Source organism: Legionella waltersii (genome assembly GCF_001468085.1).
Classification (GTDB): Bacteria; Pseudomonadota; Gammaproteobacteria; order Legionellales; family Legionellaceae; genus Legionella; species Legionella waltersii.
The window spans coordinates 99,617-148,884 of the sequence record NZ_LNZB01000038.1 but is presented as its reverse complement, the minus strand read 5'-3'; the positions used below and the strand labels follow the sequence as shown (position 1 = coordinate 148,884).

Genomic DNA, 49,268 nt, shown 5'->3' with positions numbered 1-49,268 from the left:
CCAGCCTCTTGTATTAACCAGATCTTTAACTGCTCGTTAGCATCGTTTAAGCTTCTAAACTGGCGCAGTGGAACAAAGCGGTTTTTAAGGTACTTAACCCCGGATTCAACTCGGCCTTTTTTCTGGGGATCATACGGAGGACATGGGGAAATAATAAAACCATAGCCTGAGGCGCACTCCCCATATGCCTTTTGAACACAAGGGTTGTGGTAACAAGCCTTCGTAATCGCACACTTCGCATTATCTATAATTATTTTTTCTGGAACACCGTTAAACCATTCAAAGGCACGACGATGGCAGGCAAGCCATGTCTCAACATCCTGATGTAAGACCATTTCTGCATACATATGACGGCTCCAAGAGAGCACCATCACAAAGATCCAGGTCTTCTGTTCTTCTCCTTTGCCATCGATAACTTTAGGTCCTTGCCCAAAGTCAACCTGTGCTGACTCGCCCGGTTTAAATTCTAATATCGTGGTGACTGCTCGTTGTTTTTCCTTGTAAGACTTGATATAGCGTTGAACAACGCTATAACTACTTTTAAAACCATGCTCTCGTTGCAAATGAGCGTAGATGGTGCTGGCCTGAACGCCCTGTCTGGTCCATTCTTCAATCTTCACCCGGTATGGCTGTATACTCAAAAAGCTATTAGCACTGCTCTTTTCAAAAAATAACGCCAGCTCCTGTTCAGAGGGTATTGGCTTATCTTTTTCTAACCAACCTTGCTCAATTGCAATATCACGCACCTTCCTAAGCGTTTTTCTATCGGCAAGTTTGTCTCGGGACAGCCCTCTAAGCGTAGCACCTTCACGCAATTGGCTAATGATAATGATATATTCATGCATCTCAAATCTCCGGTTTGCCATCCTTTTCCCTATTTATGAATAAACAGAGAAAAATTATGCTCATTTTTAACCAAAATTTGATAGGTGGGGTGGTCCCTTTAGCTGCTGACAGCCTGGTCCCTTTAAGTGATGACTAGGTGGTCCCATTAAGTGCTAATGGGGTGGTCCCTTTAGGTGATGACAAAGTGGTCCGATTAGGGTGCTGAATGACAGCTTTTATTTTTCATAGCCATATCCATCGTTATTAATTGACAGAATAACGTAATTGGCCGACCGATAGAATTGACGCTTTTTTAGATAGGCGCCAGTGACTCCAGCGTAATTAATGCTTAATATGCTATTTGTGTTAACGGTACCAGTTTTATTCAATGTTTTTAAAATAATGCCCATCGCATCATAAGTATATGCCGCCAATACAGTGGGTTTCTCATGGTATTTTTGAGTATAAGTTTTTTCAAATTTAGATAAAGCATCACTGGGTTGTATAAAATCTAAATTGCGAATGAAATGAGAACGAATAACCTTATCATTTAACCGCATAAAAAAAGTTTGACTTACGGATGATCCAAAATTTTCGGTGCCAATAAATATAGTATCATGGTCATTCATAACATTAGCAATTTTTGCCGAGGCGATTGCACCTGATAATAAAAAAACGTATTGATATTTCTTTTTATTCAAAAATTTCTTTATTTTCCCTTCTATGTCATTGTCATTTTCGAGGAAATCAAAAGTTGCATATTTGATGTGGTCTTTTTTTAGGGCAGATGAATACACTTCTTTATACTTTAGCATCTCATCACGATTGATTTCCGTAATTAGCAATATGTCGTCTATATTTTTATAGTGGTCATGCAAGTAGCTCAGCATTTTTTCGACTTGATAATCATAGCTAGGCATAAAGATGAAAATATTTTTAGGTAATTGATCTGCATCGGTGGTGCTGGCGTAGGACGTAAAAATAGGTATTGTATCGTTTTTCTGTTCTTTTATAGCCAACAGCAAATCGGAAAGATATTCAAATCCAATTATGGCAGAGCAGCCATCGTCTACCATTTGATTATATATATGTATTGGCTCTAGTGGTCTGTTATTATAAAAATAACTCTTAATTTTTACTTTGTTAGGTAGATCGCTCTTATTTTTGGCAAGATATGCAGCATTTAGAAAAGATTGCCCATATGATTTTAAGTTTTCTACAATCCTGCCGGTCAAACATATTTTTATTTGAGATTGGGCCTTAACAGTAGGGCATAATAATATGGAAAATAGCAAAATGAAGGCTTTAGGTCTATTTAATAAATTCATTTAGAAGCTCACTAAAACGATCATTCTCTTCTAGATGTGGATAGTGAGAAGATTTATAGAACGTTGTAATCCCATGATCTTTTGACATTGCTACTTCATGTCCATTCATGACAAAATCATGAAAACCATTTATCCATAATTTAAAGATTTCAAGCTCATTTATATTAACAGAGAAGTTCGATTCGCTTGAGTAAAGATCTTGCCTTATACTAATAAATGTTTTTGTATCCAATGGTAAATTAATACGCTTTTGAACCTCTTGAACTAAATTATAATACTCTAAATTAGCCCAATATAAATAAGGCCTGTCTTTATTCTCTTGGAAAATTGGAGTTAATTGTTCTGATATTTTCCAGAGCTTATTAAGGTCAATGTCATCAATTTCATTAAATATTTTGTTGTACAGGTCAACATTGCTTTTTTTCAAATAAGATAGGTCAAGCATTAAATTATTCAAGCGAGGTGTCAGTATTGATTTCGCAGTAGAAATAAAAACACCAGGAATGGTGGATTCAAAACGTTTATAGTAATCAAAAAGTAGTTTTGCACCATAGCTATGTCCAATTAAAGCACAAATATTAAGATTACAATGATCAGTGAGGTGTAAAACTATTTTTTGCAAATCGTCTGTATTATCCTGATGCAGTATATGCCCAGGAAGCTTATTAGATTTCCCACAATTTCGCTGATCATACAAAATAATATTGTATTGCAGGGAATTAAATAAATTATGGTGCTCAATAAGATACTCTATGATTCCACAGTTAAGTCCAGGCCCACCATGAATAAAAAGAACATAAGGCAGATTAGGATTTTTGGTAAATCTGGTTATATAAAATTCAGGGTTGGGTAAAATATATTTATTGTAAGCTTTCATTAGTAATTATTTTCTCGAAAAACTCTGCGGATCCAAACAATTGGGGCAGCAAATTTAATGGCAGTATTTTTTATTTCTTTCTTCACTAACGCGGTGTGCTCATTTAAACAAACCAAGTCATATCGTGCTGGCTCTTCACCGCGTTTTAAAATCCTCACAAATATTTCATCGTTATCTGCAATAATAATACACTCTTTTCCAATGGCATTCTCAATATTGCTGACTATTATACCGCCAACGTAATTTCCAGGGTATAAGAAGGGGGCCATGCCATCATCTTTTATCACAGTATCAATAGAGTGCTGTAGTTCTCTGAATAGTAATAATTCTTTGGCAATGTGACTTTCATCGCCCTCTTGGATATCTAAGTCTTTTGTTATCGGTGTGGCATTTCTACCGATGCCATGCATTAACCATGACTCGGTGCAATAAATATTTAATTCTTTAGCTCGTTTTACAATTTTTATAGCGCCTTGTTGGGATAAACCACCTCCCCAAGCCAATTCCCACCCCTTTAGTGACTGAGCAGTAATATTGGAGTCACGACAGAATTCCTCTCGTGCAAGAGACAGCAGATGTTCACGAATGAATCTTATTCTTTTTCCACGAGCCTCAGGAGATGACACTTTGTTTATTGCAGAATTGCTCATATTTCAATAATTCAGTCAGGTGTATGTTTATTCTATGATATACCAAAATGGTTAATAAATCCTCGTAAAAATTAACCTATACATCAATATAAAAAACATGAAAATACAATAAGTTAATGTCGTATGGTTGTTTTAATAATATATAATTAACTATTGTGGTTAAAAATAAATTGTAATTTTAACCGTTAACGGTTACTCTTATTCTAGGTTAAAGCATATTGATCATCGGGATGTAACGAAGGGTAAAACCACCTGACGGTTGTATGTATGCCTTTGGATTTGGAGCAGTAATGATGTTTTTAGGTCTGCCATATTACGTTGGAGTTAGTCTTGATTGTCATATAAATCCAATAGAACAATTTGTTTAATTTATTGAGCCAATCAAATAACAATTAATGGATATTTAAAAGATGTGTAATGAAACTTCAATTATAAATAAACTACAAGCAGTCGTTAGCTTCAATAAAGCCAAATTAGATATAGAGCGCCCATTTATTGGATTCCCTTATGGTCCTGCATTATTAATTAAGTCTCTTATTAACTTAGCAGATCCAACAACGGGTATCGTTTATGATGTCTCATACCATGAGCTTGCTAAGCTGATTGAAATTAAACCCGCACCAGGAAGAAAAGAAAGTGGTACGCCATCCAAACAAACTATTCGCAATTACATCAAATCAATTGAGAAGGAATGTGGGGAATATTTTAAAGTGGTTTCCGAAGGTCAATCCCTCAAATTCCTTTTCCCTGAACTACCTAAAATTTTTAGTAAAATCTTCGAAAACACGGAAATTAACATACTGTCAAACTCAGCAAAGGCCCAAGAAAACATTGATGAAAATAGGGTTTTTGATGAGGAACTTAACACGGAACTTAACATAGAATTTAACATACCTAATCCATCTGAAAAGAAGTTATTTATTAATATAAATAACAATACAAACAACAATAACTTAGGCCAGACAATTGGGGATAAAAATTTAAAACAACCCATATCCCCAAATTTCTACCCTAGCCCAAAAACAATTGCACGAGCAATTGCATCAGGCTACAGATTTGCGACTGACGCAAATATCATCCAGGAATTTATTGACAAAAATACGGCATGGGGAAGTACTTTTGCTGACTTCAACCCAATTTACTTAAGTTTTCTTGCTAAACATGCCGAACGTAAACAACAAGAGTCAGTGATATCAAAAACTCAGACAAGGAGTAAAGACAATGAGCGTGCATCCCCTAAAGTCAATTCTTATGACGCAGCCTTGGAAGAAGTCCGAAGAAACAACCAGAATGCCTGCAAACCTTCAACAGAAGAGTTATTCCCAACCTCAAAAGTCATCGTTACCGAGCTTGAGCACTCATCACGTTTCGTGGCTATGGGTGGAATTAACCAAGATTTACGGCCATCTGTTTCTTACTAAATGTGGCCCAAAAGACAATGGCACCTGGTTTGATGCATTAAAAGGCTTAACGCCTAAAGCACTGGAGAGTGGAATGGACAGATTAAGAAATTTATCGGGAAATGGGAAATTTACAGAATATCCACCCAATTGCCTACAATTTAAAGCGCTATGCATGGCTTTTTACGATGATTTAGGCCTGCCGAAGCCGTTAATTGCTTACAGGGAAATTAAGAACAGTGTCTACAAAACCATTTTAAGCTGGAGCCATCCGTTGACTGAGTTCATAGCTAAAAAACTACCCGATGATTTTTTCAAGATTGAACAAGAAAGTGTGGCCTACGGTTTGTTTAAAGAAATTTATGAGCAAGTATCCCAATTGGTTCAACAAGGCCATGAGATCCCAAAAATTCAAGCACCACAGAGAATCAGGCCAACCCGAAGTCCTGAAGTGGCAAGAGCTTACTTAAGTCAAATCAAACAACACATAGGAGCGTAACTCAATGAGAACCTTGACTGAAGATTTACTGACCATGCTACAACAATGCGCCAACAAGCTTTTATTAGCGTATGACGAAACTCTTCGTCCTGAGGTTTGGGAGGCTTTTGAAAAAACAGCGGATGCCTGCGAAACCCTGGCGTTTCAACATCATTCAAATCCATCAATGACTATTCATTAATAAAAAAAGGAAAAAACACATGTTAATTTTAACCAGAAGAATAGGAGAGGCGTTGATGATTGGTGACGATGTCAATATCACCGTCTTAGGCGTTAAAGGCAATCAAGTGCGCATGGGCATTAATGCACCAATATCAATTCCCGTACATCGTGAAGAAATTTATCTTAAAGTAAAAAAAGAGGAAGAGCAGGGTGTTTTTAATATAAAGCCGGTACATGTTAACGATAATGCCAATAAGACCCATTAATTAATAAAAATGCCGTGGACTAATAACAATAATATTTAAAGGAATAATGATGAGTGTAACAAGAGCAGGACTTAAGACAGCAATCCAATATACTGTAATAGCAGGTGCTGTATCGACATTAATAGGCTGTGCTGCGACCCAAACCGCACTGGAGCACCACACTTTAGAGGCAAATACTAAATTAAGTAAAACCATTTTTCTCGATCCCGTTGCGCCGTCACAAAAAACGGTGTTTGTCTCCGTCAAAAACACCTCAGAAGAGAGCTTGGCGATTGAGAAACCGCTGGCCCAGGCATTAACTGAGCGTGGCTATCGGGTTGTTACTAATCCCTCACAAGCCCATTACATGATTCAGGCCAATATCCTGAAAGTTGGGAAAATGAGTCGCTCTGCCTCTCAAAATGCTCTGGGCGGTGGTTATGGCTCGGCCTTAGCAGGAGCAGCTACTGGTGCTGCCATTGGTTCTTTTGGAAATTCTAACACCATGCTGGGCGGTGGAATTGCAGGGGGGCTTGTAGGATTGGCTGCTGATTCCTTAGTAAAAGACGTCAATTACACCGTAGTAACGGACGTTCAAATTTCTGAACGCGTAGGAAAAGGGGTAACGGTGCAGGAGCATTTTAATTCTGCTCTTGAAAACGGGACCGCATCAGGCACGTATCAAACATCCAGCAAACAAACCAATTACCAGCGTTATCGGACTCGTGTGGTGTCTAATGCCGATAAAGTGAATTTGTCCTTTAAAGACGCAAGACCTGCTTTAGAGCAAGGATTAGTGAGGACCTTATCAGGCATTTTCTAATCTAAATCCAATGGACTGCCAATGCGCTTAAGTATTGGCAGATAAAAAATCAATGAAATTAAAAATTGCGCTTTTTGAAGCGTGATGGGGGATTTTTAACCGTGAAAACAGTAAATCAGTTAAAAACAGCAACCAGTATCGTGTTTTTTTGCCTGTGCGCCCACACGGTGAGTGCTGCCAATGTTACCCAGGTGAATCGCTACGCAACCGTTGAGAATAAGCCGTTAACCTCACAAATTAACCCCTTACTTACCGTGCAACAAATCCATTTCCCTCAACAAATCCACACAGTAGGTGAAGCACTGACTCATTGGATTCACTATTCAGGATACGCCCTGGTTGATGAGAAGGTGCAAAGTCAGGCGCTTAAAGACATCATGAATCAACCACTACCGCAAGTGGTGAGAAATCTCGGGCCATTGACGGTACAGGATGGATTAGAAGTTCTGGTGGGACAGCAAGTATTTTCCCTGATTCAAGACCCGCTGCATCGCCAGGTTAATTTTAAATTAAAACCACAATACGCCAAAGCACAAACTCATTCTCAAGGAAAAAAAGCATGAACAACAACGCCATCAAACAATTAAAAAATCTTTTGATTCTACCCACTCGCAAAGGAGTGTTTTTTGTGGGCTTAATGCTGGCAATGGGTACGTCCACCTTGCTGGGTTTGGCAACCACTCGAAATGAGCCATCTTTAACACAAGACACCGCTACAGACACTCTGGTCGTTTCACGCTTAAACGAGCTGCAGTCTCAATTAAAAACCTTGGGCGAAACGGTTAATAAACCCCTGCCAGAGGTTAATTTTGATGCCATCACCCAACAAATAGCGCAGTTATCAACTCGACTCGACCAGCTTCGAGAAGTCGACAGCAAACAATTGACTGAGACTCTAAGTTATACCCAAAACACCTTAGGGCAAGAGCTTCGTTCCATCAAAGAGGTAGTAACTCACCTGGATGATAAAAAATCCCCCGTCAAATATGTACCCATAAAGAGTCTGCCATTTTCTGTCGTGAGTATTGACAGCATTCAACAAGTCCCTGTTGCCAGTGTTGCTTATGACTACAAAACCATTCCCCTGGAAAAAGGCGATGCGCTCGCGGGATGGAAAGTGGTGAGCGTGGATTATGGCAAACAACGCCTTGAATTAGAAAATGCACGCTCTGAGCGAGTACTTATAACTCATGAGCATATAGGTTAGGGAAGGGGTGAGCCATGTCTAAAAAATCACTGATGTTTAGCCTCATGATCTTAAGTGCACATGCACATGCTGATTTAACCATTCCAGGGATCGCGATGCATCACAACAATTCCAAAACCTTGGCCTTAACCGATAAAACGCTGGCCAAAACGGGTCTTTCAGTGAATGAAGACGACATCACGGCAGAGCAAGACATGAACACCTTAAAACTCACCCCAATGCAGCTCCATGAAGCAAGAGTTTGGGGATTAACTGAAGAGGAAGAAAAACGCTACGTGTTTTTAATGCAAAATCGCAGTGCGGTTTATTATAAAGGATTAAGGCAAACCCCTGTGGATGTCTTGGGTATTAATGCAAAAAGTGAGGCGGAGCGCGCCCATTTTGCCTTACTTTCAGCGCGCCATGAAGCCCAAAAGGTATCCAAAAACATCGCATGGAATAACGCGTTTTACAAAGCCTACAATCAATTATTTGCCAATGTACCTGTTGTGGGTGAGTTTGATGCATCCCCTTATTCGCCAGTTGCCTATAAACCGATACGTCTTAATGAAGGCGATACTTTATTTCTATTCATCAAAACAGATGACGCAATCAAAACAGTCCTTTTAACCTTAATGGAAGCAATTAATGCAAGTCCTAATACACGATTGCATTTGATGCTCATGGGGATGGATGACCGTGCGGTTCAGGTGTGGGCAAACCTTAATCAAATTCCACGGGAATTAGTAAGTAATGGAACCATTACCCTAAATCACGGTGAATTAAGTTTTGACGCACTGAACGCTCCTAAAAAAACCACGCCTTTATTGCTGTTGGCCAGAGGCGGCGCTTCAAGCGTTGTTGATTTGGGAGTGTTTTAACATGCGAACCCTGTTTTTTTTCATCTCCTGGAGTCTCATTGCAGCCTGTTATGCGCTGAAAGTGATAGCCATTGAAGCACCCGTTATTGATGCAACTCCCTATTTAGAGGCAGGTCAGGTTCCCTCAAAACAAGAAGGAGCACAAACTGAATCAGAAGAATTTCCATTACCAGTAACCAGCCGTATAAATCCCGGAACCGTGAACACACATACCATTAAAAACAGCCGCTTGTCACACGCTCTTTTTGTAGTAGGCGATGATGCACGTTCCCGCGCCTGGTTAAAAGCACATGCCTTGCAATTACAAAAGAGCAGGGCATTGGGACTTGTTACTAATGTGGCCACATCGCACGCGCTGCATGAGTTAACGCAATTGGCAGGCCTACCCCTACAGGCAGTGGATGTCGATGAATTAGCTTCTTTGCTGGAGGTGCATCACTACCCCTTTGCCTATGATTCGGGGGTTGTATGGCAGTAGCAAGCAAACAAAGACCTGTTAAAAAATCATCCTGGCTTAAACGAGCAGTGGTGAGCTGGGTGTGTGTCGCCTTTCTTGGATGGATGGTTTTAATGGCCTGGGCATTATGGTCTTGGGTTCATGTAGGCTTTGAATCAACTGCTAACGCCATTAAAGCGCTGTCCCTAAAACAAGCAGTGGTTGTTAGTGAATTTAGCGACGCCTCATTCACTACCTGGTTAAGCCAAAGGGTTACCCCAGACCTTCGCACTCATTCGGCGAGCACTTTGATCAAAGCACAAGATGTAGGGGGTAGGCTTGCTCAAATGGCACAAGAGCAAATGGATGCGGTGATTCATCCAGACTCAATGTCCATAGCACCGGAATTAACACAAACCTTCAATGAGTTTTGGTTAAAGGCACAACAAACTCGGCTTTTATTAAGAATAACGGGCCATTTATTACTGGTTAAAGGTGCCATTTTAGTTGCATCCATTCCGCTGTTTTTATTGGCCATTAGCGCAGGACTTGTGGACGGATTAAATCAACGAGCCATTCGTACCGCATCGCTAGGACGCGAATCAACCTATGTCTTTCATAAATCCATTCCTTTGGCGCGACGCGCCTTGTTTTGGGTCTTGGTTCTATGGCTTGCCATCCCGCATGCCTTATCACCAACGCCAGTTTTTGTGAGTTTAAGCGTGTTGCTCGCTGTATTGGTGAGCGTGACCTCCAGTCGATTTAAAAAATATTTATAAGGAGATGTGATGAAAAAAACACTGTTTGGATTGGGATTAATGCTCTTAAGTGCTGTGAGTTTCAGCAATCAGGCGGAGCTTAATAAAACCTTAGTGCGGGTGATTAATCAAATTAACGCCACGCTGCCCTTATTAGCCGAGGCAGAAGAAGAAATTGAGCCTAATTCCCGCATTCAATTACATATAAATGCCTTTGAAGGCAGTGATAAAAAGACCCATCCAGGGGTTCGCGAGGATTTAGTGGCCATTCGCAATGCTTTGATTGACTACATCAATAAGCCTGCCATTGAGCCTAAAACCGTTAAGCCACTCGCATTTGATTTTGTGGGGAACTAGCGATGAGAGAACAACTTGCGGGTGACTTTGCCAAAGCATTTAACGAAGCAGGAGGGCAACAGGCCTTAACTTATAGCGGGCTGATTCGCTTCGTGGCGTTAATGTTCGTGATTTTAGCCATTCTTTGGTCGATTGTGCATTTTATGAGTGAGGAGGCGAAAGCTTCAGAAGTATTCATGGTGGCTCTAGGCTCAAGAACCGTACGTTTGCTCATAGGCCTCACCTTATTTATCGGTTTATTAACAACAAAAGGAAGTTAGACATGATGCACCTATCAAGAACAATAAATCGCTGGGCACTAAGTGCCAGCCTCGCCCTGGTCAATTTAAGCTACGCACCAGCCCTATGGGCTGATAGTGGTTGGTTTCCTAAGGTTGCGGCATCTGATGACATGACTCAGGGCAATAAGAGCGCCATGACCGTCTTATCTAATGTGGTGAGACAGGGATTGATGATTTTGTTATTCATCGTCTCGGTGGTGATGTTCACCAAATTTATATCCACGATCTCGCATGGCATTGAGGAAGCTAAAAAACATGAAGGCGGCTCGCTTGCAGTATTTGCTAATTTTGCAGTGATGGGGATTGTCTATCTGACCATCAGTATTGCAACGGGCTATTTAGGGTACACCGTCATCGATAAATTTAAACTCTAAGGATACAACATGACTACCCCATCAAGCCGTCATTTATCCCATGATTTTCCAGCATTTAAGGGGCTGACTTTGCGTGAACTGATGGTTCTTGTGGCCATTACCACCGGAGTTATGACTCTGATGCTCACCTTCATTGGCGTTTTTTTCGGTTTTCCAGGAGCGTTTGCTTGTTTGGGTTTAGTGCTCGGCTTCATTGTCGGGGTAAGCCTCATGCCTAAACCGATTTCGAGATTAAAGGCGGGCAAACCACACGGATATTTAATGAAAAAAATAAGAATAAAACTGGCCAGATGGGGCTTGGTGCGACCACCTTATCTAGCCCATCGCGGTCTTTGGCATACCTCAAAACGATTAGGAGCCCGTCGTGTTTAATTACTGGAACAAAATTGATGCACTCAATCAAGTGAATCGCGTGCTGTTCACTTTTATTATTATTTTAGTGCTTTTGGTTGCAGGACTCATTGGCGCCTTGAGCACAGCCCCTAAGAAACTGGAGTTTTGGCTGGCGCCCAACATGGTGGCTAATGGGGGATTAATGAAAGCCGGGGAGGTGCCTGATGAATACGTGCATGGGTTTGTCACCTCATTAGTCCCGCCCCTAAATTCCTGGTCTCAAATGGGGAAAGAGGAATTTGCAACCAACCTGAAGGGCTTTCATTACTATTTCACTCCTCGCCATCAAGAGCTTGTGACGCAGACGTTTAACGCCTACCAACAGGCACAACTCTTTAATCGAGCACAGGTGGCAAGCCTTTATCGTTTTTTAGAGCCAGGAGATGTAAAACGACTAAGCAACAACACCTGGGAGGTGCATGTGGTCTTGCGCATTACCCAGAGGCTAAACGACAAAAGCCCCATGGTGATTGCAGACAAAGTAGTGGATTACCACCTGCGAGTAGTCAAGGTGAGCCTATCCAAATTACTCAACCCCTTTCAATTGGCTCTTGATGGATACACCAAGCCCGAACGCTTAGTCAAAGACTTACTAAGCCAGGAACGTACAGGAGATGAACATGAACTTTAAACGATGGATACTCTTAATGATGCTGTGTATCAGCACGGTGCACGCCGAGATTCAACCCACGCAACATGTAGTGTGGGATAAAACGCCAATCCATATCACGCTGCCATTGAACCAGGAGCGCCTCATTAGATTTCCCTTGGCCATCAGCATTGTGGATTCTGAGCTCGACAAAGACATAGGCCTGATGAAAATCCAAGACGCATTGTACTTGAATGCCAAAGAGCCCTTTACCAATAAACGATTGGTCGTGCAATTAATGCCTGAGGGCGAGCCCATTGTGTTAAGTCTTTCGGCAAACAAGGAGGCCACGGATGCAGCACCCATTGAAGTCCTAATGGCATCAGATGGCGAGGACTCTACCGCCCCAGAGCCGGACGAGGAGCCGTCAAAAATCAGCAAAACGCCTGAAGTAAATCCGGTGTTATTAACCCGGTTTGCCATTCAATCGCTGTATGCTCCAGAGCGTTTGTTAGTAACCCCTCCCGGGGTGGCGCGCACGGCGATGCGCACCCATAAAAACATCACCCTGGTTTATGGGGCCAGTATTTTAGCAAGACCCCTGATTTCCTGGCAGGGTGGGGACTTGTATGTGACAGCCATTGAATTAAAAAACGAGCTAAAAAAAAGAGTGGTACTCGATCCGCATCATTTAATAGGCAACTGGCAAACAGCAACCTTTTTCCCAACCAATACTCTAGAGCCTCGTGGCGCTGCCGACACCACCACTGTTTTTGTGGTGTCTGACCGACCCTTTGGCGAGGCTTTATCTCAGACTCAGGAGTTTGTCCGATGAAAAAGAACTTAGGCCTTAAAGTATTAACAGGGGTTGTGGTTGGTGTGGTGGCTTTGGTTTTAACCAACTCCGGGAACAGTGGGGAGTCCGTTACACCGGAGAACAAAACCAATCCTAATAACATCAATGAAGCCATCGCCAGTCAGTTTAATGACAATATTCGTGATGTCTCAGCGCGCTTGGTACAGACCGAACAAAAGATGCACGCCATCGAAGTACAAAATAAAACACTAAGTGAACGCAATGCAGCGCTCATTGCATCTAAAGAAGAAGGTGGGGTGGTGGTTCGCCAAGAGCTTCCCCCTGAAGTAGCTCAAACAATAGAAGAGCTGAAAAAGGAGCTGGTCCAATTAAAAGAATCACGAACGTCTGCGGACAATGCTGCGGGCTACCCCGTAGGGCAACTCGCTCAAAATGAAGCGCCTCATGCAATGGGTGGCGTCACTGACATTGATGCACAGCTCATGAAACGTCCTTTAAGTGAACAGGAGGTGCGCTATTGGAATAAGTTCAATGAAAGAAGAAAGCGCATTCAAAAAACACTGACTCGCAAAGTTAAGAAGAAAATCCCCAATCAGGATGATAAAAAACAAAGCATTCCTTATTACACCATTCCTGCAGGAAGTGACCTAGGCAATACGACCTTGTTATCCGCATTAATCGGTGAAGTGCCCATTGACGGCAAGCTGATGCAACCGTTATTCCCCTTCAGCGCCATCATCAGCCGCGGGGATTTAATGGCCTCTAATGGCGTAGCCCTTCCTCCTGATATTTCAGGGATGAAAGTCAGTGGCTACGCAATCGGCGTGGGCTCCTTTTTAGATAATATTTCCTGCGCCAGAGCTTATGTCACCTCCGTGCTCTTCACTTTTCAAGACGGTCATTTTGTGGTGGTTGGTAAAGAGCAGATGACCAACTCGGTTGATTTAGTCAATAACGAAAGTCTTGGCTATTTAACTACTGCTTACGGTAATCCCTGCATTCACGGTAAATACTACACCAACGCCCCAAGAGTCCTTACCGCCATGCTGGCTGCGGGTGGTATGGAAGGGGCTGGCAATGCTTTATCCCAATGGCAAATGACTTATTTTGCAGGACCCAACGGCGCAACTGCTGCACCTACTGGCTCTTTTGCCCCCTATGCTGCCGGTGGTGCTCTGGCGCAAGGCTCTGTTAAAGCTGCTGATTGGCTTGAAAAGCGCATTCAAGGCAGTTTTGACATGGTGTTTGTACCTGCCAGTGTCCCGTATCGGATGGGGAATCAAACGCATTATCGTCCTAACCGGATGTCTCTTCATTTCACTCAAACCATTCAACTCGACAAAGAACCCAAAGGGAGGGTATTAGATTATGGTCACTTACAACACTATACGCATGATTTTAGTCTCAAGTAGTTTGCTGTTGCTGAGCTCTTGTGCCAAATCAGTCGCCTCAGGAACCATTCCAGAGGAGGGACTTACTGTGAGCCAGATTTACAACCAAAGTGTGGCGACTTCCGCTCCTTCCTGGACTGCACCGCGTTATAAACGCACCGCGAATGGCCAAATGGCGGTGAACTACCAGGGTGAAACACGAACCGCGGCTAATGAAACCAAAGCTTTATTTAAAGCTTTGGATAATCCGGCTATCCCTATTTACATCTACCCGCACGTTGCCCTCATTGGCGATGAGCAGTTAGTAAAACCAGGGTTCACCACCGAATTTTTTCTCTATAAGCAAAATCAGTTTGCGCTGGCCAGTGAGCGCTATTAATTAAGGGGTAAGGAATGAATCGTGTGAATCAGGCCATCAATTGGTTATTAGGGGAGGGGAGTCTTAGCCCTCTAAAAACAAAAACTGTAGAGAAGGGGTACGCCAAAGAAGGTCCTTCTTTGGCAGAGCGCCTGGCCTTTGTTGATTTTTGTGATGAAAAAAATCTTTTTTTACTCAACGATGGAGTAAGCGTAGGAAGCGGTTTTGAATTAGGCGACATTCCTGCAGAAGCTACATCCCCAGAACACCTGGAAGCCGTCTTTAATAAAATCCGCGACACTTTTGCCAATGTGGTGCCTTTACACAAAGACGACCCTTGGGTGATGCAAATGTACGTCTGCGATGAGTATTCCTTAGAGCCTGTACTAAAACACATTCAAAACGCCATTGAACCTGAGCTTTTAAATACCCAATTCACCCAAGATTATCTCAGACGTCTGCAGGACTTATTTCAAAAAATGGCGCGGCCCGAAGGCTTGTTTTTAGATCCCAAAACCGGGGCGGCTTTTCGTGGGCGACGCAGGCGCATTCGGGTGTTGTTTTATCGACGCTACCAGCGACTCAAAACAACGAGGGATGCGGCTGTAAGTGAACACGAAGAAGTATGCGCCCAAATTGCTGCCAAACTCATCTCTCCAGGACTTACTTTAAAACGCCTAACCGGTAGGGCGTATTACAGCTGGTGGGTCAAATGGTTTAACCCCAACCCGTTACTGACGAAAGGCGATAGTGAAGCGCTATTAAAACGCTTTCCTTATCCACAAAAGAAGAAACCAGCAAGCTTTTGCTTTCCTCAAAACATCTTCTTTAGTCCTGTGGCAAGCGATGAGCAGGGGTTTATGTTTGATGGCATCAAGCATCGAGTGCTTTATGTGGACGGCCTAAAAGAAGCCCCGGAAATTGGTTTGATTTCCCGAGAAAAACCCCAGGCCAACCCCAAGCATCGCTATGCCTTATTGGACCGCTTACCTGAAGGCTCTATTTATACCCTATCGGTGATCTTTGAGAGCGATGAATCACTGGATGCGCACTTGATGCGTATAGAAAAGGGCGTTATTGGCACAAGCCTTAAGCCTTCTGAAGTGCGTCAGGACATTAAGTCCGCCCGTGATGAGCTGGCTTGTGGCAATCGACTTTTTTGGGTGAATCAAGCGGTGTATTACCGAGGCTGTGATGACAAAACCTTGTTGCAGATTGAAAAAGAACTGCACTCGTTATTTATTGATGCCAAAATGCCGCTTATTAATTCAAGCTTTGATTTACATCCATTAAACAGCTACCTCAACAGCCTGCCTTTTAGTTTCGTTCCCTCCTTTGCACGGAAGTACTTGTGTTATGACCGCCTGGTGTTTGCATCAGAGCTTGCGGCATTACTCCCAGTGTATGGACGCAATCAAGGGGCAAGGCACCTTCCCTGCTTTACCTTCTTTAATCGCTTAGGCGAGCCCGTTTTATTTGATATCTTACATCATGACTTTATCAGTCAAAACTCCCATATGGCCCTTTTTGCCAACTCTGGTGCGGGAAAGTCGGTGGCAACCGGCTGGATGATTAACTCCTTAATGGCCACTAAAAATGCGCGTATTGTTTTGTTCGAAATGGGCAACTCCTTTGATCGCATGCTCATTCACGCCAAAACGATGGGCAAATCCACCAAACAATTATTACTCAGCAATCAAAAGAGCAAAGCAGTTCCCTTAAACCCTTTTTGTGAAGCATATAAGGCAATACCTGAAATCAGTGAGAATTTATCAGAAGAAAAAGCCGCAAAACTTGCCCAAAAGATGCTGGATTTACAAGCCAATCTGGCAGTAATTGCGCAAGACTCTGATTTAAATTGTGATGAAGAATCACGCAGCTATTTAAGTGAACTGCTTTTAGCCTTGCGTACCATGATAACGGAAGCGAACGAAAAAGAAGAAGAGTTGTTTTCCTTAAGTGATGAAACCCTGCTGATTGAAGTGTTAAGTGATGCCATCCTGACTTCATTTAAAAATGAAGTGCCGCAGATGCTGACCGAACATGTATTGGAAGCCTTTGCAAAACGACTTGCACTTGAGGAGGTTCCTCGTAAAAAAGACCGTATTTTGGAGATGCATGACCGACTCAACAGCTATGTCATTAACAGCAATAAGTCGCGCTTTTTTAACGTACCCACTGAGCCCTTAGGGGACTTTGATATTTTTCATATCGATATTTCAGCCATTAAAGACGATAAAGGGAAATTGGCTTTGGTGATGGTGTCCTTGCTACCGCGGATCTTGGCTATGGCCGAGGCCACCCAAAACGACAACAGACCCACTTTTTTATTTATTGATGAAGCCCACCTGCAATTTCAAATTGATGTGATTGTGTCAGCTTGTCTACTGGCCGCAAAAGTAGCCAGAAAATTAGGACTATGGCTGGTTCCCATTACTCAGAATGTGGGGGACATGAGCTCAGAAAAGGCCATGAAAATTCTCTCCCTGATTGAAACCTGGATTTTATTAGGCCTTGATGAAAAAGAACTGACCGATGTAAAAAAATTCAAACAATTAACCCCGGAGCAAGAAGCACTTATTCGAGATATTGACTCGCAAAAAGGACTCTATGCGGAAGCCGTTTTACTAGGTTCCCGCTATCAGGGTTTATTTAGAGTCATTCCACCGCGCTACTTATTGGCGTTACTCCTGAATGAAAAATCAGAAAAAGCAACCCGACATCTTTTGGAGGAAGAACATGGCGTACTTAAAGCGGCAGAACTGGTGGCCACACGCTTGGAAAACAAACGAAGCCACAGCCTTGAAGAGCATTGTTTTTATGATGATTAGCCTGATTAGTTGTGTGACTTACGCAGAGCTCATCGAGGTCTTTACAACCTCGGCATACTCTGTGGCACTTAATGGCTTACAGGCCGAAGTCTGTGCGCTTGATGCATTAAATGAAATGACTTTGGAATTAAACCGTAATGCATCCGAGATTAGAGCAGTACAACGGGTTGATACCGTTCAAAATGGCCGTCTGACCGCCTTTTATCGCTGCCAGATGCGGGCAAGGCTTTATGCGCTGTCATCACTACCTGCCATCGTCATCGATAAGCGCTATGTAACTTATGGCGTACGCGCAGCAGATAAGGCATTGATTGCAAGTCGTCATTACAAAGGGGCTCATCATGATTAAGTGGATACTGTGCGTTTACATGGTCCTTTTTTCATTGGCAGCCCTTGGGTTTGAAAGCACCAAACCGAACAAGCCGATTAGCACTCCTAAGATCGCACTCAGGGTATTAAAAAAGCAAATGAAAAATAGCCACCTGAAGGTGATTGGCGGTTGCATGTGGTTAGAACGTAATTTTCCACCGAAATTAACCCCAGGTCCTGCAGTATCTCAGTTTGTCCCTGATTTAATCGTGACCGTTTCCAATAATCCTGGGGAAAATCCCTGGATTGAGGCGAATACTCTTTATGAAAATAAAGCGACATTAACCACCTATAAGTCGTTATTTACAACAGCACTAAACCTGCCTTTGGGCTTTGGTGATGGCAGTGGACAATTGGCGTCGCAACACATTAATGAAGACCGAACCCGAGTGGTCAGTGTCATCGGCTCTCCATCAGCAATTTATCAAATGAAAGGAGTAACCCATAAGCCTGAAACCACGTTCATGAAATTGTATTACTCAAGTCTTGCTGATGCGGTGAATGAACGGACGGAACTCGCTGAAATTGCTTATATGGCAAGCAGGCTTTCGCTTTTAATGAATCACGATATTGGAACTTCATCCTATATATGGGGTCATGAACTGCCCCGCCTCATGCGCGTCACCCAGCCCTCACGGTTTAGAGCCTCAGTCGTGGCTGCAATGCATGCTGCAGACATTGTAACCAACGAAGGCGGCATGCACTTAAAAATTTCGACCAGCAATACCTGTGGGCCTCATTGTGTGTCGGCTAATGTGGTGTTTGATCCCCACCAAAAACAGGTTATTTGGCAGGAAGTTTATCCAAACAATCGCAACATCATCCCGGGCGACCCAACAGATGAGGGTATAGATGATGAGCGCAAAGGCAATGGGAATTATGTCTTTGTGGTGTGGCGCAAATACAAGGGTTGTGTCACACAATCTGGCAAATTGTTCTGGGGCACACCCGATGTGGGCACCCCTCAAAAACGATAGGAAGAAACCAATGAAATTAAGCGTAGTGGCGTTAGGAGTTTTATTCAGTACTGGGGTTTTGGCGAGTTCTCTCTTTCCAGAACAATCTGAATATTACTATCAATTGGGGAGTTCATCGGATGTGTTCGTACCTCCTGTAAATCGGGACCAGACCGTGACCATTGGTGGGTTCATCAACGGAGGAGGGTTGAGCTGTAATTTGTTTAATCCGGTAGTCACTATTACCAATACGTTTAATGATTTTAAAAATTCCGTCAATGGCATGCCTTCGGATGTCGTCGATAATTTAAAAGGCTCTGTTGCGGGCTTTCCTATGTACAAGCTGCAACAAGCCATGCCCGGACTTTATAATATCTTACAAAATGCTTCTGCCGGTGCACAAAATGAATTTGCCTTAAAAGTAGCTGATTGTCAGGAAACAAAACGAGCCCTTGAGGAAGGAAATTCGCCCATTAGCGGCATGCTGTCAGTATCTGATTCTCAAGGGTGGGTGGATGCGGCAAGGCGTGCCAAAAATGGCGAGTCTGTCGATATTTCAAAAGCTGCCAAAGACATTGCCAATAAGGGGGAAGAATACGGTCTACCCTGGGTGCATCGAGATAAAGGCAATGCCGGCGGGAGCAAACAAGTCCCTATTAAAGTCATTAATGATGTGGTGATTGCAGGTTATAACGTATTACTCACCCCATCGCGTGGGCTTGATGATAAAACAGCTCCTTCAGAGGACAATATTAAAAAAAATCATTTCGCTCAAATTTGGCGTACTCCCGAAGAGGCCGCTCATTGGGCGGTACTGGTTTTAGGTGACATTTACATCAGTCATAAAAAAGAAAACGACGCACATGATGCCAAGGCTGGCGTTGGTCTGTCCCCATTACTTCAAAGCTGCCCAAAGAGTGCCAGCAGCTCAACCTGCGTTACTAATGTAAGTAGCGCTTTATGGAAGTTGGTTGATAAGAAGTGGCCTTTAACTGAAGTGAATCTACGAAAAATCAGTGCCTCTAATATAGTCATTACCGATGAAATCATTACGGCAATCCAACGCATGCCTCGCGAGCAACAAATCATGACCGTATCCAAATTAGGGGAGGAAATTGCCATTCAAAATCTATTAGATGAGGCGATTATGTTACGCCACCTCCTGCAAGCCGGCATGCAGATTCAAGAGGTACAAAATCTAAAGCCCGCTCAAACCATGGTGAATGCCGCGCTCAGCAAGCTGGATAAAGAAATTCACTCCCTGGCCTTTGAAAGTGAGGTTCGTAAAAAAATGATGACCCAAACCCTAAACCTCATTATGGATTTGCGCACTCGTGATTTAGCCAAATCAATGCCAGGCAGCACCCATGAGACAGATCTCATTAAAAACGGTGCGGTGTATCAAAACAGCGATAAGAAGGAGTAGGACCATGATTGTATTTAGTCCATTAGCTTTATATACCACCTATCTGGGCTGGCAACAGTATGATGTGTTGTTTGATGCCCTATGGCAAACAGGGCTTTTATACATTGGATTTTTGATGGTGGGGTATCGCTATCTAAAAAACGTGCTGGCTCCACCGGGTTCGACCCATAATGCAGCAGAACATGCGCTCAACAGCTTTTTGTATGAGCTGGCCATTACTTTTTTAATCTGTGGAATATTTGTTTACCCCTGCGTGCCATTAGAGCAAAAGGGGCTGTCGTTTAAGCCGATGTGCACCATGAAAAAAGGCACAGAAGTCAGCGAATCGCATATTAAAGATTCAGGTACTACTTATGATGAAGCCTTTGCAAACGTACTAACCAATCAGGTCAAAATGCCTATTGGATTTGCGGTATTGCAAAACCTGTTTTCTAGTTTCAGCTATGGGCTCATGAAAGTGGCGGGGTGTACTGACAGCCTTCAGTCCATCCAGGGGGATTTGATTTCAACCTACATTCCTCAAGAGCTGCGTCAGCAGGCCTTGCAGTTTCATCGCCAGTGCTTTTTAGAAGCACGCAGCAGTTATTTAAATGAGCCAAGAACTGATAGCGAAAAAGAACAAATTAAAAAAATATTAAAGCGTCATGGTGGTGAAGACGATCTTAATTGGATGGGCTCTAAAACCTTCCGTACTTTTTATTATGGCAAATCAAGAGCACGAGAACCGGTGCCTGGATTTTCCTATGCTCAATACCCAAATCCCAATTTTGAGTCGGCGGCTAAGGATGATGCGTCGGTAAATAACCATAAACCTACTAATGGTTACCCAACATGCAATCAATGGTGGGACAAAATTCAGGCTGATTTAGTGAAAGCATCTGAACGAGCAGGGTATTTCGACAAACACATTGGCTCACTTGATGTGAGTAAACGAGTACTGGATTACAAACAAAAGCATCAGTCTGCCTGGAATTCTGATTTAACCCCACAAGACTACATCGCCAAAGTTTTAATCCAGGATAATCGTGATTTACAGGAACAAAGTTCTGAATCGCTGATGAATACAACCAACAGCAGCATCGGAACCTCTCTTTCTCGCGGTCTTGTGAATATAGGACAGTCCGTTAAATCGTATACCTCTACCCCTTTAAAAAGAGAGGCCACCATGCAAACCCTGCCGGTAATGCATGCATTCTTTTATTTTTTCTTAATTGTCTTTACACCGCTTGTTCTTGCTTTAAGCGGTTATAGCCCGCGAGCTTTAGGAGCGCTCTGCGGGTTATTTGTTATGGCGATTTTTATCCAATGCATTTGGCATTACGTGGGCATTTTAGAACGCAGTGTTATTGACCCCATGGGCGACAGTGATTTAGTGGCTGCAATGCGTAATATGGCCGTACTTTTTTACTACGTCGCGCCTTTATTGCTCTTTAAATTGTCCAGTCATTTTGGCGGGGATGCAGGTGCTGGGTTGGCGAGCCTATTTGGGTATTCACAGAATGCCGCACAAAATTCTGCTGATTCAGGAATGCAGGTTGCCAAAACAGGACTTAAGGTTGCATCGCGGGGGATGATATGAGCGGGTTAATTCAACTACTGATGTCTTGTAGCATCCTCATAATCTTTAGGATTTATCGCTGCTTTATGGAAAAGCTCAATGGCATCCAATTCGTTATACCGTGGCGTTTTTTTGTTGTTACCGGATATGTTAATCGCAGCATCAGCTACCAACAAAGTTATTTTAAACAAACCCCAAACCAGTTTCAGCAAGCCTTTTCCAACATTCAATGCAGTACTCATCAGGAGCTGTCCTTATGTTAAAAAAATTCCTTCGACCTTCAATTATAGTGGCAATTCAATTGATTTTACTAGCGATTTTAATCATCTGCATCACGCCATTTTTGTTAAGAAATACGGATTCATTGAATCACTTTCGCCAATTAGTTCAGCACTTCAAGTGGGCTTTACTCATGATCCATGGGCTTTTTTATGCAGTCCTTTATTTTGCATGGCCTTTTTTAATCAACCTACTTAGTCAAAAACAAGCCTCTTCTCCTAGTGAAGAGCAGCTGCGATGTGCATTGAATGCGCGGTTTTATTTAATAGGCGCCTTTGTCATTTTCGAAGTTTTAAATTTATTAAGGTAAGAACATGGGCAACCGATACCCTGTTGAAAATTTATTAAGAGATCCCACAGAGATTTATTCAGCAATTACTTTGGGATCATTTACTGTTTTGGCCTATTGCTTGCCTCATGTACTGCTCTTGACTCAAAGCATGGGGCTTTATGCAGCATTAGGTTTAGGAGGGTTAAGTGGGTTGCGTGCCTTTCAAGCCTATCGGGTAATCCGTTATCAAAAACGCTTGATAGCTATGCCTTATTTTGCCATGACCACGACTCAAGTCCCGCTGTCAAAGCGTTGGCTTTTTGTTGGGCGTGGGTTTCGATGGTATCCCAGACACACCCAGCGACTTCATCAAATTAAACAGGTCGAAAATGAACGGTTTTTACAACGAAATGCAGTGAATCAAGCCGTCAGTGCTTTTTGTAAAAACCATGAAACTACGCGTTTGGCTTCATGGCTTAGAAGTCCTTCACGATTGAATCCTTTTCGTCCAGACCCTGATGTAGGCGGAAAGCCTTATTTACATGGACTTGGCAACAGCGATAAACCGGTATATATCTCACAAAGTATTCGCGTGGGACATACCTTTGTGGTGGGTACAACCCGGGTTGGGAAAACACGTCTTGCCAGCATCTTAATTAACCAGGACATTCGTAATGGTGATGCGGTGATTGTGGTTGATCCTAAAGGGGATCTGGAACTGGTCAGGGATATGTATTCTGCCTGTAAAGCCTCTAATCGACTGGAGGATTTTCGTATTGTTCATCTGGGATTTCCTGAGCTGTCCGCCTGTTATAATCCTTTGAAAAATTTTGACCAGGTGAGTGAAGTGGCTACCCGCATCACTGATGCCATTGCTGCAGAGGGAGAGGGCAAGCAATTTGCCGCTTTTGCTTGGAAATACGTCAATATTGTAGCGATTTGCCTTGAGGAAATGCATCAACCCATTACCTATAAAACCATTGCTTTTTACATCAGTCGCCTCGATCAATTATTGATGGCTTATGCCGATACTATTATGCCGCAGCGTGAGCCCAATTATCTAAATGAGGTTGCCGCAATCATTGCGGATAATGATGCCCGAGTTGATAAATACGGCAATCCGTATCCTCCAATGGACAGGGCTAAAGCCGTTGCAAAATACTTTAAACAATACATTTCCAATACTATTGCCCAAGGCAATGTGGAGTCGTTGCACGACCAGGTACTTATTGATTTATACGATGCAGCGCTTATGGATAAGACCTATTACGACAAAATTACCGCCAGTGTCGGACCTGTTCTATCCGAAATTAATAAAAGCAATGCTTCGGGTATTTTTTCCTTTTCTCAGGCGACTTCTGAAATCGAGTTGATGGCCTCAATTAAGCACAAACGGGTCATTTACATTGGGCTCGATAGCTTAACCAACCCTAACATCGCCCAAGCGGTGGGTAAGGCCTTCTTATCTGATTTAGTGTCAACTGCAGGGAAAATTTATAAAGAAAGTCACGCCAATTATCGTTTAAATCTTCATTGTGACGAGCTGTCTGAAATCATTCAGGACTCCTTTGTAAAAATATTAAATAAAGCAGGCGGAGCAGGCTTTCAGGTGACGGCTTATGCCCAAACCAAACAGGATTTAGAAGTGGCTTTAGGCTCAAAGGCTATGGCTGAAGTCACCAAAGGCAACTTAAACACACTGATTATTTTACGGGTAGAAAATGATGAAACTGCGAATCTTTTAATTAAAGTTCTACCCAGTGTTGATGTGGTATCACATACCCAAGTGTCCATGGTTAGTGATACGCCACATGGTGAAGAGGGTGTGTTTTTTAATACCACCAATGAAGACCGAGTACAAAAAAATTCAATTGGGATGCTGGAGGTCAACGACATTACCTCGCTGCCTAAAGGCCAGGCGTTTGTTTTGGTTAATGGCGGGGAATTATATAAGGTTCGAATTCCATTACCTCTTAACGATGGTCTGGCTCCCGATGATATTAAAAGCGTTTTGTGTGACATTAATAAACTCGAACCGCTGCGAACTGCTCAGCCATTAATCTCTGAATCAAGCCCGGAACTTGAGGTAGGTCATTTTGTGTCGGACGCCGAGGAAGATATTAAAGAGCCTGCAGTACCACTTCAAACAGAGCCAGAAAAACCTTCAGTTACCCTAGAAATAATACCTGATTTTATCAAGTGGCTTGAACACCGCATGCATTCTGGTAACAAACAATTTTCATTAGATGCTCAAGAATTAATTCTGCGACAACTCCAGGAACAAGACGACCAACGTATTTTTGTACTGCCTGAAGTTCTTGGCAAATACCAAAGTCGCTCGGGCGTTGCAACTGAAGATTTAGAATCTGCTTTAAAAGAGTCTTTTAGTAATGGAGCACTTTATTTTATCACAAGAGCAGGACTGCAACAGGAAGTAGTGCCTTGTCGTTTAAGCCAACCCATCCGTACTGAATATTCCACTGACATTAAAAAAGGAAACTCATAATGACCACTACAGTAAAACTAACTTTGAGTAATCATGAGGTGAATCGTCTGTTTACTCGTGAACTAAAAAATGGGGTAAATTTTTACCAAAAACTCATGAGTAAAGTAGCAAGTTTACTCAAGAGTTGTAAGGAGCAGCGTGTTTATGCGCTTTTAAGTCTTTATCAAATGAATGAAGCCGTTAATACCCTTATCCAAAAATTTTATGATGAAATTGACAAATTTGAGGGGGTATTGGAGAAGAAGAAGCATTTGGCTGGTAAAAAAATCACCTACCAACCCGTGCACTTTCCTGAGGTATGCTTTGATAGCGCACTGGCCAGTAGTCTGGTTGAACTCTTTGAAGTGTACGACCACTTTATCTCTCTTCTTAAAACCTTAAGAACCGCAGGGTGCTTTACCAATGATGATGATTACTTTAATAACCTAAGACGGGCTTTTAAAGAGGTGAATCGCCTTTTAAGTACGCTTTTAGTAAGCTCAGTTAAAGACCTGCCCTTGATTACACTCTATGAAGTAATTCATCAGAAAGAGTCCTATCAACTGCATACACAACATCATGGTGAGATGGATTACTCCCTCCTGTATAAGGCACTTACCTCCAATGTGGCACCAAGGCTTGAAGAAAAAATCAGGCAACCGTTGCTGTCTTGTTTAAACAAAAGACTAGAACACGAGTGCGAGCCTTTGAGCAGTCACCATTCTGAAGAAAGGGGCGCTGCATGAAATTATATATTTGCGAAAAACCTTCTCAAGCCAAAGACATTGCTGCAGTTCTTGGGGTTAAGACGCGAACTGAATCCTGTTTTGAAGGGCAGGGCATTGCAGTCACCTGGTGCATTGGTCATTTACTGGAACTGGCACCACCCGATCACTATTGCGAACACATTAAACCTTGGCGAATGGACATCTTACCTATTGTTCCAAAGCTGTGGGTTTTAAAGCCACAGGAAAAAACTAAAAAACAGCTCAATGCCATTAAACAGCTATTAAAAAAGGCCACTTCGGTGGTCATTGCTACGGATGCAGACAGAGAAGGTGATGTGATTGGTCGTGAAGTGTTGGATTACTGTCATTATAAAGGGCCTGTTGAGCGATTATGGTTGTCTGCCCTGGATGAGTCTTCTATTAAAAAGGCACTGAATTCCATTCGTACAGGCAGCTCCACCGAATCGCTCTATCAAGCAGGACTTGGCAGAGCACGTGCCGATTGGTTGATTGGCATGAATTTAACGATGGCGGCAAGTTGCTTATTCGGTGTTCCTGGACAGGGCGTTTTATCTGTAGGGCGTGTACAAACGCCAACCCTAAAGTTGGTTGTGGATAGGGACTTTGAAATTGAACACTTTAAATCAAAGGATTATTTCGTTTTAAAAGCCCAATGTGCCTCGGTAAGTCAAGAGTTGTTCTGGACTACCTGGGAAATGCCTGAAGAGGTTACTGATGAGGAAGGGCGATGCATTAATCAATCGCTGATTGATGCTGTGGTACTTCAAATACAAGGCCAACAGGGAACTATTAACGAATTTAAGGAAACCCGAAAAAAAGAGGCGCCACCTTTATGCCTGTCCTTATCCACCTTGCAACAAATCGCCTCAGCCAAATATGGATTCAGTGCCAAACAAACCCTGGATGTAGCTCAATCTTTGTATGAGCAGCATAAAGCAACCACGTACCCGCGAACCGATTGCGGTTATCTACCCGAAAGTCAATTTGCAGAAGCACCCATCGTCTTAAAAGCGCTGGGACAGGTAGATAAAGAAATTGAACCCTTACTGTCTCAATGTTCGCAGACGTTCCAATCAAGGGTATGGAACGATAAAAAAATCACGGCCCACCATGGCATCATTCCAACAGCAAACGCACACGTTGCTCTTTACTCTATGTCACAGCCTGAGCGTCAGCTCTACCACATCATTCGCTCTTATTATCTAGCGCAATTTCTTGGTGATTATGAATACCTACAAAGAAGTGTTGTGCTTGATATCAGGGGACATTTCTTTAAAGGTTCAAGTGCAACAGCTTTAGTATTAGGTTGGAAAAACGCGATTAAAGAGAAGGAGGCTCAAGAAGAACCAGAAGGTTCTTCCCAGGAACATTTAGGCAACATTCCCCAATTAATCAAAGGACAATCGGTGGCTGTCACTAGTTGCCAAGTGGATAAACGAAAAACCAATCCACCCGCACGATTTACCGAAGGAACCTTAATTACTGCGATGAAGTCTATTGCTAAATACGTGGATAACCCGCAACTTAAAAAAATTCTAAAAGAAACAGCAGGGATTGGCACGGAAGCCACCCGTGCCAATATTTTAGAAACTTTAGTTAGTAGAGAATACATTAAACGTCAGGGCAAGCAACTCATCTCCACACCCAAAGGGCGCGGCCTTATCCAGAAATTACCACCCAGCATTACCAATCCGGCAACCACCGCACTTTGGGAGCAAGTATTGGATGGTATTGCCAATGGGGTGAACGAGATCACCGACTTTCTTGATGATCAAAGTGACACGCTCACCGGCATGTTAGAACAATTAGCTCACCTTGCACCCGCTTATAAAAAGCCCAGTGAAGTAAGTCAATTTTCCTGCCCAGAGTGTCAAAAAACCCTGTACAGAAGGGAAGGTAAAAAAGGTTTTTGGTGGGGATGTTCGGGATTTCCTCAATGTAAAACCACCTTTTTAGACAATAAAGGAGCGCCACGAATCACGGGTTTTCCAATTCATCATTAATGATGACTTATCGCAGAACAAAGAGACGAATTCACTATAAACAGGACTAAACCATTTAAGGATGATGAATGAATATTTTTATGATTAAGAGGAACGAAACAAATGGTTACAAAAAAATTGATTGCAACAGGAGTGTTGGTTTGTGCGTTAAGTACTCATGCATGGTGTAGTCCGGCATCCACGGAGTATGTAAAAGCATCGATAGATGCTTTGCGCACAGAGCTTAATGCTCAAATTAAAGCGCTCAATACAGGAGTGGGCTCAGTTCAAAAGCAAGTCAGTGAACTGCCCATTGTCACCCATCACATTGGTGAAGTATTTCAAGGTGGCATGGTCTTTTGGGTCGATGCCAGTCAGCAACACGGATTAATGGTTTCTCTTACAGATTTGAATGAGGGCGAGGGCATTGAATGGCGTAATGGGGAGGGAGGGGACAGAACCGTTAATGCTCAAGCCAAAGGATTTGGAGCGGGAGAACATAATACTCGTCTCATCATTGCTGAACAAACCATTGATCAGCAAGAGGGGCGGTTTGCAGCACTTCTCGCTGCTAATTTCCAGATTTCAGCCGACGGAATAACACCGTGTCCTGCCACAATAACCGCGACTTCCGCCTGTTACGGAGGCTGGTACTTACCTTCAGTTTATGAGCTTGTGGCCTTGCATAGCAATTTAAAACGGACGGGATTAGGTCAATTAACTGATGAACCCTATTGGAGTTCAACAGAAAGCAATACCACTCAAGCCTGGCTTGTTGATTTTAGTAGTGGTGAGCCAAGCATCCATGAAAAATCAACACCCGCGCACGTTCGCGCCATCCATGCATTTTAATTGAAGAGAACCATGATGAAAAAAATAATTAGTGTTTTATTGCTCACCGCATCCTTTAGCATTCATGCCGATCCTATTGGGGAGATATTGTATTTGATTAAAGTATTGGATGGCAAAATAACCGCATTACAAGTGAAGACCGATTCATTACAAACTCAAATAGTTAACATCCCCGAAGGAAAACAAGGCATTCCAGGTGAGAAGGGCGCACCAGGTCCTCAAGGCCCACAAGGTCTGCAAGGAATACCAGGACCTCAAGGATCAATGGGTGCAGAAGGACCGCGTGGGCTTCCAGGAACCTATACAGCAGGAGATGGCATCACGATTGAGGGTGATGTGATTAAAATGTCCCGAATATCCCATCAAATTGGCGAAGAATACCGCGGTGGGCTGGTATTTTATGTGGATGAAAGCGGGCAGCACGGTTTAATTTCCAGCAAGATTGATGTCAACAGTCAAGGAATACAATGGCGCAATGGCGCTTCGGGAAACAAAATCACCAATGCCAAGGGAGATGGTATTGGGGCTGGGGAAAGTAATACTCGGGTAATCATCGCAGCGCAGACAATTGATAATCAAAGCGGTGTTTTTGCAGCCTTACAGGCCGCTAATTTCCAAGTGCTTGAGGATGGGGTAACGCCGTGTAAAACCCCAATTGCTGTAGGCAACACGTGTTACGGTGGCTGGTATCTTCCCTCGGCGTTTGAACTGCAATTACTGCACACTAATCTGCATCTTTCCAATTTATCTTCTTTTGCCCCTGAATTTTATTGGAGCTCTACCGAAGCGAGTGTATCCAATGCCTGGCTGCAAAATTTTTCTACGGGAGAAATAACCGCCAGCAGCAAATCAAACACTATTGGACGTGTGCGTGCCATCAGTCGTTTTTAACCTCTAATTATGAGAAATACTAAGGAACTTATCATGAAACAAAAAATAATACTGTTACTCACCTTAATGAATTTAACTGGACTTACTTATGCCTATAATGAGACACATTTTAAACCATGGACCGTCAATGCTTCCTTTGGTATGGGACATACTCCTGACATGACCAATAATGACGGCCAATCCGCTGTGGGACGTTTTAGTTTAGGGCGTACTTTATTCACCAATCCTTATTGGCAAGCTGATATTGAGGCTGGCATTCAAAGTGGAAATACCCAGCGGCTTGCCTTGTCCAAAGAGTCTATTGATGTATTAGGAGGTGTTCCAATATCTGCCGAGATTAAACCCTTACTTGATGTACTCATTGGCTTAAAATCCGAGCCGATGAGTGGTTTCCCATTGATTGCCTGGATGAAGGGAGGGGTTGCTTTTCGACAACTTCAAGTAGACCGTGTTGAGGTCAATGATGTGCAGGCCTATTCTCCTGAAATTCAGGTAGGCTTTGGCTATCGAATTAATCAACAAGCCACCATCACTATAGGTTATCAAATCATCTGGGGTAAAAAACCCGAACTAACTGTCTCCCCTGAAACTGAGACTGGAGTGTTGCACCACATCCCAGCACAACAGGCAGTACTGATAGGTTTTTCATTTAATTTTTTGTAAAGATTCTATCGCATAACCCTTTTATCAATTTTTTAATCAATTAAAGGTACTATCAAATGACAGAAGTATTCTGCAATTTTAGTTGTCCACACTGTGAAGGAACTATGTTAAAAAATCAACGCAATCAGGCTGTTTGGTGGGTTTGTTCTGAATATCCACGTTGCCCTATGACCGCTTTTGAATTTCACGGAAAGCCTAAGTTTTGTCATGAGCATCCTAACGTAAAACCACCAATAGAAATGCCACTTTATCTTGACCTGTCGGATCTTTTTCTGTAGTAACACTATATTTTAACCACGGTAAAAGAAGGGGTACAACAGACTAATAAATTAGGACATTAATGACATCAGTCGCCCACTTTGATTATTAATTTTAATTTCATTGGGGATTGGTTTTTCTGTTTCATGATAGATTATTTTGACAAATCAAAAGGACGATTATTGTATGATTAATAATAAAATTATGTCTTATGGCGTTGCCATTGTTTTACTTTCAAGTAGCCTGATTGCTCATGCGAAGAATACCAGCGTCTCTTACCGTTGCCCAACAATCAAAGAGGCAAGTTCTGTCTCGGATATCAGAACTTCAATTAATAATAAAGATGTGCATTGGGAAATAAAGAACAACAACCCAATCAGGGACGATCAACCCATTGAGTTTAAAAAGGCCGTTTTAAAAAAGAAAGATAACAACACCTATGATATGCTCGTGACCTGTATCTATAGAACAAAAGAAAATCAAAAACTTATTTTTAGTCCATTGCCAAGCTTTAATTGGTATGTAGATGCGGTAGCAGAAAAAGCTTTAGGAACTGGCTGGTTCAAGCTTGCCAATGGCAATTTAGAATGCACTAAATCCATTTTAAATTGTGGTTTTATTTTTCGATAAACACTATTTTGCTGTTTACTGCCTCGATAAGCCATTAAAATATCACGCTTATAGTATCAAGATGGTTATGGGTGTATGAAGGCTCTTAGCAACAAAATTAAACTAACTGAAAAGATATATACGATTCGTGGAATTCCTGTGATGCTTAATAGGGATTAATTCCTTATAGCGCTAATTTATCCGCACGGGATACTAAAGTGTGTACTTAACGAGCATTAGCGGAACTATCTGATTACTTTTTAAATGTTTAATAGCTTTGTTTTTAACAAAATTTGTAAATACTACCCATTACCTTATTCAATCAATAACCCATATGGAGCATGGGTTATCGTCTATGATACTGATAAACCAGCGCTATAAGGAATTAACCCCAAGTAGAGATATGTGCTCTTTATTAGCAACATGTTTTAATTCTTCAAGAGCATCTCTAAGCTGCTGTTTTTCTAACAGCTCACAATACTCCTTGTTTTGGAGTGGCTGGATTAGCTTCCAGTGCTGTAAATATTGCTTCAAATTTTTCTTCTGTTTTAATTTCAAAATCAACTTGTTTTCTTTCTATTTCATGTAGCTTGCTTATCAGATTATCGTGCGATAATAAAATTTTTCGCATCTTTACAAATGCATTCATAATTTGAATGCTTGGCTGAACAGCAGTTTTACTTTTTAGAACGGCAGAAAGCATTGCAACTCACTTCTTTAGTCGAGAAACTTCGCGTCGAACATGGTTATCAGGTTTGAATCCTTTCCCCGCCAGATGATCCTGTTCATCACAGTTCCAATAGAATAAACGTGATAGGCTACGTCACATCTCAATAATTCGTTTTCCACAAATTTTTACTGCTCTTATTAAAGTTTAATCTTTTATTGTTAAGCATAAGGATCTGCTTTGATCGAATAATAAATTCATCATTTACACTTCTTTGAGAAGCTACAAAGTTAGCTTGATGGAGAAGAAAATCATTGACGAAAATAATTTTATTAATATCGGAACTAGATAACTTTTCAGTTTCCTCTTTAGTTTCAAATAAAATTGAAGATTCGATCAATTTATATAATTTTGCGTGAGTTTCTTTATTAGTGGTGTCAGAGTATAAGTTTATAAGATCTGATGAGACACCAAAAAGTTTAAGCTCATAAAGTAAATCCAGCAAGTATTGTGACTTATATTCATCATCCAAGTATAAACTAGCTAATGAGAGTATGAATTTAGCTTTTGTATCATCAGATATGTTGCTATCTGAAAGGTAATTAAACGTTAGTGCATCAAGACGATCTACATTGTCATTAATTAATGCATCTTTAATTTCTTTTTCCATGTTGGTATCAAGAGGGATATTATAAGGAGTCGGCATCATAGAAAATGGGATATCTTTACCATTTCTCAGATGTAATAAGCTTATATAGAGCAAACGTGGTGTGATAAATGATCCTGTATCGAATTTAATACCCGGGCCATTTTCAAAAAGATACCTTATAAAAGTATCGCATCGAAATCCAATAGGTTGTTGATGGTATTGTTTTATAAATTTGCCATCAATGTACTTATACCTCGCAGTAATCTCGCCATTGCTAACATGCCAGCTGAAATTATAGCTTATGGGGATACCTGTCTCTAATTTTTCTAATAAATCAATTAGAGATTCAAATATCAACTGTAAATCATCATTTTTTAAATAAGGATGTGTTTTAACACCAAATTTTTCACCCCAATACCCACCTGGAACAGTATTAACGAAGTTATCGATGGTATTTAAGTTTATTACATATTCATTATTGAGTACTTCAAAGGTGTAGATAGGCATTTTGTCACCTACATCAAGTGGAGTATCATCTTCATGCCAATTAAATCTGAAAACCAGCCCCACATGCCCCTGAAGTTTTATCATTGGTATTGAAGAATCCATATCTCTTGCAACAATGTCGCCTGAGCAATGTTCTTTGTCGACTGTCATGCAACCAGCACCAGTGAATATTGTATTTTTGGGGCATAAATACACAGGATGAGCTTTCAATTTGAAAAAATTAGAGTGTCCACTTTCCGATGAAAAACAGGATGCTTGAGCAGTAAGTGTTTTTTTAATTTTACTCATATCATAATTTGAAGTAACACTATCCGAGATAGCATCAGTGCTGTAATTTACATCCCATTTGCAATCAGGAAAGGAGGGAAGTTTGGAATAAAAAATAACTGGAAACTCATTTTCATTATGAAAATCCATTGGAATATTAATTGTAATTTTAGCTGAGTCTGCACAAGTCTCTTCATCTTGAATAAACTCATAGGGTTCATATTCTGCAAATGAATATCCTATAAATTGGGGGAATACTTTAATAGCCTCTGAAGCAAATAAATTACAAGATAGCGTTATATGAATAAATAAGGTTTTAAAGAGTTTTTGCATGAATATTTCCCTATCTGACAACCATAATCTTAAACTACGCGATTATATAATAATTATTTGGTGTTGACTCGCTTATTTTTCAAATGTCTATAAAAGCACCGTGTTCGAAATGCTTAAAGTCTTTACTGAAGCTATAACAAAATTGACTTTAAAAAAACCAGTGGGACAATATGGGCAAGTGTAACACTTAATATAAATACTGCTCTTTAGTTTTCACAATGTAAAAATTTCACTTAGTAGCCTTTACGCTCTGGAACTTGCGCTGTGATGCAAAATCAACAAGTAATAGTCACTCATATTGAACTATTATTTAACTGAATTACTGATGGTAGTTCTTTGAATGCTTAGAGGGGGAACTATTTATTGATGATAAGACGATTTTAGACCTTGAATTGCTAGCGATATTAAATGAAAATCCCATTAATGAAACAGCTGGAAACGTGTGTCTTTTTGCAGGATTTTCTATCTTTATGCTATTTGTAATTCTAAAAATCGTACAAAATCGCTAATACCCTTCCCAAGGATGTATGAGCGTTCTTTGTTGTAAAAAACAAAAACCACATTATATTGATATAAAAAATAATGTTCACCAAAAAATTGTTGCGATTTGACCAATTAAGTGCCATAATATTGTTAGTGAGTGTATGAACAGGATAGCTACTGCTATGCACTCCTCCACCTTATTAAGGTACCAGCCCAAGAGCGGTTATAAAGCGAGCCCAGTTTAATTTATTAAGAACCCTGATATTCAGGGTTTTTTATTTTGGTGGTAACTTAATCTTTTTATTCGTTTGCACATTATGGGCAATAACAAAAAATGAAATCTTTTGTTTTTTAGGTTGCGAAGTACGGTGGTTAGAATCACGAATATAGGCGCTTTGAACAAAAAGCTTTAATTTACCCTGGCTTTTTGACACCTGGAAGTAGACTTCATACTCTTGTCGAAGGCCTTGCTCATTCAATAGTTCAATAATAAAGAAATTTTCTTTTCCAGTATGAAAACACTTTTTCTTACTAAGCTCTTTTGTTATTTCAGGTAATTTCTTTGACAATTCATAACGGTTAAAATCAAATATCCGTTGTTCTCTTGAGTCTGAGTAGAGTAAGTCACTTGGCACATCATCCCACAGCTCCTTTTTATGTGTATTTAATCCCCGTGTAAAACAATGCAGACCAAACTCAATTCTAAAAACATAGCGGATTTCTGGCTTATTTGTTTTCGCAGCTTGAACAAATGTCCATTCAAATTCATTAAGATGAGTTAAATCATAAAGTACTTGCTGATAATTGAATGGTTTCCAAATCTTAATGACACAATCTCCTGTGAACAACCCAAATGATTTTTTAAACGATAAACCAAGGGAAAAATTAACCGTTTTAGATTTAGTTATTCATGCTGAATAAAAGACAGATTGAATACAGAGGGATTATCGCCCAGCCTCATGGCGTTTTCAATATTAATCCAATTGGATTAATATAAATCACTAAGGCCTAAGTAAAGCTCTAGTGTGCCTATGTGGACGATATGAAATTACCCTTCAAGGGTCTTGCAGAATGACTTTTCGCTCAGCATAAATCAATGAACAATACTTGAGATCACAATTGGTGATCTCAAAATAAATTTGAATAATCCCATTTCCAAGATCACCGATATTGATCGGTGACATGTAACTCTAACTTTCGGCTTCAAATAACTACGGGATAACATCATGAATTTTTTGCAATTCATTTTTTGTAAGAGCGATATCGCTTGCTTTAGTACAATCTTCAACTGCGGAATAAGCAAGATCTCTGATTGCTAGTTCCAATTTCAATTTAGCAGAATTAGAACCATCAAACATCAAATCATTTGCAGCCATTTCAGTATAAGTGGAAGCGCTATGAACTTTGTTTTTACAAAAAGAGACCTGCTCAGCGGCAGCGAGTTCATCAATAAAGATGGAGAGTTTGTGGCATTTTTTTGCTAATTCCAGATTTTCAAATAAATGAGCTGCATTCAGGGTCATGGGAAGAAAAATAAACAGAAAAAATATTTTTTTCATTAACAATCCTTATATCATTTTGGGAGTGCATCCTATCATCTTTGCATCAAACATCAAATTTTAAGCTACTGAAAAATCATTGAATTCTTTTGTCCACATACCCACACGAAGCGTAACAAACTTCAACCTAAGTGAAGCTCTAGTGTGGGTATGTGGGCAATAAGATGACTCCTTTTAAGTGTCTTGCAGGATGGTTTGCGGCCAGTTCAGGCCAGGAAATAATCCTCAACAAGACCAATATCCCCTTTAAGGGGAGGCAAAGCCTGGGGTAATTAGCATGTTATTTAGCAAGAAATAACAGACTACCCTTGCAGCATCATTTTAAATAGCTGCAACTTTTTAGCCTCTGGAAGGAGGCGCTATTCCCGGGCTTTGACCGCTGCGTCACTGGCCTTTTACTGCCAGTGACGCAGCGATTCGCTGCATTAAACAACCGAATTTTCAATGGGTTACATTGAAAATTCGGTCACTCTCTATCTGACCGAATCAAAATCGATTATTTACTGAACATTATTGCCTGAAAAAAACACTTATTTTTGATAAATAGTCCTTGTATTTTATTGAGAGATGCCAGTCAATTTGCTACTATACTTGAAGAACACAACTGATGAATCCGTGTAATCCGGATGAAACCAAGAACACCTGGTCTTGTGACATTGCTGCCCTAATTCCCAAATCACCGCAGCTGGACGTTTAGTCGGGAACCATAACTCACCTGTTTGCTCAGGACCAAAAAATTAACCGCAGTTTTTTAACGGTTAGTCACTAACAACAGGAATTCTGTTGACCTTTCATAATCAACACCTTGCTTTACAAGTTCGTTGAACCCATTGAACTATCGATGATGAATTTTTTATCTATTGATATTTCGAATAAAAAACTTTGACTATTAAATTTTGACTTTTGAACTACAGAGAATGATTGTTGTGTTGTGAATCAATACATTGGATTTTTTGATGGTTTTGACTGTGACATGCTGCCTTAAATGACGGCATTTTTTAATTTTAACACCTTAAACTGGAGAACTTATGAACAATTCCGCCCGTGATATTAGCAACAAAGAAACTCTATCTGTTATTGATGAGCTGCAAGACAAGAAAGAATATCTATTAAATCAGGAGAACTTTGAACGATTAATACAAGTACAAAAATCCGTAGAACAAGCGACTGAAATGCGACCGACTTTTAAAAAATTGATTAATAGTTTAGTGACCGATGAAGCGTTAGAAGCATTAACCAATAAACTTATTAAACAAATGGCATAACGGAACATTGACCTTTAACTAATGACCGGCAAGGAGAAAAACGAAATAAAAAAAACACTGTTTTACTGATATATGAAGCAACTACGGGTTTACCCCCAGATCGAGCCTTGTGGTTTAACCAAGCACCATTTTTATGGGCTGCTCGAGCAACACTAAACCTAATTCCCGGGTAAACGTAGTGAAGATTTTATAAAGGGTGAGGACAATGTCGAGAAAAAAAACGCTAATCAACACCGTTAACCAACACCTGAAATACAACAATCAGGGTGCCTACAAACAACGCCAATTGCGTTATTTTGTCTTGCATAAAATTATTGAAGATTTTTATTGTCTTCGGGAAATTCCAGCTACTTGGTATGCCCTAAGCACCGCACACGTCATCCAATTAGTAGATTTTTGGAAGAAAAGCGGCTTAAAAAACGCCACCATCATGAATTATTTAGTGTGTTTCCGTGCTTTTTTGAACACCATTGAACACCCCATTAATGGCATTGATAATGCCAGTTTGCAATTAACAAAATCACGAGTGAATAAAAAGCCTATTATTGACAGAGACGCTGTGCTTACTCAATTAAACGACCCTATCGCTGCCATCCAATTTGCCTTACAAAGCCATTTTGGACTAACGCGCTTTGAGGCTATACAGCTGGTTCCCAATATTCATATTAAAGAAGATTTCCTGCTCATTACGCGAGAAATCAGCAGCAACAGCAAAGACCGAGCTATTCCAATCCACTCACCAATGCAAAAAAAAATAATAACCTCTATTCATACGCACATAACGGCATCACAAAACCTAAAAGAGTGTTTAGGCGAAACCCACCTCAAACTTGTTTATCACTATGCCCTGAAACAAGCAGGTTTATCAACAGGCATTCAGTATCGCTATTTATACGCCAAAGCCCGTCTGCAGGAATTAAATGAGTTCCCTAAACAATTGGCAACAAACATGATTAAAGAAGAAATGAGTATAACCGCGGCAAGTACCTTCTGGAGTTATTGCTATGAGTAATACCAAGCTAAGAAGTGCAACCTATTCGATTCACAATCTCGTGAAAATGATGAACATTCAGTCTTATAGTACTCGTGCGGATACGCGAGTTATGTTGGTTCGCTGCATTAAAGATTTGCATGAATTAGGCTTTAAGGTCGGGCATATCAAAGGTATTAAAGAAAGGCATGTTCATGCTTTAGTTGAACACTGGAAAAAACAAGATAAAAGCCCTGCAACTATTAAAAATTACATGGCAAAGCTTAGGCAAATGGCAGCTACTCTAGGCTATCCTGAACTAATTAAACCGGATAATAGCGCTTACCAAATTAAGGAGCGTTCTTATCTGCCGACCGTGAATAAAGCGATCACATCCTTGGATTTATCCTTATGTGACGACCCATACATCCGTCTATCACTTGAAGGACAAGCGCTTTTTGGGTTCAGGCGTGAAGAATCCCTTAAATTCACTCTCAGTGAAGCCCATAAAGAAAATAATCTCTTCATCCAGCCAAGTTGGACTAAAGGCGGTATAGGGAGGATTATAAGTATCAGAACCGAAGCGCAGCGTCTTTGGCTTGCCAAGGTACATCAATTGGTCTTACCAGGGCAATCGCTTATACCTCCTAAAAAATCCTATAAAGAACAACTCGGACATTATAAAACGCTAACTTCTCGCATGGGATTAACTAATTTACATGGTTTACGGCACGCCTATGCCCAACGTCGGTATCAAGAGTTAACTGCCTATTTTGATAACGATACAAAAGGGCTATTGCCACCTATTGCTGGAGGGAGGCCGTTTAAGGAACTGTCATTAACTGAACAGGATTGGGATAGGCGAGCCAGGCATATCCTGGTTCGCGAACTTGGGCACTGTAGATTAAATATTGTGAAGGTCTACATAGGGTGATAGATGTTTTTATTGGAAATTTATTGAGAATTTTATGGTTTTTTACCACTATTATTAGTATAATACACAAGAGAAGCGACTGATGAATCCGTGAAATTCGGAAGAAACCAAAAAACCTTGGTCTCGTTAAATTGCTACCCTAATTCCCCAATCACTGTAGCTGAGCGTTTAGTCGGGAACCTGATATACCTTAATTCAATACACAAATATTGAATCCCTTAAAAGAATAGAGGTGTAGTCCTTTATTTTTATTTCATTAAAGCAATTAATCTTGTTTTGAACTCGTTTGAATTCATTGTCTGATACTTATCAGACAAACCCATTTTGAGAATGTATTCTTTAACAATTTGGGTTATTCAACCATGTTTAAAAAAGGTGAATGACGTAGGCATACGCTGGAGAAGAACTCAGCGTTTGCTGATTATTTCTCCGGTTTTTTACAGGAGAAATGGTCGTGCGTATTCAGACAGATACCTTAAAATATGCTAAGATTCTTAAAGAGAGTGGATTTTCTAAAGAGTCATCTGAGGGATTTTTTCCACATTGACTCAGATAGAAATCTACAACATTTATAGCGTCGAAGAGGTGGATAACATGTTAAGTGAAGCCGTCAGACAAGTATTTGTTGAGCAGGATAAAAAACTTGCTGAACAACAACGTGAATTTGATGCGCGTATGCAAGATATTGCAATGCGTAACGATCTGGAGGCAAATCATCACGCTCTGGAGCTTGGCGAACTAAAACAGGAACTGAAAGAGGGCCGTAGTCGAAGCGATACGATTTGGCACAACATGATGAATGAACTTGCCGCTAATCGTCGCTGGACTATAGTGACAATTATTACCGTTGGCTTGTCTATTGCAACCTATCTTTCAGCGTTAATTCATTTCAATCACTAAGCCTATTTAAAGGTTTGTAACCCATAGGGGAAATCACACTTCCTCCATGGGGCAAGGGTAATTTCCCAATATTTAAGGAGAAAACCCATGCAACATCCATCTTTTGCAGAATACACCAACCAATGCACTCGAACCGATTTAGCCTTTTTTGATTTATTGCGCTCTATCGCTGAACTTCATGTCTATCAGCATGAATTATCAGCAGAAGACATAGCACAACTTCAAATTGGCGCTCGAACGTTGAATGGGATAATTGCAAGGAATACCACAACGAACCATTCTATGCAGTTGGTCTAGGAAGCAGGATTAACCCTGTTATTTGTTTTACCCGTTTTAATCCGCACAATCGGAACACTTCTGCCTTGTGCGGGAATTCTCCGATTGTGCGATTTTTTATTAATTACATTTAAAGGAGAACTAAAATGGCAGTATTAAACAAAGTCCAATTGATAGGGCATGTGGGTCATTCACCCAGAAGCACCCAAACAAAGGAACATCATCCGGTTGCATCAGTCTCCCTTGCCACGAATGAATCCTATCGCCGTAATGGTGAATGGGAAACCATTACCGAATGGCATCATCTGGTGTTTTTTGGGAAATTAGCAGCCTTAGCTGTTGAACGCTTGCAAAAAGGCAGTCAAGTTTATATTGAGGGCAAACTCCGCTCAAATAACTGGACTGACGTGGAAGGTGTGAAACGGCAATCAATCAATATTGTGGTGCAATCCATCCAATTACTTGATAACGCCAAACCCAAAGAACTACCCGAGCAGACTGACAAACCAACACCAGAGGAGTATTTAGCTCAAATGCACTCGATGTTGGAATGTGAAGAAGTTCCTTTTTAATTATTTCATTAATCCCGAAGGGAGTTATCCCTTCGGGAACAACTCCTTTTTTAAAACTTAAGGAGAACCACTTAAAATGAATTCATTTGAACTGACAGCAGCGTCTACTTTCCTCAGTTATTTTCCGGATGATATTGAGTATTCAACCCTTATCAATCGGTTACATAATGATGAATTAGGGACTGATGACAATGCAATAGATTTTTGGCAACCTTTTGAATACTACCCAAGTGTATTCATCGCGGAATGCATAGAAACATTGCATCACCGATTGGTTGAAACGTTTCATATAAAAAAGTAACACTCTAGGTTAACTCCGGCAGGAACCTATCCTGCGAGGGATGGATTTCTGCCTATTTTTAAGGAGGAAATCATGAATTTAATTGAGAAAATTACCGCAGCAATATTAGAGGATGAAGAGCCAACCGAGAAACAGTCGGAGCTTTTAGTTGAATCATACCTTAATAGCATCGACAGGCAAGCAATTGATAATTGTTTCATCTGTCTTTGTGGGTATAGCCTGTCTAGTTTAATCAATTGAATTAATTTAATAACCCTAATGGGAGCAAGACTCCCATTAGGGACTTGCTCCTTTTTCTTTTGAATCAGGAGAGCAATTAATGAATATATTAACAACAGAACAACTTTATAAAGCAGCACCTTCTTTATTTACCCGAGGTGCGGCTGATCACACCAGTGAGCGTTATAAGCCAATTGCCACATCTGATGTCATCGATAGATTGCTGCAAGAAGGATTTTATCCAACTACAGCAAAACAATCGGTGAGTCGATCTGAAGAAAGAAAAATGTTTGCAAAACACATGGTTCGTTTTCGGCATCGAGACTATCACAATCCTGGCAACGGACTTTTTCCTGAGCTGGTTCTGGTCAACTCCCATGACGGACTCTCATCGTATCGATTGATGGCAGGTCTTTATCGTCAAATCTGTACCAATGGACTTGTAGCTGGAAAAAGCTATGATGAAGTGCGAGTCAAGCATCAGGGAGATGTCATTGGTAATGTCATTGAAGGAACCTATCGGGTGATTGAATCATCACAGAAAATGCTTCAAGTGGTGGAGCACATGGGGAATTGCGTGTTGCCAGAGGAAAAGCTTTTAGAGTTTTCAACACAAGCGCATGAACTTCGCTTTAGTGATGATGCCAATCTTGTCATCGAGCCCCAAAATCTTTTGATTCCCAGACGACGTGAAGACATAAAACGCGATTTGTTTTCTGTGTTTAATGTGGTCCAGGAGAATCTGATTAAAGGAGGTGTTCCGGGCTTCAGGCTCAATGAGCACGGACGATGGCGCAGAGCAAGAAGCCGGAAAATTACGTCAATCGATCAAAACGTCAAGCTCAACCGCGACCTTTGGACGATTGCCGAGAATACTCTGCTCTCTTGTTAATCAAATCAATTAACCCTTGTGGGATAAGATTCCCGCAAGGGAATTTTTCTCGCTTTTTAAGGAGCAAGCGGTGAATCAGGAATCAAATAAATTAGTCACACGTGTTTTATGTGGGAACTGTATTGGTCCTATATGCAATCCTCATGGCGGAAGACGCTTATTATGTGGCGATCAACCTAATCCACAAAATAAAGTGATGATGACTTACAACGAACTGTATCAATACATCGATCAGGTTATGAGCCAAGCGTTCTGGGCTTACGTCATTCATCACAATCTATTGTTTGATGACGAGTACGATCCAGTAGGTAATTGTCAATATAATGTCATTGCATCAGGATTAGAAAGTCTGACACAAGAAGACGCTAGAGCACTTTGGCTAAAACATTGCGATGCTATTTTCAATGGCTTTTTATTTAAAAAAGATGCTCTTTTTTTAAGAAATGCCGAACTTATTAATACATCACTAAAATGCCAAAATACTTGAAATAATATTATAAAAGCCCCATTTCGGGGCTTTTTTTTAAATGAAATTTACACCAAGTATCTTTATATAATTAATATGGTGTATTCCTCAGCGCCTATTTTAAATCCCTGTATTTAAATTCCTACCCATTCATTCATTTTGCTGTACTCTACTTGCAGTAATTTTTTTAAAAAATTATCCCTATAACTGAAATATTAATAACTAATATGCCAATAGAAATTGAAACTCCTAGAATGATATTGCGTTTAATTAAAGAGGGTGACTTAGAACAAGTCGCTAAACTTAATTCAGACCAAGAAGTTAGGAAATTTTTTCCTGATGGTATTCAAGACCGAGAGCAAAACCAGGAAAAGAATAAAAGAGTTTATGACTTTTTACAAAGAAAGAGGACTTCCTTGTTTTGTCATTTTTTCTAAGGTTTCAAAGGAGTTCCTGGGACGCTGTGGATTTGGTCCTATAGAAACGGGAGAAGTTGAAGTAGGGTATCTAATAACCAGAAAATTTTGGGGAATGGGCTATGCTTCTAAAGCCCTTAATGCTCTGCTTGATTGGAGTAAAAAGAATATCGAAGCTGACTATATCATTGCATTTGCTCCTTTAAGGCATGAAGCATCTCAGCGAGTAATGGAAAAATGTGGAATGAAATATTACAAAGTTGATATTGGTCATGGTGTTGAGTGCAAATTCTATCGTATAAAAAATAACTAAATTTATGTGTGCACTAGCGAGTTGAATCCGCCTACCAATACCGGTGATAACAGTGGTGATTTTGCAAAACTTTCAGCTCAGAAACAGTATTATGGATAAATTGAATAATAGACCAAGGAAATCGCCAGGTTATTTATCCCCGGCAAATTATTGGATTGAGTAAGCAGGAACAGCACCATGAGTTACAACGAGTTAACTCAATACGGCTGTTCACTTTTTGATTTTATAGGTAAAGAATGAATAGTAATGAGCACAAGCTTGGGCTGCCAATCGAATATCAGCAATTACCAGAATATTTCGATGCACATAATACTAATGAACAGACAGAAGCTAAAAATGCTCTGATAGAGAGATTATTAAAAGAGCAAAAAGTTAAAACGGTTCTGGATATGGCCTGTGGCACTGGCTCACAAGTGTTTTACCTTAACGAGCGAGGCTATGAAGTCATAGGTAATGATTTCAGTCCCGCTTTACTTGATATAGCACGAGGTAAAGCAAAAGATAAGAATCGTACTATTACTTTCATTGACGGTGATATGCGGAGTGTGAAAGTAGGAAAATTTGATGCGATTATTACTATTTTTAGCGCTATTGGCCACCTAAGCAAAGCGGATTTTGAAATTACACTAAAAAATATACGTGCTAACCTGAAGGATGAGGGCATATATATTTTTGATATTTTTAACCTGCAAGCCATTACTGATGAGATTATTGATGATTTTGTGATGGACATTGAAAGCGTTGTTAATGGCGTCAATATCCATAATGTGCAGCATTCCGAGATTGATAGAGAAAATGGTCTTCTCACTTCCCATGATCAAGTTACGATTTTCAAAGATGGATGCGAGCCGGAAATACACAACAATAGTTTCAGCCTGCAAATTTATACTGCTAAAGAATTGCAGGAAATACTTAGCGGAAATGGGTTTGAAATAGTGAGTCAATATGACATGGATGGAAATATTTTTATAGCTGATAAGAGTCTAAATATCCTAACCGTAGCAAGGAAGAAAAAGGCATGATAACTATTACATCCTCTAACAGGTGTGTTGCATTTATTGGTTGAATCCGCCCGAGCCTAGAACTTTTCTATTTGTGGTAATTATTACTATCACTGGTAGTAAACCAGCCAATAACAGATTTCCGCACCACCTGTGCGGAAATCTGTTAGAGTAAAATGCGAAACTGTCAGCACTACTGGCAGAAATTACTTGTATAAACCATCAGTACATTTGAGTCTCCCGTTTTATCGAACAAAAACTGTCAACAGTGTTGACAGTTTTCCAAGAAAAATAATGTTGAATTAGGTTTTGCAGCTCCATAATGAACTTGTAAAGGCCGACTAGCCTTCTTTCGACAGTAATTTTTTATATTTGGCAGATTGATGCCGTTCAATGAGATCAATATCATTGTATCGATCGGTAATAGCACTTGAGCTATGACCCGCATCATCGCGGACGTGTGCCACCGGTCGCCCACGCATATTGATATCATCTGAAATACCGGTATGGCGCAACCAATGTACTGTTGCGGATTCAAAGCTATCAGCTTCTGTTGAATATCCCATGGTTCTTAAATTTTGCATCGTTTTATCAAAACAATCTTGGACTAAACGACGAATATGTCTTGAACTTGTCATTCCACCTTTACCTTTTTCTTTCGGCAACAGCGGTGTTTGATCATTGATCGAGGGGAGTGGGGTTAACTGCATACTGATACGATATCTCTTGAGTGCGGAAAGCATGTCATCAGGTACTGCAATATCACGCATTTTGTTACCTTTCCCTACTGTTTTAAACCACCAACAATCTTGGCTGTCTTTGTAAAAGTGACCCATTTCAGGTGTCCAACGGTCACTTGCGCATAATTCAGATATGCGTAAGTACAATAAATACAGCGCGGAAATAATAAATAGGGTACGCTCGTGTTTGTCTGGTGCATTGATTGCCATTTCTTTCACCGTATCAAGACATGTTTGCCATTGTTTTTCACTCAATCGCATCACTTGTGCCTGATGCTGATGTTTTTGGATGTATTTGTTTTTTTGCTTGATGAGGGTAATAGGGTTCAGCGATACTTTTTCCTCTAAAGCCAAGTAATTATAAAAACTGCTGAGTACTGTAAAAATCTCACGAATTGCTTTTTGTGATAGCTGATAATCTTGTTTATCTGGTTTCAATCCATTTTTATGGGAGGCTTTGCTGATAGTGACAACAAAAGGACGCCATTCTGGATTGGGAATGCGCTCATCATTGCGCTTAATAAAACGTGATACCTTTTTAAAGCCAATCCAAGACTTGGGAGGATCAAGACAAAATTGAATGTAGTTTTCTATATCTTGTCGTTTTAAATCGAGCAGTGATTTTTTCCCAATTAGCCAAGCCCATTGAATTAATCGTTCGACTTCTCGACGATACGATTCAAATGTGGCATTATTATTATCATATTGTTTTAAAAAATCGAGACAAAAAATTAAGTCATACGGCGCAAAGGATGGAGGTATAAATGTTTGCCAATTTTTTTCTTTAAGTTGTTGGTAGGTATCTATTAATGGTTGTGGTATAGGAATACTTGCCATGGTCACACTCTAATTTTGAAATGGATTAATAGATCATTTACGTCTTCGTATGCGCACTAATCATCAATATTTTCTTCACTGAATTCTGCTTCAAGTTCCGCAATGCTTGGCAGGTTTGATTTTAAGTTTTCAGGAATTGCCTTTGTAAGTTGATATTCAGAAACGCCTATTGGTTTTTCTATGCCTTTTAGAGCATACTCAGCAATGACTTTGCTTCTTGATTTGCAAAGCAATAAACCTATGCTAGGATTATCGTGTTCCGTTTTAAGATACTGATCAACCAAGTTGAGATAAAAATTTAATTGTCCAGCATGTTCTGGTTTGAAGCGAACTGCCTTCCATTCTATAACAATAAATGCCCTAAGTTTTAAATGATAAAAGAGCATATCTAGGAAATAAGTTTCGCCATCAATTTCCATCGGATATTGACTACCAACAAATGAGAAACCCTTGCCCAGCTCTAATAAAAACTTGGTAATATGTGCAATGGAAGCATGCTCAATTTCGCGCTCAAGTGCATCATCATGAAGACCTAAAAAATCAAAATTATATGGACTTTTAAGTACTTCTTGCGCAAGTGATGATTGTGCTGTTGGTAATCGGTGTATAAAATTAGATGCTTTACTAGAGGGTAAAGCTTGAGATTGATATAAATTTTGACTAATATTTTTTTCAAGTGTTGAGCGTGACCAACCATTTTCAATGGTTTGACTTACATACCAATCACGCATGATAGCATCATTAACTCTTTGTATTAAAACAACAATATGTCCCCAAGGTAAATCCCGCACAGCTTGTGCGCGAATTTCATTTAAATCAGGATATTCCTCGGCAAGACGTTTCATTCGTCGGATGTTTGCTACCGAATAACCCCGGGTTTCAGGAAATAAATTCTGTAGATCTCGAGATAATGTTTCAATAAAGCCCGTTCCCCAAGATTTTTGCTTCTGTTTCTCAATTATTTGTTTGCCAATGTACCAATAGTGGTTGATAACTTCTTGATTTACGGCCAGTGCTGCACGGAATTGTGAGGACTTTATTTGAGTTTTAAGCGCACTTAAAAATGATTTATAATCATGATCGAGATGAAAAGTTATTTCTTTTGACATACTTGGTTCCTTTGTTGGGTTGACTAATCGATTACAATTCAATTTGTCTTCCAAGCACAAAATTTTTGCTCACTGTCGTGAGCGAAAGCTATTCGACTACGATAACTTAATTTCAAAAACTTTCTGCAGCGGGCGTTGCAAAAAGTTTAATTACCAAATTAGATATCAATAATACTTAATTTTCAAATAATTGTAAACAGTCCAGTAGTATGAACTATTGGACTTATAAAAACTATCGATGCTGTTTTTGTATAGATCCCATTATCCCCCATTAAACTTTTGTGAGAATACTCTAATTTTAACGGCTACCCAATTGTATTGTTGTTTGTCATATACTTATCAAGATTAGATAAAAGTGGATAAAAAATAAAAAGCAGGATTGAAGAGTATGTGCGTTAAGCCCTTTCGAATGCTCAAATACATGTGTAATATGATTGATCATCATTTAAAACACATGGCGGTAAAAAAATTCCTCTGATTTATCCATTAGTCATCTATCATGGTAAACGCAAATATCCATTTTCCACTGATCTGAACGATTTGGTTGACGCACCACCATCACTGATTGACCATTATTTTTTAAAACCATTTCAGCTCATTGATTTGGGGCAAATCGATGATGAAACATTGAAACAACATGCATGGTCTGGGGTCATAGAGTTTGCATTGAAACACATCTTTGCCCGAGATATCTTAGCGTGGTTAAAAGATATTGCAGATACACTTCACCAGCTTGACAACACAGGTGGACTTGATTTTATTGCAATTGTGTTACAATGCTTATTAGAACGTGGTGAATTAAGTGACAAAGAGGCTTTTTTAAGTTAATCGACACCCAAATATCACATGAAGTTGGAGAAAAAATTATGAGCCTGGCTGAACAGTTAAAAGAAGAAGGTAGAATTGAAAAAGAAAGAGAAATTGCAAAACGCATGCTGGATGAAGGTGCTGAGCCTACTTTTGTCGCCAAAGTAACCGGTCTATCTCTTGATAAAATCAAAATGTTGCAAAAGTATTAAACTTTCTGCAAAAAATTTATTTTAATGCTGAGGGTTTATGATGAGCGAGGATTTATTCGTATTAGCATGGAAAAAAGGGATCCAAAAAGTTGGAACAGAATGTTTTAACATAAAGGCATCTTCCCTTGATTCAGCTAAAAAGAAATGGCAATTAGAGCCTAATTATGAATTCATTAAAACCGCAATAGGTGGTTACAGTCATGGAAAACAAGTCCTTATAGGACTTATGTACTCTTTTTTTGATGCGGAATACGGTCAAAAATTATTAGAGAAAGCACAAACACCCAACTTCGTTCAAGCCCGCTCAATTCTTGATAAAGAAGCATTAGAAATTATTTCTCAGTTATGGTTATACCATACTGGATGGTGATAAAAAGAGTGTTCTTTATCATCTGATTTTAATCAGTTTGATTTAAAGAATTTAATAACTCAGCTGCTTTAACAGGATTAATTTGAAACAATCGTACTTTGAGTTCTGATGCACTCATTTGCTTGCATTGATCCAATTCAAATCTGCTAATCTTCTTGGAACCACCAAGACACTCTTTAGTTCCCAATGAAACCCCAAGGAGGTATTTTTCTTTATGTTGCGCATAGATGATTCCGGCATAAACTGATTTCTTATTATCAGAATACTTAATATACTCTTGATACTCACTACTTTTTTCATCCAATACCCAGATGAGCCTGGTGGCTTGATAATTCGTATAACGATTTTTCCCTCGAAACACATCATTAACGAAATTCTTAATCCCCTGATTGCCAAAATAGCGATGACCTGCATCACCGTAATGTTTAAAAAATATCTCCGATAGCCGTTCAGTAGGACTTTTTTCTATAATAAAATATAAAGGCCAAAAAATAGGTTTAAGTATCAAATAGAATTTCATACCAGGCCGTATCTTAAGCAGATCAATATCCATGTTTTTTTTAAGATCACTGTATTTTAAAAGGCATTGAACAGAAGAAACCAATGAAATTATAAACCCCACCACATACACTATGGCAGTCCAATTAAAAAGCTCTGAATGCATCACTAAAACCTAAATATTTATAAAATATAATCCATTTACCAAGACGCTTAGAATAATCACCTTTTTAGTGTCTGACTACCAAAGATTGAATAAAATCTAGATTATGGAGAGTTTCGCGGTGCTTACTTATAAAAACTTGTTCCAGCTTATCTCGATTCAATTTCTGCAATGACACCCTTAACGACAAGAAATCTCTTACAAAAAAAACAGCATACCAGCCAATGCCTTAATAGTGCAGAAACGCTATACTGTACTTGTTTGGCGCAGCTGGGATGTTGACAGGATGTTGAGGCACTAGCGAGTTCAAGGATGAGCTCAAATCAATGGCATTTACAGCTGCGCACAGGCACAAAACAAAAACCTCTAAACTCACCTTAATTTTTTATAATGAGATTACATCTCACACTACCCAACTAACTCTTTAGGGGAGGCAGTCAGGGTACGTGTGTAAATGGGTCACTTCGTTTTCAAAACAGGCCACAACCCTTGCCAGAAAAGGTTTGTAGCTTGGTTTCATAGAAATCAATCTATGTTTAAAATATTGCCAATCATGTCGCATATTTTTCTTAATCAATGTTCCCGCCAAATGCCCGATGGGTTTGAGATGCTAATGGCTCCAACTTTGCCTCTTAATTAGAGATGTCTATAAAATTATGATTTATGGGATACTCATAATTTCTTTAAAAAAACGTCTACTAAATTGCTTAAAAGAGGATTAAAACAACACTTC

57 protein-coding genes and 1 pseudogene are annotated in these 49,268 nt (G+C 40.3%); 46 read left to right on the top strand and 12 right to left on the bottom strand.

The annotated features are described in order from the left end of the window. From istA to Lwal_RS08285, 4 genes are all read right to left on the bottom strand, one after another. Nucleotides 1-845, bottom strand: an 845-nt coding sequence (gene istA, locus Lwal_RS08300; RefSeq protein ID WP_193787222.1) for an IS21 family transposase, incomplete at its 3' end; no start/stop codon positions are given. Nucleotides 846-1,061: 216 nt separating this feature from the next. Further along, nucleotides 1,062-2,153: an ABC transporter substrate-binding protein gene (locus Lwal_RS08295; protein ID WP_058480353.1), complete on the bottom strand. Its 1,092-nt coding sequence runs from the start codon at nt 2,151-2,153 to the stop codon at nt 1,062-1,064. Next, the gene (locus Lwal_RS08290) at nt 2,137-3,030 is read right to left on the bottom strand and encodes an alpha/beta fold hydrolase (RefSeq protein WP_058480352.1); all 894 of its coding nucleotides are present in this window, start codon (nt 3,028-3,030) and stop codon (nt 2,137-2,139) included. Before Lwal_RS08290 ends, Lwal_RS08295 begins: the two co-directional genes overlap by 17 nt. After that, a complete protein-coding gene (locus tag Lwal_RS08285) occupies nt 3,030-3,680 on the bottom strand; it encodes a hypothetical protein (RefSeq protein ID WP_058480351.1) in 651 nt (216 codons plus the stop codon). Before Lwal_RS08285 ends, Lwal_RS08290 begins: the two co-directional genes overlap by 1 nt. A gap of 410 nt (nt 3,681-4,090) precedes the next feature. On the opposite strand from Lwal_RS08285, the gene Lwal_RS08280 reads away from it, so the two are divergent. From Lwal_RS08280 to Lwal_RS08175, 23 genes are all read left to right on the top strand, one after another. After that, nucleotides 4,091-5,101 (top strand): hypothetical protein, encoded by a 1,011-nt coding sequence (locus Lwal_RS08280; protein ID WP_058480350.1) that lies wholly within the window; start codon nt 4,091-4,093, stop codon nt 5,099-5,101. A gap of 73 nt (nt 5,102-5,174) precedes the next feature. Then, nucleotides 5,175-5,579 carry a hypothetical protein gene (locus Lwal_RS08275; protein WP_231951004.1) on the top strand — a complete coding sequence of 135 codons (405 nt, stop codon included), beginning with the start codon at nt 5,175-5,177 and terminating at the stop codon, nt 5,577-5,579. Nucleotides 5,580-5,583: 4 nt separating this feature from the next. Further along, nucleotides 5,584-5,760, top strand: coding sequence for a hypothetical protein (locus Lwal_RS17370; protein ID WP_157066276.1), 177 nt, complete (start codon nt 5,584-5,586; stop codon nt 5,758-5,760). 19 nt (nt 5,761-5,779) lie between these two features. Continuing rightward, nucleotides 5,780-6,007 (top strand): carbon storage regulator CsrA, encoded by a 228-nt coding sequence (gene csrA / locus Lwal_RS08270; RefSeq protein ID WP_058480349.1) that lies wholly within the window; start codon nt 5,780-5,782, stop codon nt 6,005-6,007. Between the two features lie 49 nt (nt 6,008-6,056). Beyond that, nucleotides 6,057-6,809 (top strand): complement resistance protein TraT, encoded by a 753-nt coding sequence (locus tag Lwal_RS08265; protein ID WP_058480348.1) that lies wholly within the window; start codon nt 6,057-6,059, stop codon nt 6,807-6,809. Nucleotides 6,810-6,910: 101 nt separating this feature from the next. Beyond that, nucleotides 6,911-7,372, top strand: a complete 462-nt coding sequence (gene pilL2, locus Lwal_RS08260; protein WP_058480396.1) for a PFGI-1 class ICE element type IV pilus protein PilL2 — start codon at nt 6,911-6,913, stop codon at nt 7,370-7,372. After that, on the top strand, nt 7,369-8,016 hold the full coding sequence (locus tag Lwal_RS08255) for a hypothetical protein (protein WP_058480347.1): 648 nt from the start codon (nt 7,369-7,371) through the stop codon (nt 8,014-8,016). The genes pilL2 and Lwal_RS08255 overlap by 4 nt, the downstream gene beginning before the upstream one ends. Before the next feature lie 14 nt (nt 8,017-8,030). After that, entirely contained in the window at nt 8,031-8,876 is an 846-nt protein-coding gene (locus Lwal_RS08250; protein ID WP_058480346.1) for a TIGR03759 family integrating conjugative element protein, read from the top strand. A gap of 1 nt (nt 8,877) precedes the next feature. Further along, nucleotides 8,878-9,354, top strand: coding sequence for a PFL_4695 family integrating conjugative element protein (locus tag Lwal_RS08245; protein ID WP_058480345.1), 477 nt, complete (start codon nt 8,878-8,880; stop codon nt 9,352-9,354). Continuing rightward, on the top strand, nt 9,345-10,091 hold the full coding sequence (locus Lwal_RS08240) for an IncC plasmid conjugative DNA transfer DtrJ family protein (RefSeq protein ID WP_058480344.1): 747 nt from the start codon (nt 9,345-9,347) through the stop codon (nt 10,089-10,091). The genes Lwal_RS08245 and Lwal_RS08240 overlap by 10 nt, the downstream gene beginning before the upstream one ends. Before the next feature lie 39 nt (nt 10,092-10,130). Then, entirely contained in the window at nt 10,131-10,427 is a 297-nt protein-coding gene (locus Lwal_RS08235; RefSeq protein WP_370529218.1) for a hypothetical protein, read from the top strand. Nucleotides 10,428-10,429: 2 nt separating this feature from the next. After that, nucleotides 10,430-10,687 (top strand): hypothetical protein, encoded by a 258-nt coding sequence (locus Lwal_RS08230; protein ID WP_058480343.1) that lies wholly within the window; start codon nt 10,430-10,432, stop codon nt 10,685-10,687. A 2-nt stretch (nt 10,688-10,689) separates the two neighbouring features. Beyond that, nucleotides 10,690-11,082 (top strand): hypothetical protein, encoded by a 393-nt coding sequence (locus Lwal_RS08225; RefSeq protein WP_058480342.1) that lies wholly within the window; start codon nt 10,690-10,692, stop codon nt 11,080-11,082. A 9-nt stretch (nt 11,083-11,091) separates the two neighbouring features. Then, entirely contained in the window at nt 11,092-11,454 is a 363-nt protein-coding gene (locus Lwal_RS08220) for a TIGR03750 family conjugal transfer protein (protein WP_058480341.1), read from the top strand. Further along, on the top strand, nt 11,447-12,106 hold the full coding sequence (locus Lwal_RS08215; protein ID WP_058480340.1) for a DUF2895 family protein: 660 nt from the start codon (nt 11,447-11,449) through the stop codon (nt 12,104-12,106). The genes Lwal_RS08220 and Lwal_RS08215 overlap by 8 nt, the downstream gene beginning before the upstream one ends. After that, nucleotides 12,096-12,899, top strand: a complete 804-nt coding sequence (locus Lwal_RS08210; RefSeq protein WP_058480339.1) for a TIGR03749 family integrating conjugative element protein — start codon at nt 12,096-12,098, stop codon at nt 12,897-12,899. Before Lwal_RS08215 ends, Lwal_RS08210 begins: the two co-directional genes overlap by 11 nt. Then, complete coding sequence (locus Lwal_RS08205) at nt 12,896-14,293, top strand: TIGR03752 family integrating conjugative element protein (protein ID WP_058480338.1); 1,398 nt, start codon at nt 12,896-12,898, stop codon at nt 14,291-14,293. Before Lwal_RS08210 ends, Lwal_RS08205 begins: the two co-directional genes overlap by 4 nt. Next, entirely contained in the window at nt 14,250-14,651 is a 402-nt protein-coding gene (locus Lwal_RS08200) for a TIGR03751 family conjugal transfer lipoprotein (protein ID WP_028383820.1), read from the top strand. Before Lwal_RS08205 ends, Lwal_RS08200 begins: the two co-directional genes overlap by 44 nt. Nucleotides 14,652-14,665: 14 nt before the next feature. Further along, a complete protein-coding gene (locus Lwal_RS08195) occupies nt 14,666-17,461 on the top strand; it encodes a conjugative transfer ATPase (protein ID WP_058480337.1) in 2,796 nt (931 codons plus the stop codon). After that, a complete protein-coding gene (locus tag Lwal_RS08190) occupies nt 17,451-17,810 on the top strand; it encodes a DUF1525 domain-containing protein (RefSeq protein ID WP_058480336.1) in 360 nt (119 codons plus the stop codon). Before Lwal_RS08195 ends, Lwal_RS08190 begins: the two co-directional genes overlap by 11 nt. Then, complete coding sequence (locus Lwal_RS08185; protein ID WP_095197469.1) at nt 17,803-18,807, top strand: TIGR03756 family integrating conjugative element protein; 1,005 nt, start codon at nt 17,803-17,805, stop codon at nt 18,805-18,807. The genes Lwal_RS08190 and Lwal_RS08185 overlap by 8 nt, the downstream gene beginning before the upstream one ends. A gap of 10 nt (nt 18,808-18,817) precedes the next feature. Then, nucleotides 18,818-20,212, top strand: coding sequence for an integrating conjugative element protein (locus Lwal_RS08180; protein ID WP_058480335.1), 1,395 nt, complete (start codon nt 18,818-18,820; stop codon nt 20,210-20,212). 4 nt (nt 20,213-20,216) lie between these two features. Next, nucleotides 20,217-21,791 (top strand): conjugal transfer protein TraG N-terminal domain-containing protein, encoded by a 1,575-nt coding sequence (locus tag Lwal_RS08175; protein WP_058480334.1) that lies wholly within the window; start codon nt 20,217-20,219, stop codon nt 21,789-21,791. A 14-nt stretch (nt 21,792-21,805) separates the two neighbouring features. On the opposite strand, the gene Lwal_RS08170 is transcribed toward Lwal_RS08175, so the two are convergent. Beyond that, on the bottom strand, nt 21,806-22,012 hold the full coding sequence (locus Lwal_RS08170) for a hypothetical protein (protein ID WP_058480333.1): 207 nt from the start codon (nt 22,010-22,012) through the stop codon (nt 21,806-21,808). 14 nt (nt 22,013-22,026) lie between these two features. Here Lwal_RS08170 and Lwal_RS08165 point away from each other — a divergent pair, with 14 nt between their 5' ends. The 8 genes from Lwal_RS08165 to Lwal_RS08130 all read left to right on the top strand — a co-directional run bounded on the left by Lwal_RS08165 (nt 22,027) and on the right by Lwal_RS08130 (nt 30,830). Then, entirely contained in the window at nt 22,027-22,359 is a 333-nt protein-coding gene (locus tag Lwal_RS08165; protein WP_058480332.1) for a hypothetical protein, read from the top strand. Nucleotides 22,360-22,363: 4 nt separating this feature from the next. Further along, the gene (gene traD / locus Lwal_RS08160) at nt 22,364-24,826 is read left to right on the top strand and encodes a type IV conjugative transfer system coupling protein TraD (protein ID WP_058480331.1); all 2,463 of its coding nucleotides are present in this window, start codon (nt 22,364-22,366) and stop codon (nt 24,824-24,826) included. Continuing rightward, nucleotides 24,826-25,551: an AcaB family transcriptional regulator gene (locus Lwal_RS08155; RefSeq protein WP_058480330.1), complete on the top strand. Its 726-nt coding sequence runs from the start codon at nt 24,826-24,828 to the stop codon at nt 25,549-25,551. Before traD ends, Lwal_RS08155 begins: the two co-directional genes overlap by 1 nt. Beyond that, nucleotides 25,548-27,557 carry a DNA topoisomerase III gene (locus tag Lwal_RS08150; RefSeq protein WP_058480329.1) on the top strand — a complete coding sequence of 670 codons (2,010 nt, stop codon included), beginning with the start codon at nt 25,548-25,550 and terminating at the stop codon, nt 27,555-27,557. Before Lwal_RS08155 ends, Lwal_RS08150 begins: the two co-directional genes overlap by 4 nt. A gap of 102 nt (nt 27,558-27,659) precedes the next feature. Then, on the top strand, nt 27,660-28,388 hold the full coding sequence (locus tag Lwal_RS08145) for an Lcl domain-containing protein (protein ID WP_058480328.1): 729 nt from the start codon (nt 27,660-27,662) through the stop codon (nt 28,386-28,388). Between the two features lie 15 nt (nt 28,389-28,403). Next, nucleotides 28,404-29,279 (top strand): DUF1566 domain-containing protein, encoded by an 876-nt coding sequence (locus tag Lwal_RS08140; protein ID WP_058480327.1) that lies wholly within the window; start codon nt 28,404-28,406, stop codon nt 29,277-29,279. A gap of 33 nt (nt 29,280-29,312) precedes the next feature. Then, nucleotides 29,313-29,942: a hypothetical protein gene (locus Lwal_RS08135; protein ID WP_058480326.1), complete on the top strand. Its 630-nt coding sequence runs from the start codon at nt 29,313-29,315 to the stop codon at nt 29,940-29,942. 444 nt (nt 29,943-30,386) lie between these two features. After that, on the top strand, nt 30,387-30,830 hold the full coding sequence (locus tag Lwal_RS08130; protein WP_058480325.1) for a hypothetical protein: 444 nt from the start codon (nt 30,387-30,389) through the stop codon (nt 30,828-30,830). A 451-nt stretch (nt 30,831-31,281) separates the two neighbouring features. Here Lwal_RS08130 and Lwal_RS08125 read toward each other — a convergent pair whose 3' ends face one another. From Lwal_RS08125 to Lwal_RS08110, 4 genes are all read right to left on the bottom strand, one after another. Beyond that, nucleotides 31,282-31,512 (bottom strand): hypothetical protein, encoded by a 231-nt coding sequence (locus Lwal_RS08125; RefSeq protein WP_058480324.1) that lies wholly within the window; start codon nt 31,510-31,512, stop codon nt 31,282-31,284. 127 nt (nt 31,513-31,639) lie between these two features. After that, complete coding sequence (locus tag Lwal_RS08120) at nt 31,640-33,232, bottom strand: hypothetical protein (RefSeq protein ID WP_058480323.1); 1,593 nt, start codon at nt 33,230-33,232, stop codon at nt 31,640-31,642. Nucleotides 33,233-33,990: 758 nt separating this feature from the next. Further along, on the bottom strand, nt 33,991-34,563 hold the full coding sequence (locus Lwal_RS08115; protein ID WP_058480322.1) for a hypothetical protein: 573 nt from the start codon (nt 34,561-34,563) through the stop codon (nt 33,991-33,993). A 363-nt stretch (nt 34,564-34,926) separates the two neighbouring features. After that, complete coding sequence (locus tag Lwal_RS08110; RefSeq protein ID WP_058480321.1) at nt 34,927-35,274, bottom strand: hypothetical protein; 348 nt, start codon at nt 35,272-35,274, stop codon at nt 34,927-34,929. Between the two features lie 1,028 nt (nt 35,275-36,302). Between Lwal_RS08110 and Lwal_RS08105 the strand changes: the two genes are divergently transcribed. From Lwal_RS08105 to Lwal_RS08055, 12 genes are all read left to right on the top strand, one after another. Beyond that, nucleotides 36,303-36,539 (top strand): hypothetical protein, encoded by a 237-nt coding sequence (locus tag Lwal_RS08105; RefSeq protein ID WP_058480320.1) that lies wholly within the window; start codon nt 36,303-36,305, stop codon nt 36,537-36,539. A 205-nt stretch (nt 36,540-36,744) separates the two neighbouring features. After that, nucleotides 36,745-37,551, top strand: a complete 807-nt coding sequence (locus tag Lwal_RS08100) for an integrase domain-containing protein (protein WP_058480319.1) — start codon at nt 36,745-36,747, stop codon at nt 37,549-37,551. Then, entirely contained in the window at nt 37,544-38,443 is a 900-nt protein-coding gene (locus tag Lwal_RS08095) for a phage integrase N-terminal domain-containing protein (RefSeq protein ID WP_058480318.1), read from the top strand. Before Lwal_RS08100 ends, Lwal_RS08095 begins: the two co-directional genes overlap by 8 nt. A 594-nt stretch (nt 38,444-39,037) precedes the next feature. Continuing rightward, on the top strand, nt 39,038-39,343 hold the full coding sequence (locus Lwal_RS08090; RefSeq protein WP_058480317.1) for a hypothetical protein: 306 nt from the start codon (nt 39,038-39,040) through the stop codon (nt 39,341-39,343). An 87-nt stretch (nt 39,344-39,430) separates the two neighbouring features. Beyond that, nucleotides 39,431-39,640, top strand: coding sequence for a hypothetical protein (locus Lwal_RS08085; RefSeq protein WP_058480316.1), 210 nt, complete (start codon nt 39,431-39,433; stop codon nt 39,638-39,640). Between the two features lie 125 nt (nt 39,641-39,765). After that, complete coding sequence (locus Lwal_RS08080; RefSeq protein ID WP_058480315.1) at nt 39,766-40,191, top strand: single-stranded DNA-binding protein; 426 nt, start codon at nt 39,766-39,768, stop codon at nt 40,189-40,191. A gap of 76 nt (nt 40,192-40,267) precedes the next feature. Then, nucleotides 40,268-40,492 carry a hypothetical protein gene (locus tag Lwal_RS08075; RefSeq protein WP_058480314.1) on the top strand — a complete coding sequence of 75 codons (225 nt, stop codon included), beginning with the start codon at nt 40,268-40,270 and terminating at the stop codon, nt 40,490-40,492. 72 nt (nt 40,493-40,564) lie between these two features. Continuing rightward, complete coding sequence (locus Lwal_RS17365; protein WP_157066275.1) at nt 40,565-40,732, top strand: hypothetical protein; 168 nt, start codon at nt 40,565-40,567, stop codon at nt 40,730-40,732. 79 nt (nt 40,733-40,811) lie between these two features. After that, complete coding sequence (locus tag Lwal_RS08070; RefSeq protein WP_058480313.1) at nt 40,812-41,603, top strand: DUF932 domain-containing protein; 792 nt, start codon at nt 40,812-40,814, stop codon at nt 41,601-41,603. 70 nt (nt 41,604-41,673) lie between these two features. Then, the gene (locus tag Lwal_RS08065; RefSeq protein ID WP_058480312.1) at nt 41,674-42,090 is read left to right on the top strand and encodes a hypothetical protein; all 417 of its coding nucleotides are present in this window, start codon (nt 41,674-41,676) and stop codon (nt 42,088-42,090) included. 318 nt (nt 42,091-42,408) lie between these two features. Continuing rightward, nucleotides 42,409-42,798: a GNAT family N-acetyltransferase gene (locus Lwal_RS08060; RefSeq protein ID WP_231951003.1), complete on the top strand. Its 390-nt coding sequence runs from the start codon at nt 42,409-42,411 to the stop codon at nt 42,796-42,798. Between the two features lie 236 nt (nt 42,799-43,034). After that, complete coding sequence (locus Lwal_RS08055; protein ID WP_058480311.1) at nt 43,035-43,820, top strand: class I SAM-dependent methyltransferase; 786 nt, start codon at nt 43,035-43,037, stop codon at nt 43,818-43,820. 320 nt (nt 43,821-44,140) lie between these two features. On the opposite strand, the gene Lwal_RS08050 is transcribed toward Lwal_RS08055, so the two are convergent. Both Lwal_RS08050 and Lwal_RS08045 read right to left on the bottom strand, forming a co-directional pair. Next, on the bottom strand, nt 44,141-45,376 hold the full coding sequence (locus tag Lwal_RS08050) for a tyrosine-type recombinase/integrase (RefSeq protein ID WP_058480310.1): 1,236 nt from the start codon (nt 45,374-45,376) through the stop codon (nt 44,141-44,143). Nucleotides 45,377-45,432: 56 nt separating this feature from the next. Further along, a complete protein-coding gene (locus Lwal_RS08045; protein WP_058480309.1) occupies nt 45,433-46,485 on the bottom strand; it encodes a PDDEXK nuclease domain-containing protein in 1,053 nt (350 codons plus the stop codon). Between the two features lie 456 nt (nt 46,486-46,941). Between Lwal_RS08045 and Lwal_RS08040 the strand changes: the two are divergent. The 3 genes and pseudogenes from Lwal_RS08040 to Lwal_RS08035 form a co-directional block, all read left to right on the top strand. Continuing rightward, nucleotides 46,942-47,313: pseudogene (locus Lwal_RS08040) on the top strand (Rpn family recombination-promoting nuclease/putative transposase); the annotation flags it as partial. A gap of 38 nt (nt 47,314-47,351) precedes the next feature. After that, nucleotides 47,352-47,504, top strand: coding sequence for a hypothetical protein (locus Lwal_RS17360; protein ID WP_157066274.1), 153 nt, complete (start codon nt 47,352-47,354; stop codon nt 47,502-47,504). Between the two features lie 37 nt (nt 47,505-47,541). Continuing rightward, nucleotides 47,542-47,874 carry a hypothetical protein gene (locus tag Lwal_RS08035; protein WP_231951002.1) on the top strand — a complete coding sequence of 111 codons (333 nt, stop codon included), beginning with the start codon at nt 47,542-47,544 and terminating at the stop codon, nt 47,872-47,874. A 28-nt stretch (nt 47,875-47,902) separates the two neighbouring features. On the opposite strand, the gene Lwal_RS08030 is transcribed toward Lwal_RS08035, so the two are convergent. Further along, on the bottom strand, nt 47,903-48,538 hold the full coding sequence (locus Lwal_RS08030; RefSeq protein WP_058480306.1) for a hypothetical protein: 636 nt from the start codon (nt 48,536-48,538) through the stop codon (nt 47,903-47,905). Nucleotides 48,539-49,268 lie beyond the last annotated feature (730 nt).

What these genes read in the sequence shown, in the direction of transcription:
- Lwal_RS08080 (WP_058480315.1), top strand. Translation starts at nt 39,766, where the DNA reads ATGGCAGTATTAAACAAAGTCCAATTGATAGGGCATGTGGGTCATTCA.
- Lwal_RS08285 (WP_058480351.1), bottom strand. Translation starts at nt 3,680, where the DNA reads ATGAGCAATTCTGCAATAAACAAAGTGTCATCTCCTGAGGCTCGTGGA.
- Lwal_RS17360 (WP_157066274.1), top strand. Translation starts at nt 47,352, where the DNA reads ATGAGCCTGGCTGAACAGTTAAAAGAAGAAGGTAGAATTGAAAAAGAA.
- Lwal_RS08045 (WP_058480309.1), bottom strand. Translation starts at nt 46,485, where the DNA reads ATGTCAAAAGAAATAACTTTTCATCTCGATCATGATTATAAATCATTT.
- Lwal_RS17370 (WP_157066276.1), top strand. Translation starts at nt 5,584, where the DNA reads ATGAGAACCTTGACTGAAGATTTACTGACCATGCTACAACAATGCGCC.
- Lwal_RS08280 (WP_058480350.1), top strand. Translation starts at nt 4,091, where the DNA reads ATGTGTAATGAAACTTCAATTATAAATAAACTACAAGCAGTCGTTAGC.
- Lwal_RS08175 (WP_058480334.1), top strand. Translation starts at nt 20,217, where the DNA reads ATGATTGTATTTAGTCCATTAGCTTTATATACCACCTATCTGGGCTGG.
- Lwal_RS08275 (WP_231951004.1), top strand. Translation starts at nt 5,175, where the DNA reads ATGGACAGATTAAGAAATTTATCGGGAAATGGGAAATTTACAGAATAT.
- Lwal_RS08120 (WP_058480323.1), bottom strand. Translation starts at nt 33,232, where the DNA reads ATGCAAAAACTCTTTAAAACCTTATTTATTCATATAACGCTATCTTGT.
- Lwal_RS08255 (WP_058480347.1), top strand. Translation starts at nt 7,369, where the DNA reads ATGAACAACAACGCCATCAAACAATTAAAAAATCTTTTGATTCTACCC.
- Lwal_RS08110 (WP_058480321.1), bottom strand. Translation starts at nt 35,274, where the DNA reads ATGAAAAAAATATTTTTTCTGTTTATTTTTCTTCCCATGACCCTGAAT.
- Lwal_RS08200 (WP_028383820.1), top strand. Translation starts at nt 14,250, where the DNA reads ATGGTCACTTACAACACTATACGCATGATTTTAGTCTCAAGTAGTTTG.
- Lwal_RS08235 (WP_370529218.1), top strand. Translation starts at nt 10,131, where the DNA reads ATGCTCTTAAGTGCTGTGAGTTTCAGCAATCAGGCGGAGCTTAATAAA.
- Lwal_RS08290 (WP_058480352.1), bottom strand. Translation starts at nt 3,030, where the DNA reads ATGAAAGCTTACAATAAATATATTTTACCCAACCCTGAATTTTATATA.
- Lwal_RS08050 (WP_058480310.1), bottom strand. Translation starts at nt 45,376, where the DNA reads ATGGCAAGTATTCCTATACCACAACCATTAATAGATACCTACCAACAA.
- Lwal_RS08190 (WP_058480336.1), top strand. Translation starts at nt 17,451, where the DNA reads ATGATGATTAGCCTGATTAGTTGTGTGACTTACGCAGAGCTCATCGAG.
- Lwal_RS08085 (WP_058480316.1), top strand. Translation starts at nt 39,431, where the DNA reads ATGCAACATCCATCTTTTGCAGAATACACCAACCAATGCACTCGAACC.
- Lwal_RS08180 (WP_058480335.1), top strand. Translation starts at nt 18,818, where the DNA reads ATGAAATTAAGCGTAGTGGCGTTAGGAGTTTTATTCAGTACTGGGGTT.
- Lwal_RS08030 (WP_058480306.1), bottom strand. Translation starts at nt 48,538, where the DNA reads ATGCATTCAGAGCTTTTTAATTGGACTGCCATAGTGTATGTGGTGGGG.
- Lwal_RS08150 (WP_058480329.1), top strand. Translation starts at nt 25,548, where the DNA reads ATGAAATTATATATTTGCGAAAAACCTTCTCAAGCCAAAGACATTGCT.
- Lwal_RS08135 (WP_058480326.1), top strand. Translation starts at nt 29,313, where the DNA reads ATGAAACAAAAAATAATACTGTTACTCACCTTAATGAATTTAACTGGA.
- Lwal_RS08145 (WP_058480328.1), top strand. Translation starts at nt 27,660, where the DNA reads ATGGTTACAAAAAAATTGATTGCAACAGGAGTGTTGGTTTGTGCGTTA.
- Lwal_RS08205 (WP_058480338.1), top strand. Translation starts at nt 12,896, where the DNA reads ATGAAAAAGAACTTAGGCCTTAAAGTATTAACAGGGGTTGTGGTTGGT.
- Lwal_RS08130 (WP_058480325.1), top strand. Translation starts at nt 30,387, where the DNA reads ATGATTAATAATAAAATTATGTCTTATGGCGTTGCCATTGTTTTACTT.
- csrA (WP_058480349.1), top strand. Translation starts at nt 5,780, where the DNA reads ATGTTAATTTTAACCAGAAGAATAGGAGAGGCGTTGATGATTGGTGAC.
- Lwal_RS08265 (WP_058480348.1), top strand. Translation starts at nt 6,057, where the DNA reads ATGAGTGTAACAAGAGCAGGACTTAAGACAGCAATCCAATATACTGTA.
- Lwal_RS08140 (WP_058480327.1), top strand. Translation starts at nt 28,404, where the DNA reads ATGAAAAAAATAATTAGTGTTTTATTGCTCACCGCATCCTTTAGCATT.
- Lwal_RS08105 (WP_058480320.1), top strand. Translation starts at nt 36,303, where the DNA reads ATGAACAATTCCGCCCGTGATATTAGCAACAAAGAAACTCTATCTGTT.
- Lwal_RS08240 (WP_058480344.1), top strand. Translation starts at nt 9,345, where the DNA reads ATGGCAGTAGCAAGCAAACAAAGACCTGTTAAAAAATCATCCTGGCTT.
- Lwal_RS08055 (WP_058480311.1), top strand. Translation starts at nt 43,035, where the DNA reads ATGAATAGTAATGAGCACAAGCTTGGGCTGCCAATCGAATATCAGCAA.
- Lwal_RS08295 (WP_058480353.1), bottom strand. Translation starts at nt 2,153, where the DNA reads ATGAATTTATTAAATAGACCTAAAGCCTTCATTTTGCTATTTTCCATA.
- Lwal_RS17365 (WP_157066275.1), top strand. Translation starts at nt 40,565, where the DNA reads ATGAATTTAATTGAGAAAATTACCGCAGCAATATTAGAGGATGAAGAG.
- Lwal_RS08185 (WP_095197469.1), top strand. Translation starts at nt 17,803, where the DNA reads ATGATTAAGTGGATACTGTGCGTTTACATGGTCCTTTTTTCATTGGCA.
- traD (WP_058480331.1), top strand. Translation starts at nt 22,364, where the DNA reads ATGGGCAACCGATACCCTGTTGAAAATTTATTAAGAGATCCCACAGAG.
- Lwal_RS08245 (WP_058480345.1), top strand. Translation starts at nt 8,878, where the DNA reads ATGCGAACCCTGTTTTTTTTCATCTCCTGGAGTCTCATTGCAGCCTGT.
- Lwal_RS08170 (WP_058480333.1), bottom strand. Translation starts at nt 22,012, where the DNA reads ATGAGTACTGCATTGAATGTTGGAAAAGGCTTGCTGAAACTGGTTTGG.
- Lwal_RS08220 (WP_058480341.1), top strand. Translation starts at nt 11,092, where the DNA reads ATGACTACCCCATCAAGCCGTCATTTATCCCATGATTTTCCAGCATTT.
- Lwal_RS08250 (WP_058480346.1), top strand. Translation starts at nt 8,031, where the DNA reads ATGTCTAAAAAATCACTGATGTTTAGCCTCATGATCTTAAGTGCACAT.
- Lwal_RS08210 (WP_058480339.1), top strand. Translation starts at nt 12,096, where the DNA reads ATGAACTTTAAACGATGGATACTCTTAATGATGCTGTGTATCAGCACG.
- Lwal_RS08195 (WP_058480337.1), top strand. Translation starts at nt 14,666, where the DNA reads ATGAATCGTGTGAATCAGGCCATCAATTGGTTATTAGGGGAGGGGAGT.
- Lwal_RS08165 (WP_058480332.1), top strand. Translation starts at nt 22,027, where the DNA reads ATGTTAAAAAAATTCCTTCGACCTTCAATTATAGTGGCAATTCAATTG.
- Lwal_RS08035 (WP_231951002.1), top strand. Translation starts at nt 47,542, where the DNA reads ATGATGAGCGAGGATTTATTCGTATTAGCATGGAAAAAAGGGATCCAA.
- Lwal_RS08225 (WP_058480342.1), top strand. Translation starts at nt 10,690, where the DNA reads ATGATGCACCTATCAAGAACAATAAATCGCTGGGCACTAAGTGCCAGC.
- Lwal_RS08230 (WP_058480343.1), top strand. Translation starts at nt 10,430, where the DNA reads ATGAGAGAACAACTTGCGGGTGACTTTGCCAAAGCATTTAACGAAGCA.
- Lwal_RS08155 (WP_058480330.1), top strand. Translation starts at nt 24,826, where the DNA reads ATGACCACTACAGTAAAACTAACTTTGAGTAATCATGAGGTGAATCGT.
- Lwal_RS08060 (WP_231951003.1), top strand. Translation starts at nt 42,409, where the DNA reads ATGGTATTCAAGACCGAGAGCAAAACCAGGAAAAGAATAAAAGAGTTT.
- Lwal_RS08070 (WP_058480313.1), top strand. Translation starts at nt 40,812, where the DNA reads ATGAATATATTAACAACAGAACAACTTTATAAAGCAGCACCTTCTTTA.
- Lwal_RS08100 (WP_058480319.1), top strand. Translation starts at nt 36,745, where the DNA reads ATGTCGAGAAAAAAAACGCTAATCAACACCGTTAACCAACACCTGAAA.
- Lwal_RS08095 (WP_058480318.1), top strand. Translation starts at nt 37,544, where the DNA reads ATGAGTAATACCAAGCTAAGAAGTGCAACCTATTCGATTCACAATCTC.
- Lwal_RS08090 (WP_058480317.1), top strand. Translation starts at nt 39,038, where the DNA reads ATGTTAAGTGAAGCCGTCAGACAAGTATTTGTTGAGCAGGATAAAAAA.
- Lwal_RS08075 (WP_058480314.1), top strand. Translation starts at nt 40,268, where the DNA reads ATGAATTCATTTGAACTGACAGCAGCGTCTACTTTCCTCAGTTATTTT.
- Lwal_RS08125 (WP_058480324.1), bottom strand. Translation starts at nt 31,512, where the DNA reads ATGCTTTCTGCCGTTCTAAAAAGTAAAACTGCTGTTCAGCCAAGCATT.